The organism is Petrimonas mucosa (genome assembly GCF_900095795.1).
Taxonomy (GTDB): Bacteria; Bacteroidota; Bacteroidia; order Bacteroidales; family Dysgonomonadaceae; genus Petrimonas; species Petrimonas mucosa.
This window is the reverse complement of sequence record NZ_LT608328.1, coordinates 2,519,683-2,577,353: the sequence shown is the minus strand read 5'-3', so window position 1 is coordinate 2,577,353 and position 57,671 is coordinate 2,519,683. Positions and strand designations below refer to the sequence as shown.

At 44.7% G+C, this 57,671-nt stretch carries 48 protein-coding genes and 1 tRNA gene (2 of these 49 only partly in view); 12 read left to right on the top strand and 37 right to left on the bottom strand.

Annotation, left to right across the window (positions count from 1 at the left end; genetic code table 11):
- The 23 genes from istA to ING2E5A_RS10250 form a co-directional block, all read right to left on the bottom strand.
- On the bottom strand, positions 1 to 1,048 hold the 5' portion of the coding sequence (gene istA, locus ING2E5A_RS10365; RefSeq protein ID WP_161941936.1) for an IS21 family transposase. The gene continues 533 nt to the left of window position 1, outside the view; 1,048 of the gene's 1,581 nt are visible here — the first part of the coding sequence; the start codon lies at positions 1,046 to 1,048; its stop codon lies beyond the left edge, outside the window.
- A 79-nt stretch (positions 1,049 to 1,127) separates the two neighbouring features.
- Positions 1,128 to 2,519 (bottom strand): ISL3 family transposase, encoded by a 1,392-nt coding sequence (locus ING2E5A_RS10360; RefSeq protein WP_083373298.1) that lies wholly within the window; start codon positions 2,517 to 2,519, stop codon positions 1,128 to 1,130.
- 122 nt (positions 2,520 to 2,641) lie between these two features.
- Positions 2,642 to 2,950 (bottom strand): hypothetical protein, encoded by a 309-nt coding sequence (locus ING2E5A_RS10355; RefSeq protein ID WP_071137342.1) that lies wholly within the window; start codon positions 2,948 to 2,950, stop codon positions 2,642 to 2,644.
- Positions 2,951 to 3,493: 543 nt separating this feature from the next.
- On the bottom strand, positions 3,494 to 4,579 hold the full coding sequence (locus ING2E5A_RS10350; RefSeq protein WP_071137244.1) for an IS110 family RNA-guided transposase: 1,086 nt from the start codon (positions 4,577 to 4,579) through the stop codon (positions 3,494 to 3,496).
- Positions 4,580 to 4,746: 167 nt separating this feature from the next.
- Positions 4,747 to 5,295, bottom strand: coding sequence for a hypothetical protein (locus tag ING2E5A_RS10345; protein WP_154670078.1), 549 nt, complete (start codon positions 5,293 to 5,295; stop codon positions 4,747 to 4,749).
- 13 nt (positions 5,296 to 5,308) lie between these two features.
- Positions 5,309 to 5,881 (bottom strand): hypothetical protein, encoded by a 573-nt coding sequence (locus tag ING2E5A_RS10340; protein WP_071137340.1) that lies wholly within the window; start codon positions 5,879 to 5,881, stop codon positions 5,309 to 5,311.
- A gap of 11 nt (positions 5,882 to 5,892) precedes the next feature.
- A complete protein-coding gene (locus ING2E5A_RS10335) occupies positions 5,893 to 8,394 on the bottom strand; it encodes a DUF3883 domain-containing protein (protein WP_071137339.1) in 2,502 nt (833 codons plus the stop codon).
- A gap of 361 nt (positions 8,395 to 8,755) precedes the next feature.
- On the bottom strand, positions 8,756 to 9,598 hold the full coding sequence (locus tag ING2E5A_RS10330) for a hypothetical protein (protein WP_154670077.1): 843 nt from the start codon (positions 9,596 to 9,598) through the stop codon (positions 8,756 to 8,758).
- Between the two features lie 240 nt (positions 9,599 to 9,838).
- The gene (locus ING2E5A_RS15370) at positions 9,839 to 10,123 is read right to left on the bottom strand and encodes a PGN_0703 family putative restriction endonuclease (RefSeq protein ID WP_071137337.1); all 285 of its coding nucleotides are present in this window, start codon (positions 10,121 to 10,123) and stop codon (positions 9,839 to 9,841) included.
- Positions 10,120 to 10,728 carry a PGN_0703 family putative restriction endonuclease gene (locus ING2E5A_RS15365; protein WP_071137336.1) on the bottom strand — a complete coding sequence of 203 codons (609 nt, stop codon included), beginning with the start codon at positions 10,726 to 10,728 and terminating at the stop codon, positions 10,120 to 10,122. Before ING2E5A_RS15365 ends, ING2E5A_RS15370 begins: the two co-directional genes overlap by 4 nt.
- 23 nt (positions 10,729 to 10,751) lie before the next feature.
- Positions 10,752 to 12,101 (bottom strand): restriction endonuclease FokI C-terminal domain-containing protein, encoded by a 1,350-nt coding sequence (locus ING2E5A_RS15360; RefSeq protein WP_071137335.1) that lies wholly within the window; start codon positions 12,099 to 12,101, stop codon positions 10,752 to 10,754.
- 202 nt (positions 12,102 to 12,303) lie between these two features.
- The gene (locus ING2E5A_RS10310) at positions 12,304 to 12,651 is read right to left on the bottom strand and encodes a hypothetical protein (protein WP_071137334.1); all 348 of its coding nucleotides are present in this window, start codon (positions 12,649 to 12,651) and stop codon (positions 12,304 to 12,306) included.
- A gap of 203 nt (positions 12,652 to 12,854) precedes the next feature.
- Positions 12,855 to 13,112 (bottom strand): hypothetical protein, encoded by a 258-nt coding sequence (locus ING2E5A_RS10305; RefSeq protein ID WP_071137333.1) that lies wholly within the window; start codon positions 13,110 to 13,112, stop codon positions 12,855 to 12,857.
- 32 nt (positions 13,113 to 13,144) lie between these two features.
- Positions 13,145 to 14,515: a replicative DNA helicase gene (locus ING2E5A_RS10300; RefSeq protein WP_161941999.1), complete on the bottom strand. Its 1,371-nt coding sequence runs from the start codon at positions 14,513 to 14,515 to the stop codon at positions 13,145 to 13,147.
- Positions 14,516 to 14,519: 4 nt separating this feature from the next.
- On the bottom strand, positions 14,520 to 15,161 hold the full coding sequence (locus tag ING2E5A_RS10295) for a DUF6291 domain-containing protein (RefSeq protein WP_071137331.1): 642 nt from the start codon (positions 15,159 to 15,161) through the stop codon (positions 14,520 to 14,522).
- A 194-nt stretch (positions 15,162 to 15,355) separates the two neighbouring features.
- A complete protein-coding gene (locus tag ING2E5A_RS10290; RefSeq protein ID WP_071137330.1) occupies positions 15,356 to 15,586 on the bottom strand; it encodes a hypothetical protein in 231 nt (76 codons plus the stop codon).
- Complete coding sequence (locus tag ING2E5A_RS10285) at positions 15,583 to 15,876, bottom strand: DUF3853 family protein (protein ID WP_083373297.1); 294 nt, start codon at positions 15,874 to 15,876, stop codon at positions 15,583 to 15,585. The genes ING2E5A_RS10290 and ING2E5A_RS10285 overlap by 4 nt, the downstream gene beginning before the upstream one ends.
- Positions 15,877 to 16,030: 154 nt before the next feature.
- Positions 16,031 to 16,834, bottom strand: coding sequence for a hypothetical protein (locus tag ING2E5A_RS10280; protein ID WP_154670076.1), 804 nt, complete (start codon positions 16,832 to 16,834; stop codon positions 16,031 to 16,033).
- 38 nt (positions 16,835 to 16,872) lie between these two features.
- Positions 16,873 to 18,153 (bottom strand): site-specific integrase, encoded by a 1,281-nt coding sequence (locus tag ING2E5A_RS10275; protein WP_071137328.1) that lies wholly within the window; start codon positions 18,151 to 18,153, stop codon positions 16,873 to 16,875.
- 272 nt (positions 18,154 to 18,425) lie between these two features.
- The gene (locus tag ING2E5A_RS10270) at positions 18,426 to 19,700 is read right to left on the bottom strand and encodes a TolC family protein (protein ID WP_161941997.1); all 1,275 of its coding nucleotides are present in this window, start codon (positions 19,698 to 19,700) and stop codon (positions 18,426 to 18,428) included.
- Between the two features lie 11 nt (positions 19,701 to 19,711).
- Positions 19,712 to 22,792, bottom strand: a complete 3,081-nt coding sequence (locus ING2E5A_RS10265; RefSeq protein WP_071137326.1) for an efflux RND transporter permease subunit — start codon at positions 22,790 to 22,792, stop codon at positions 19,712 to 19,714.
- A 4-nt stretch (positions 22,793 to 22,796) separates the two neighbouring features.
- A complete protein-coding gene (locus ING2E5A_RS10260) occupies positions 22,797 to 23,897 on the bottom strand; it encodes an efflux RND transporter periplasmic adaptor subunit (protein ID WP_071137325.1) in 1,101 nt (366 codons plus the stop codon).
- A 963-nt stretch (positions 23,898 to 24,860) separates the two neighbouring features.
- Positions 24,861 to 25,772, bottom strand: a complete 912-nt coding sequence (locus ING2E5A_RS10250; RefSeq protein ID WP_161941993.1) for a helix-turn-helix domain-containing protein — start codon at positions 25,770 to 25,772, stop codon at positions 24,861 to 24,863.
- A gap of 155 nt (positions 25,773 to 25,927) precedes the next feature.
- Here ING2E5A_RS10250 and ING2E5A_RS10245 point away from each other — a divergent pair, with 155 nt between their 5' ends.
- The 3 genes from ING2E5A_RS10245 to ING2E5A_RS10235 are packed head-to-tail and all read left to right on the top strand — an operon-like array spanning position 25,928 to position 31,505.
- Complete coding sequence (locus tag ING2E5A_RS10245; protein ID WP_083373294.1) at positions 25,928 to 26,992, top strand: efflux RND transporter periplasmic adaptor subunit; 1,065 nt, start codon at positions 25,928 to 25,930, stop codon at positions 26,990 to 26,992.
- A complete protein-coding gene (locus tag ING2E5A_RS10240; RefSeq protein WP_071137321.1) occupies positions 26,989 to 30,117 on the top strand; it encodes an efflux RND transporter permease subunit in 3,129 nt (1,042 codons plus the stop codon). Before ING2E5A_RS10245 ends, ING2E5A_RS10240 begins: the two co-directional genes overlap by 4 nt.
- A gap of 20 nt (positions 30,118 to 30,137) precedes the next feature.
- Positions 30,138 to 31,505 (top strand): TolC family protein, encoded by a 1,368-nt coding sequence (locus tag ING2E5A_RS10235; protein WP_161941991.1) that lies wholly within the window; start codon positions 30,138 to 30,140, stop codon positions 31,503 to 31,505.
- A gap of 230 nt (positions 31,506 to 31,735) precedes the next feature.
- Here ING2E5A_RS10235 and ING2E5A_RS10230 read toward each other — a convergent pair.
- The 4 genes from ING2E5A_RS10230 to ING2E5A_RS10215 all read right to left on the bottom strand — a co-directional run bounded on the left by ING2E5A_RS10230 (position 31,736) and on the right by ING2E5A_RS10215 (position 34,588).
- Positions 31,736 to 31,807: transfer RNA gene (locus ING2E5A_RS10230), tRNA-Arg, on the bottom strand.
- 5 nt (positions 31,808 to 31,812) lie between these two features.
- Positions 31,813 to 32,430 (bottom strand): DUF3256 family protein, encoded by a 618-nt coding sequence (locus ING2E5A_RS10225; RefSeq protein ID WP_071137319.1) that lies wholly within the window; start codon positions 32,428 to 32,430, stop codon positions 31,813 to 31,815.
- 6 nt (positions 32,431 to 32,436) lie between these two features.
- Positions 32,437 to 34,236 (bottom strand): alpha-L-fucosidase, encoded by a 1,800-nt coding sequence (locus ING2E5A_RS10220; protein WP_071137318.1) that lies wholly within the window; start codon positions 34,234 to 34,236, stop codon positions 32,437 to 32,439.
- A 118-nt stretch (positions 34,237 to 34,354) separates the two neighbouring features.
- Complete coding sequence (locus ING2E5A_RS10215) at positions 34,355 to 34,588, bottom strand: hypothetical protein (protein ID WP_071137317.1); 234 nt, start codon at positions 34,586 to 34,588, stop codon at positions 34,355 to 34,357.
- A 218-nt stretch (positions 34,589 to 34,806) separates the two neighbouring features.
- On the opposite strand from ING2E5A_RS10215, the gene ING2E5A_RS10210 reads away from it, so the two are divergent.
- Positions 34,807 to 36,021 carry an IS4 family transposase gene (locus ING2E5A_RS10210; protein ID WP_071135810.1) on the top strand — a complete coding sequence of 405 codons (1,215 nt, stop codon included), beginning with the start codon at positions 34,807 to 34,809 and terminating at the stop codon, positions 36,019 to 36,021.
- Positions 36,022 to 36,281: 260 nt separating this feature from the next.
- Here ING2E5A_RS10210 and ING2E5A_RS10205 read toward each other — a convergent pair whose 3' ends face one another.
- Positions 36,282 to 37,928 (bottom strand): AMP-binding protein, encoded by a 1,647-nt coding sequence (locus ING2E5A_RS10205; RefSeq protein ID WP_071137316.1) that lies wholly within the window; start codon positions 37,926 to 37,928, stop codon positions 36,282 to 36,284.
- 189 nt (positions 37,929 to 38,117) lie between these two features.
- On the opposite strand from ING2E5A_RS10205, the gene mtaB reads away from it, so the two are divergent.
- Genes mtaB through ING2E5A_RS10190 form a run of 3 tightly spaced genes read left to right on the top strand, consistent with a single transcriptional unit; the run spans position 38,118 to position 41,374 of the window.
- The gene (gene mtaB, locus ING2E5A_RS10200; protein WP_071137315.1) at positions 38,118 to 39,437 is read left to right on the top strand and encodes a tRNA (N(6)-L-threonylcarbamoyladenosine(37)-C(2))-methylthiotransferase MtaB; all 1,320 of its coding nucleotides are present in this window, start codon (positions 38,118 to 38,120) and stop codon (positions 39,435 to 39,437) included.
- Positions 39,438 to 39,449: 12 nt separating this feature from the next.
- On the top strand, positions 39,450 to 40,352 hold the full coding sequence (locus tag ING2E5A_RS10195; protein WP_071137314.1) for a lysophospholipid acyltransferase family protein: 903 nt from the start codon (positions 39,450 to 39,452) through the stop codon (positions 40,350 to 40,352).
- Complete coding sequence (locus ING2E5A_RS10190) at positions 40,349 to 41,374, top strand: glycosyltransferase family 2 protein (protein WP_071137313.1); 1,026 nt, start codon at positions 40,349 to 40,351, stop codon at positions 41,372 to 41,374. Before ING2E5A_RS10195 ends, ING2E5A_RS10190 begins: the two co-directional genes overlap by 4 nt.
- Before the next feature lie 9 nt (positions 41,375 to 41,383).
- Here ING2E5A_RS10190 and porT read toward each other — a convergent pair whose 3' ends face one another.
- Complete coding sequence (gene porT / locus ING2E5A_RS10185; RefSeq protein WP_071137312.1) at positions 41,384 to 42,064, bottom strand: type IX secretion/gliding motility protein PorT/SprT; 681 nt, start codon at positions 42,062 to 42,064, stop codon at positions 41,384 to 41,386.
- Positions 42,065 to 42,328: 264 nt separating this feature from the next.
- On the opposite strand from porT, the gene ING2E5A_RS15060 reads away from it, so the two are divergent.
- Positions 42,329 to 42,496: a DUF362 domain-containing protein gene (locus ING2E5A_RS15060; protein WP_083373293.1), complete on the top strand. Its 168-nt coding sequence runs from the start codon at positions 42,329 to 42,331 to the stop codon at positions 42,494 to 42,496.
- Between the two features lie 65 nt (positions 42,497 to 42,561).
- On the opposite strand, the gene ING2E5A_RS10180 is transcribed toward ING2E5A_RS15060, so the two are convergent.
- The 7 genes from ING2E5A_RS10180 to tig form a co-directional block, all read right to left on the bottom strand.
- Positions 42,562 to 44,028 (bottom strand): TrkH family potassium uptake protein, encoded by a 1,467-nt coding sequence (locus ING2E5A_RS10180; protein ID WP_071137311.1) that lies wholly within the window; start codon positions 44,026 to 44,028, stop codon positions 42,562 to 42,564.
- 2 nt (positions 44,029 to 44,030) lie between these two features.
- A complete protein-coding gene (gene trkA / locus ING2E5A_RS10175) occupies positions 44,031 to 45,368 on the bottom strand; it encodes a Trk system potassium transporter TrkA (RefSeq protein ID WP_071137310.1) in 1,338 nt (445 codons plus the stop codon).
- Between the two features lie 16 nt (positions 45,369 to 45,384).
- Positions 45,385 to 47,307, bottom strand: coding sequence for a 1-deoxy-D-xylulose-5-phosphate synthase (gene dxs, locus ING2E5A_RS10170; RefSeq protein WP_071137309.1), 1,923 nt, complete (start codon positions 47,305 to 47,307; stop codon positions 45,385 to 45,387).
- Between the two features lie 64 nt (positions 47,308 to 47,371).
- Positions 47,372 to 49,573, bottom strand: a complete 2,202-nt coding sequence (gene recQ / locus ING2E5A_RS10165) for a DNA helicase RecQ (protein ID WP_071137308.1) — start codon at positions 49,571 to 49,573, stop codon at positions 47,372 to 47,374.
- 234 nt (positions 49,574 to 49,807) lie between these two features.
- The gene (clpX, locus tag ING2E5A_RS10160) at positions 49,808 to 51,049 is read right to left on the bottom strand and encodes an ATP-dependent Clp protease ATP-binding subunit ClpX (protein ID WP_071137307.1); all 1,242 of its coding nucleotides are present in this window, start codon (positions 51,047 to 51,049) and stop codon (positions 49,808 to 49,810) included.
- Between the two features lie 68 nt (positions 51,050 to 51,117).
- Positions 51,118 to 51,792 carry an ATP-dependent Clp endopeptidase proteolytic subunit ClpP gene (gene clpP, locus ING2E5A_RS10155; RefSeq protein WP_071137306.1) on the bottom strand — a complete coding sequence of 225 codons (675 nt, stop codon included), beginning with the start codon at positions 51,790 to 51,792 and terminating at the stop codon, positions 51,118 to 51,120.
- 133 nt (positions 51,793 to 51,925) lie between these two features.
- Positions 51,926 to 53,299 carry a trigger factor gene (gene tig, locus ING2E5A_RS10150; RefSeq protein WP_071137305.1) on the bottom strand — a complete coding sequence of 458 codons (1,374 nt, stop codon included), beginning with the start codon at positions 53,297 to 53,299 and terminating at the stop codon, positions 51,926 to 51,928.
- 221 nt (positions 53,300 to 53,520) lie between these two features.
- On the opposite strand from tig, the gene ING2E5A_RS10145 reads away from it, so the two are divergent.
- Positions 53,521 to 54,402 carry a CPBP family intramembrane glutamic endopeptidase gene (locus ING2E5A_RS10145; RefSeq protein WP_161941989.1) on the top strand — a complete coding sequence of 294 codons (882 nt, stop codon included), beginning with the start codon at positions 53,521 to 53,523 and terminating at the stop codon, positions 54,400 to 54,402.
- Positions 54,389 to 54,985, top strand: a complete 597-nt coding sequence (locus ING2E5A_RS10140) for a DUF3109 family protein (RefSeq protein ID WP_071138314.1) — start codon at positions 54,389 to 54,391, stop codon at positions 54,983 to 54,985. The genes ING2E5A_RS10145 and ING2E5A_RS10140 overlap by 14 nt, the downstream gene beginning before the upstream one ends.
- Positions 54,986 to 54,997: 12 nt before the next feature.
- Here ING2E5A_RS10140 and ING2E5A_RS10135 read toward each other — a convergent pair whose 3' ends face one another.
- Positions 54,998 to 55,498 carry a DMP19 family protein gene (locus ING2E5A_RS10135; protein WP_071137303.1) on the bottom strand — a complete coding sequence of 167 codons (501 nt, stop codon included), beginning with the start codon at positions 55,496 to 55,498 and terminating at the stop codon, positions 54,998 to 55,000.
- A gap of 129 nt (positions 55,499 to 55,627) precedes the next feature.
- Here ING2E5A_RS10135 and ING2E5A_RS10130 point away from each other — a divergent pair, with 129 nt between their 5' ends.
- Both ING2E5A_RS10130 and ING2E5A_RS10125 read left to right on the top strand, forming a co-directional pair.
- Positions 55,628 to 56,872, top strand: coding sequence for a DUF1015 domain-containing protein (locus ING2E5A_RS10130; RefSeq protein WP_071137302.1), 1,245 nt, complete (start codon positions 55,628 to 55,630; stop codon positions 56,870 to 56,872).
- A 4-nt stretch (positions 56,873 to 56,876) separates the two neighbouring features.
- Positions 56,877 to 57,671 carry the 5' portion of a M20 metallopeptidase family protein gene (locus ING2E5A_RS10125; RefSeq protein WP_071137301.1) on the top strand. Its footprint extends 396 nt past the window's final position, so the window shows 795 of its 1,191 coding nt (coding positions 1-795); the start codon lies at positions 56,877 to 56,879; its stop codon lies beyond the right edge, outside the window.

The window sequence follows — 57,671 nt, the reverse complement described above, 5'->3', positions numbered from 1 at the left end:
GGTTGGTGCGATAGCTGATGGTGGCATATTTATCCACCCGCAACTGCACCTGTTCACTGCAGACAAGCTCCATGGCCGGATGCTTGCCCAAAAGGTTCTTCTCCTGAGAGAACAGTTCGTCGGCGCTCTTGCCTGTTCCCTGCTGCTTCCCCGCATTGAGCCTTTTAAGCGTTGCATCAAGCCACTGTTGGGCCTCCAGGATGTCCGCAAAGGCATCCTTGGGGGCGAACGCTTTACGGCGGACATACTCCACGCTCCGTTCCACGTGACCTTTTTCGTTTCCACGGCATATGTTGCAAAAGCGATGCCTGAACTGATAGTGCCCCCGAAGCTGGAGCAGTGACCGGGTGGGCTCCTTTTCATGCGGCCCGACAAACCTGGCTACCGCAACACGCATATTATCGTAAACCATCTCACGGTAGACGCCACCAATGGTTTTAAAAAAACGCACGTGAGATTCCATGAAAGCCAGGGTATCCTGCCGCTCGTAAATAAAAGCATAGCGGTAATTGCTGAAGGCGGAGGTAAAAACAGCAAGTTGCAATGACCTGCGTTTCCCTGCAATGCAGAGTTTGATCTCACCCCAGTCAAACTCACAGGTTTCCCCGGCCTGATAAACCTGGCGAATAAATGCTTCTTTGGTTACTACCCGGTTCTCCCTGCGCGCAATATGATTACAAACCGTGGTATAGCCAATGTCAAACCCTCGCCGGTGAAGTTCCTCAAGGATGTCCTTTTTCTTTAGCATCTGCTTGCGCAGGCCTTGCCCACGCTTACGCTCGTTGTCTTCAAGTAATTCATCGATGACAGTTTCCACCTCGCGTGTTAATTTGAGCCTCAGACGAGGTGTAGCCATTTTATAGACCGGTTCACTGGATAGATTACACGATTGCGCTGTTTCTTTACAGACTGCCGATTGCAATGCCTTTTCGTGTTCCTGCAGGTACTTCCTGATTGTTTTGCGACTAATTTGCAAATCACGGGCTATTTGACGCTGACTTTTTCCATCGCGGAAGCTGCTAATTATAATCTCCTGTTTTGTATACATACTTATCATTCTTTATGAACGAAGTTGTTCCGTTCAAGTTTGTAAGTGGTATACTTTTCGATTGAAATGTGGGGTACTTTTACACTAATATATACAACTTGCTACACTCGCCTGTTTCCTTTGAAACACCCCATTCACTATTTGTTAAATGAATGGCAAGTCTGTTGGGTGACATTCCGCTAAATCGAGTTACCTCATAAACTATCGGGGAGGAACTTGGTAATCTTTTCTTACTCTGATATTCCGGGAAGTGCCTGTTGAACCACTGATAAAAGGATGTTTGATTACCCTTGAATCCCCGTTCTTTTATAGAGACAAATATAGTTCTTACATTTAACCCCTGATTACAACACTCCTTAATCAGATCCATAAAATCTCCATAATTATTATAATAGATGGCTGTTCGTGGCAACAACTCTTCCATTTCAATATAATATCTTACAGTATTACGGTTAATGTTTAAAGCCTTGGCAATTGCTCTTTGAGAGTAGTTGTTGTTTTTAAGCTCATGAATCCTGTTAAACAACTCCTGTTTTCTATGGTTAACACTATTGGTGTGTTTGTTATATTGTGAATCGCTGGTATTTTCGTTATCTCCACTACTTAAACAGCTGTTATTTTCTTTGCTTTTATAAAGATTCTTCCTGTGAGCCAACCAACTGCTTTTAATGGTTTTATACTCCATTCGTATTTCATGTGCTATGTGATCTCCCAGATTTTTCACCAAATGAAACCTGTCGGCTATTTGTGACGCCTTGGATGCCCCAGACTTTATAGCATTAGAATAGCTGCTTGATCGATCCCTGGTTACATACAGTATGGAGTTATGTTCTTTAAGCCAATCTGCAACCTCCTCTTTGTCTCTACTCTTTAGTAGTTCCACGGGACGGTGGTTAAGTGCATTTACAATAATAGTACCATATGATTTGCCTTTCCTGTATGCCCAGTCATCTATACCGATGGTAGTCAGCTCCTGATAATCGGGCATTTCTATAGACTTAACGATTCTAAGACAGGTGGAACTGCTCTGCTTTATTGAGAAGAGATCGCTTATATACTCACCTTTACGGGATGAGACCTCAATGAGCAACCTTTGCAAATAATGACTTGTGCGATCTGTTAGTCGTGAGTACTTCTGAGTTAAGGGCAGATGTTGCTCGGAGAAAACTGTTTGAGAACAACGACTGTTACGGCATCTAAACTTTCTGACTTTCAGTATAATTTTCACAGCCCTGCCGGTTACTGAAAGATCGGTTAATTTGCGCGTATAGGATGAGTGAACGCTTTTACTACTTTTACCGCAACAGGTACATTTTGTTGTCTTGCCTTTAAGACGGGCAGATAGAAGAATCAAATTATCACTTACAACGGAATCATAGAATACAACACCCGGGATTCCAAAAATAGCTTGGAGCGAATGTTTGTTTATAGAAAAGTTATTATCTTTGGGTTGGCTAGTGTAGTCAATCATCTTTAAAACCTTTAGTGTCAGAACCTTAAAGATAATAAAAATGATTCGATTATACTAGCTTTTTACTATTTATTTACCTATAAATCAACACAATAAGTTTATTTTTTTAGGCGATTTAGGAACTATTTCTTTGCACCAAATTTGACGAAGAACCCTATCAGACCGAAATACACACCAATTTTCTCCGCGAGTGCCTTTATATACGTGAGTCGTGTACTTGAGTACTTATGAAGATAACAGAAAAAGGTAAACGGATCAATCTCTTCGAGATCAATATCATATTCTTTTCCTTCCTTTGATTTATCATTAAACGGGCCGATCCCGATACTTTTCAACAATTGAATCAGGCCCTTCTGTTTATCTTCTTTTTCGCTCAGGTATTCAGCGATTTTGTAATGTGTATCGATCCAGGTAAAATTTGTTTCAGACATATGGTAATCTTAAAACTTTTGAATTAATAAATTGTATATAACACTCTTGTGCAAATATAATCACACAGCCACTCATCAAACAGATCAGTGTCGAAAGTCAAATCAAAGTGAATCAGTTACTCTTATTACCTTCCACATTATTTTCCATTTAAAATCCCAATAAAATTGGACAATTCATTTTAATTAACTTTTAAATTTTATCTTTGCATCAGGGTGTTAAGAGGAAACAGGCTCTGCCGGGGGGCAACCTGTCAGCAATAAGCACCCTGACGGTATGCAGTAATGCTACTTTAGGAGGTGGATATTCTGCCTCCTTTTTCAGTATTACTGACACTGTCCATATGGCTAAGAAAACCCGATCCTACATCCTACGGTAAACAATCTTTCCACAGCAGACTACCCGGCCTTGCGGCGGGAGCTGCAAATTCCTGTATCAGTTTACGATAGGCGGGGGTCACATACTAATTTAAGCAGACTTCAAAGCTGCAATAATATGACAGTGTTTCCCCCGTGGAAAAATTGCTTACACTGTAGGATTGTATGTTAATTGACAACGCACGGCACATATTCCTGTCCATGTTTGAGCACGAAAAATATCCTGTTCACCAGTTTACGGGCTACCTTGACTATGGCCTTCTGGGCATTCATCCGTTTACGGTATCCCTCATAGGCCAATGTCATTGCCGGATCTTTCCTTATGGCTATCCATGCAGCCTCGATTATGTAACAGCGCAACATCGCGTGCTTGCGAACCGTGATGTTGCCGTCGCCCTGACTTTCCCCGCTGGAGTGGCACATGGGAATCAGTCCGATGTAGGAAGCCAGTGCGTCGGCGCTGGAAAACCGGTGGATATCGTCTATCTCGACCGCCAACGACATGGCGGTGGTTATCCCTATTCCCGGAACCGATGCAAGCAGGCGTATCGGCTCCTTGAGTACTTCACTGCGGGATAATGCGCGCAATATCCGCGTTTGTTCGAGAAGCATGCCGCGCAGGCGTACAAACTGCTCTATGTGTATGTTCAGTGCCTGCCGCCCATATTCGGTGGAAAGCGACACTTCGCGCAGCCATGCCAAAAACCGCTTTGACCAGTTCCCCACCGAATGACGTGTAAATTCTTCCGGGATGTCTATCCCGTGAAATCGCAGGAACGACTTTATCCGGTTCTTTTCCCTCGTGGTGTCTTTTACGATCCTGTTTCTCAACCTTATCAAAGAACGCATTTCCAGGGTGGCGACATCCGGCACGTAAATGCCTTTTAATGTTCCCGACCGTAATTCCCTGGCCAGTTTCCCGCAATCAACCGCGTCGGTCTTGCGTAATTTCTCCTTGCTCATGGTCGGCACATCAGCCGGATTGACAACGATGTTGTTGATCCCTAATCCTGTCAGATTCTCGTGTATCCAGAACCCGCAGAATCCCGCTTCGTAAACCGAATGATAATCCGCTCCCGGATAATGGGTTGTCAAAAACTTGTGCAGCGATTCCGGACTCGGATCCTGCCTGAACTTCTTCAGAACAGAATGTTGGGATAACACTGCCACCGACCAACTTTTCAAATGGGCGTCGATTCCTACGTAAATATTTTGCCCTTTGAAATCTAATTTGTTACTTTGTCCTCTGTTCATAAGCTATATTGTTTAAGTTAAGATTGTTATCTCTCAAAAACAAAGTTAACTAAAATGATATAGCTTTTTTACTGGACTACCTATCCGTCTTTTACAATTTCAAACATAGGAACTAATTTAATACACTTTCAGGAGAAGTATCATTTTCACATCTATAATCACCCCATCTATCCCTCAACCTTAACCTCATGCGGTGAAAAAATTTCATACTTAAATTTACCGTCTTCTCTGTATTTGCACACAAAATAGACTTCATCAGAAAATACTTCAGGTATGGTATCAAAAAACTTCTTGAAGAAATAATAATTTCTTTTATTTCCAGGTTCATCTTCTCTCCAATATTTACGACCTCCAGAATGACCCAAATATGAATACTTTATTAATTCTAATTGAGGGAATAAATCATAAAATCTGTGTTTTTTCAGGTCGACTAGAATCTTTGGAAATATTGTGAAGCTTTGTAATCCATCACTATTTCGTTTTTTAAATCGAATTGTTAATCCATCAACCTCATTTTCATCAAAAATAACATCAGATGATACTTCTCCGATAAACCCATACAACACCATCTCGCAATCCATTAACGGATGTCGTATTTTTTGCATATTTGCGATTAATATCTGATTTGCTTCCAATGCAGTGCCGGCATTAATGACAACGGGCACATTATTATTTTGATCGTGTTGATTGCTCAAATCTAAATTTTCAATTGCCATAATTACTTGTCGTTTATTGTTTATCTAGCATTACTTCGTGTGGTGCAAATAACGCATATTTTGTTTTTCCATCCTTTATGTATTTGCAAACCAATAGAATACCATCTGAGGCGACACTTGGTTCAGGATGGATATTACTCTCAAAAAAATAATAGTTTGCTTTTTCCGGATCATATCTGTCATTACTCAACTGAGAACGTCCGCTACCATCTTTCCAAATAGTTTCTGTTAGACTAATACTATCTATCATAGGAAACAACTCATAGAAAGCACTATTTTTTAAATCAGCCATTACTTTTGGATATACTTTTCCTTTGGTAGATAAATAACTATAATCTCCATCTTCGTTTGCAAAAAGAATAGTCATGCCATTTACTTTAAAAACATCGATATTTATTTTGTCATAATGCCCAATGAATCCATACAGTATCATTGATTCATCAAAAAAAGGACTTCTCACTTTCAACATTCCCGCCATCCAAATTTTAGTGTTTGAGAAACCTCTTTCTATGGGGATCAAGGCAGATGTTTGAGATTTCACTTCGTTTCGATCACCTTCTTTAGGATCTATCGCTTCTATTGCCATAATATTGTTAATTAAATAGTTTCAATTTTATCTACCCTCATAAAGTACACTTCGGGCGAAGAACTCACATTAAATACGCGAGCTAAATAATAGGAATCGCTATCCGATTTTTCGTTTATGAAATTCCATTCACGCACACTTATCGGCATTGCAATATCATCGGCACGCGATATATCTGTAGAGGTCGATTTTACCTGAACAAAAAAGTTATGCCCATTCGGGAACTTTATTTCCAAATCATATTTATTCATCTTGTCGTCGATATAATGTGTTTCTCCTTCAAAATCGATAATCTCGTTGCTTGTAGTAGTATCGGATTTATTTACCCAAGTGACATTGAATTCTTTTTCCAAGAGCTTTTTATAAACAAAGGCTTCTCCTTTCCAACCATTCATAAAATTAATTCTTTTTTGCTCTTCGGTTGGTGTGTATGTTTTATCAATAGAAAAACCTTTGCTCAATTCTTCCAATTCTAGTAGTTCGAGAATTCTTTCGGGCGATAGATTAGCGTCCAAAGCTAAAAGTGAGTCAAAAAAATCCGCTTTTTCAATACTCGAAACAATCTCTTCGTCGTCCAACAACTTATGCTTGTTTTTGTATAAAAAATCGAATATCTCGTCTGCTTGTTTCGCATTTTGATTGAACCAAAGATATAATTTCTTAAATATTAATTTCGTTTCAGGAGTACGTTGAATTTCTGCCAATCTGGGTCGTATCAGTTTTGTTATTTCTCCTGCAACCATCTCCGCATTACAAAAAGCATTTGGAGCTAATTGTACATTTACTTCCAAATCCAGCAGTTTTTCCCTGAAATCAGTACCAAGTTCATTTACAATATCTTTGAGTGTATCAGATATAATCTCTTTTTCAAAAATTAAATCTTCTTTCTTTTTGAACTTCCCATTCTGATTAAGAAAGATTGTCCTTCCTGATATATTTTTTATATATTCTCCCTCTTCATCCAAAAGAGTGTAAAAGTCATTCAACCATTTTTTAGTTTGCGATTCATCTTTTTGAAGAGATTCGGCAAGTTGATCGATATCTCCTTTTTTTTCAATGAGTGTAGTTATGTTTTCCAAACCAACAAAATACCTTTCAGCCCAAATAATTTCAGCCCAATTCAGATAATCTTTTTCAATAGGAAGAATGAAATAAGCATTATTACACAGACTCCAGAGATTCGGTAAAAGCGACTTTTTTGAGAGCTTCGGAAAATCAACTGCTGCTCCTTTGGGCAAATTGTTGTATTCGCCACAATCAATGGGAATACGGTCATATAAAATGGTGTCAACCAATGGTATTTTCAGTGTTTGAGTACGTACTGGATCTAATAGTTGTTGAGAAACCCATTCTTTTGAAACCCACTCTTTGGATTTAGGAAGTTTTGTGTTTGCAAGTACCCATAAATTTTGCCAATTGTGAGTTGCAGAATAAGATAACAAATTCAAATATAGATCCCGCGCTTCAATAAGTAGTTTTTTGTTTTCAACTATTATATTGTCACTTCTATCGGTAATATAAATACCATTTCTCTCCTCTGTAGGGTTAAAAAAAGGACTGTTAATAACAACAGGATAAATGAAATCTTCGGTCCCAATTAATGGAAAATCACAAAATAAACGAGGCAAACTTTCATTCGGCTCAACTACAACAATTTGATTCTTTTCGTATTTTATTTCGACTGCAACTGTAACATTCTCATTTGACACTGTTGCAATATGAATCTCTTCAGAAGGTTTACCAGTGATTTTTTTTAGAATGGTATGTATTTCAACACCATTCCCTTCAATCGCTACTTCTGGTTGTAAAATAAAGGTTGTCTCTGAATTTATGCAAACAGATTCAATATTAGGAACAAAAACCAAGGTATAGGCAACGCACAAGTTCAAATCCTCCAAACCTATTTTTGCAGTTTCAACTCCCTCATCATCTAAAAGATACTTAAAACTTGTATTGAAATCTTTTGGTTTGTAGTGCGTATAGGGCTGCACATCATCCAATTGTCGCAAGATTTTAAGTGATCCATTCACAGATCGGATTACATCATTTATCTCTCTACCGCTTCTATCTAATAAAAGACTAAATTTTTTATATGGTAAATCTTCTTCCTTGACCACACTATCTACTTCAACCGTTTCAGAGAGAAGATGTGTGGTTAAAAATCCCGTACCAAATTTTCCTGTAGGCTTGTTTTTTTCTTTTGACTCTGTATTTCTTTCTTTAGTAGAAACCTGCTCAATCAAAAACGTAATGTTGTCAATTGAAAAAGGTTTTCCGTTATGACGAAATATCACTTCGTTGTCTTCATTCTCAATTAAATCAACACAAATTGAGACTGGATGATTCTCAAAAGCTACATCTTTTGCATTCTGAATCAACTCCCAAATCCACCTCCTTTGGTCGTGTTCATTTGAACTCAATCTTAACTTTTGAACCAAATCCATTATTTTGGTTGCTACAGTTTGGTTATAAACTTTTTGTTTTGATTCTTCAATATATTTAAGGTACCCCATTTTCAATATAACTTAAAGAAATAATAATCCTGCAATACGATTCGAACGTTTAACATGGGTTGCATATAAATTCTTTCATTTTCTAATTTATCATTGTTAAATCATTTATTAAGTATGTAAAAAAAATAACAGGCAGAACCCTTGTCTCAGCCTCAATGGTAAAGAACCAACAACATATTACTATCGGTCTGCCAGGTATCCTTTTCGGCAGTTTTTATTCACTTATATGTTCATTTCAGGCACTCATGGCTGTTTCATCGTAAATATAAGAATTAAAACGGTTAAACGGCGAAAAAAGCTTGTAAAAAACAAGGTAAATTTTTATGCTTGCCAAATCGTCGTCGTTCCAATTCTGAGAACATCAGTGCTTCATTCCATTTTGGCTCTTTAAATACATGATATAAAATCGGTCAGGTGATTTGATCTTGAAGAAGTTGTATTTCTCCTCACTTTTCTCCCCACAGAACTCATCAGACTCATAATCCACGACCTCTTTCTCCGGGTAGTTGGTGATTTCCGAGACGTAAAACTGGTTCTCAAACTGAACCGGTTCTGCCGATTCCCCCACCCGGTAAGTAATCCGGTTACTGAAGACGAAGGGACTCTCCTCTTTCATGAAATGTAAAGTTTTCACCTGTTTTCTTCTTGGGTACTTCAATAGGTCGCAGTCGCGGTACAGACTTTCGCTGATGTTGTATTCCGAGATGAACTTGAGCGTGCCCGGAGGGATGGTGATGATCTTCTTCTCCTTAACCGATATAGATGAGCCAGAAGAAGTTATCAATGATTCACTCACCTCTGCTGCTGCTTGGTTGCTTTGGATCAGTCCCAGGAAATTGAGGCCGGTAAGTGCAACCGATGCTCCTTTCTTACGTGAACTTTTGGAACCCACATTGGATGTTTGGGTGAACTCCCGGTCGAGGTAATAGTCGTTCGCCACATTGTTTCTCACGAAGAAGCACTCGTCAAGATTCAGGTAGATGTTCTCTTTCGACTTGTTGAAGAAAGCAAAACCCATATTGCCTCCATGGCTCCAGAGGTTGTAGGTAACTTCGCAATTTTCATCTTCATAGACCAGTGCTTCTCTATTGGCCATCGACCTGTCTGATGGTACGGCACGGTAAACCTGGTAATAAGTAGTCTTGCAGGAGGAGAGAGTTAATACTGACAAAGCGATGATAATCAGATAATTTAAAGTTTTCATAGATTTTAATTTATAATGAATGGTTCAAAAGTACAAGGTGGGTTTGACAACTTGTGTCACGATTAAAAAATCGATTGAAAGATACTAAACGCAGCCCAATCAAACTTTCTCAAAATTAAGATACCGGTCGTGGAACCAGTCGATCCATTTCAGATATTTGCCTGGACAATGCACCCGAATAGCGGTGGAGAATTCTTCAAGACTCAAAACAAAGACTCTTTTCAAGGCTTCTTCATTGAGTCATGCCTGAAGTGATTTAATCTCTTTTTGGGTGGTGGGATGATCTGCGGGTGCCATCACAACAGAATAGACTCCTTTCAAGTCGTGAACCTTTCCATATTTTTCCGCAAGTATGAAATTGCGGAAGATCTGACTGATTACTATCTCACCTTCATTGATGCTATTAATGAACTCTGGTGTAAATATGTTTAGCTCACGCATTACTTCCAATTGATATTGTTGTACTTTACCTGATGCAGCATTCGTTCCCAGGCTGTCGGTATATTTCGTCTCTATCGCAATCAAATAGTTGTTGCCCCCCTGTCCTGATACCGGATAAATGCATCCATAGCCGATTTGTCATGGGTATAGTTCTCTTTAGGTGTTGGAATAAACTCCAGTCCGATTCCCTGCACCCTGTAAATGGATGGGATTGTTGGAAAAGCACTTCTGATCATCAGATCGACCAGCGCAGGTTTCTCCGCTTTAAGCATCATCAGCGGATGAAACAGGTTAAACGCCATCGGCATGCTCGAAAGGAGGTTGTTAAACAGCCGATAAGCATCAATAGTTTCATCTTTAAGTCTGTTCTGAACCCTCCATTTTGCATATTCAAACGTTTCGGGGAAATAGAAATTCTTGCCACTTATCTCACCGTCGGTAATTATATTTCCGAATTTGGTTGGAATGCCATTATTATTTGATTTCTTATTGGGTCCTACACCAATTTCTAAACCATTTACAACTCTCCACAACGATTGAAGTTTTCGTGCCTTGGCTGTAAATGGGTTGTCGGATTCAGATTGTGGGCCTAAATCAATTTCATCAAATACGTCTTTATTCAAATGTAAACCTGTCCTTTCATTGCCTACCTCAGAATGATAAGGCTTTTCGCTAACTTTATTTTTCATGGATGTGTATTTAGAAAGAATGATCAAACATCATCAAACTTGTCAATGATTTTATTTGCTGTAATTGGATTTCCGAAACTGATGAGGCTTTCTATTACTGTTCCCAGGCTCAACCGGTTTTTTGTTTTAAATGCGAGCAAGTACAACAATGCCTCTGAAGTTAACAAAATGAATCGTTTGATGTCGGTATCCCAGGTAATGCTATTTACGAAATCATCAAAGTTGTCCCTGAAATCATTGCTTACTATTATAAATCCGATTTTCTTGTATCCATTTCTAAGTAGCTTTGGACAATGGTAATTAATATATTCCCTGATAGCTCTATCACTTGTCCCAAGTGAAAACCCTCCATTGTATGCTTTTGCATCAACGATAAAAGCAGTGTTTTCTTCTCTGAATTTTAGAATGGCGTCAGGATTTCTACCGGTACCCTGACCCAATGACTCCACTTCAAAATCTAATTGCCCAAATACTTCTGCCACTAATTTTTCATATTCATATCCTTTCTGAGTTGAGGATTTATCAGTTGCTTTTCCCAGTTCAACAAGTTTTGATACCCTGGGTATGATGTAGTCTGTGAGATCAAAGCTTGCAGATACTATAACATTATTCACTGCATCAATAGTATCAGGTTTCTCAATAATTTTTTTTGTAACCTTTTCGTCTCCCACTTTTTTGTTCGGATTGCCTCTGAAATGCCAAAAAGCATGCTCAACATCCCAATTCGATATAGTTGATTTCGTTTGTTTACTGAGTAATTCTTTAATCTCTTCGTTCAGTTCATAGAATTGCTTATAATTTTCACGTTGTGATGATTTTTCTTCCCACAATCCAATTTGTTCAAAAGATTGTAGGGTTGCTGTATAATAAATGGGCCATTTTGTATTATCGACAATTTGCCAGAAGTAAGAAAGAAAATAAGCAACCGATTTTGGATTTGCTACCAACCTCTTGTCATTCGCTTTGGAGTAAATATTCAGACAATGCTTTTCTAGCTTATCAATTTTGGTTAAAGCATCTTTTAAAACTTTTGGTTCTGATATCGTATCTTTAAGTAGTAAATCGATTCTCCTTATTCCCTCATCATCCAGATTTTTAGTTAACTGATTGAAGAAAAACTGACCTTTAATTGCTGTGAAACCCCATAAATTATTTTTCTTGTTGTAACTATCAATACTTGTTTTGAATTCTCCGAGAGACAATGTTCGATTTTTGAATTGAGTAATGATCTTGGAAAGGTCCTTTATTGCTTCTTGACGAAGTTCATCGATGTTGGGTAGTTCATTACCTTTGGTATCGAGAACCATTTGGTTTGCACCCTGAAAATTATTCCAGATCTCCTTTATCTTTTCTGATTTATCGTTTGAAATCATGAGTATTATTGTTAATCAAGCATATAAGAAAATGCTAAGAACATTTTCATTACAATTCCGCAAATTAACATAATTTTCCTCAATAATAAAATTTTTTCATTACAAATTTATTCTCCTACTGTTTCATCTTCAGAAGTAAGAATTTACCCACCTTATACTATAAACTATAATAGCAGAAATTATCTATTTATAACCCTGATAATCAAAGTGATGATTTTTCATCCGCATTATTATTAACAGCGTTATGCTCTTTCATCATTTTCGATAATCGGGCTTCAAGAGAGTTCTCAGGACCTGCCTCAGGTTTGAAGTCAACTGATCTCCTTTTGGGAATAACAAATTCCATCAGCTTGATAAAGGTGTTTACCTTTTGGTATGGATCTTCAATTTCTTCCCAGGCCTGTGTTGCAGCAGCAAATTTATGATTAATAAACAAACGGATTGCATTTTCCGCCCCTACATTCTCCAACCTGGTCATCCTGCCTTTTGTAGTAAACCCTTTTGGTCTGCCTGCCTTTTTTTTGATTGTAGCTTTGTTGTTATCTACCATGTCTATAACATTATGTGTGATTGTTGAACCAAAAATAAAGAGTGGATTTTACATTTATATGCTAAATATTAATTTGATAAAAGGTTATAGAAGGAACGGGTGAAAAGCAATGGACAGGATATTTAATCCTGTACTATTGCATCCAAGTGTTATTGGATCCATTTTGGTTAAAAACCCAATACGAATGATCAATACCTATGTTCTTAAAATGGAACCTCATGATTAATGATATCAACCCGAAAACCACTTGCGCTGTAGGTGATCTCATGATCAATAAATTTCATTTTATCTTTACATACATAAATCATTGCTTCAATCCTTTTGAGTTTCTCGTTTTCCTCGCTGATGATCCTCATTGGATCTCCACCTAACTCCATTGTCAGGTAATAATCTTCCGTAAATTCCTGAGCAAGATTCAAATACTTTTCCAGTTGCTCTGCTACAAAATTTAAATTTTTCATAATCTGGTTTTTTAAATTAGTGATTTTTTTATTTAAAACGGTGTCTCTTCTTTGTTGTTATCACTGTATAAAGTCTCTTCAAATTCGGGACTTGCATAATGTGCGTTTGGTACCTCATCTTTGAAATTGGTAATACAGTTATCTACCCAAATGTCAAGTTCTCCAGTTCTACCCTCTCGATTTTTTGCAACTATAACAGTGCATTTATTTTTGTCAAGATCAGGTTTGTAGTATGCTTCCCTATGGATGAATATAACGGCGTCCGCATCCTGTTCTATTGCCCCGGAATCTCTTAGGTCAGATAGCATAGGTCTCTTGTCATTACGCCCCTCTACGCCCCTGTTAAGCTGTGACAGGAGTATTACCGGAACATCCAAGTCCTTTGCCATAATTTTAATTGCACGTGAACATGCCGATACTTCATCATTCGTTGATTTTCCTTTTAGCCTGCTCATATCGATCAGTTGTAAATAGTCAATCATGATAATATCACATTTACCTTTGCGTTTCATCTTTTTAGCTTGTGCTCTTATTTGTTGAACTGAAATAGAAGCAGTATCATTTACCGAAATCGGGAGTAGGGATAATTGCTCCAATGATTCTGCGAGGCTTATGTATTCGTCCTGTGCCAACCTACCTTCTTTGAATAATTCTGAATTAACCCCGGAGTGAGCGACTGCCATACGGTTGATTAAAGCTGCTTTAGGCATCTCTAAAGAGAAAATGAGTACACTGTTGCCTTTGGCGGCTGAAAGTCTTGCAGAGTTGAGCAGAAACGCTGTCTTGCCCATTCCGGGACGCGCTGCTAATACATAAACGCATCCTTTTTGAAAACCATGTAAAATACTATCCAGTCTTTTTAGTCCCGTATGTATTCCTATCGGATTGCCTTCTTTGGCTCTTTTCTCCCTTTCCTGATATGCTTTATAAGCCTCGACTGCTAATTTGTCGATTGAGGTGGTTGCTCCAACATCTGTTATATCCGATAAATTCTCTACTTGAAAGATATGATCACTTATCAGGTCGTCCACATCTAAACTCATATCATTGCTATCATTCAAAGATTTTGCACATTTCAGTACAAAAGTTCTTCGTATATAGTCCTGAAAGACTATCATAGCGTGAATTTTAACGTGAATTGCGGAGGTTACATAATCTGAAAGGTCTGCCAGTAGTGTTATATCAATCTTACTGTTTCGTTTCTTTAAGCCCTCGAAAACTGTTATAAGATCAACACCTGACTGAGACTCAACCTCAAGAATTACTTTGTAGATTTCATTCAGCTGATGATTATAGAACATGTCAGGCTTAAGAAAGTCCATAACTTCGTATATAGCTGTCTTCTCCAATAGTAACGCTCCTATGGTTGCTTTTTCAGCTTCTATGTCATGCGGTAACTGCATATCGTTATAATTTTTGATAGTTAGGTTCTGCACCTGTTCCATTAATTCTTGTGTTAAATGCTTTATCTCTATTTACCCAATTGGCTAGTCTTCTGCTGACATCCCAGGTCTTTTCCATCTCATAACGTAATTTGGTTTTACTCTTATTCGGCTCGGACCAATACAAGTAGAAATTGTTACAAATGTCTTTCCCATATTTCTGAATGAATGGTTTAATCGATTCTTTAAACTCGATTTCTTTTTTGTTTATTTTATCTTTAATATCATTATCAATGTCATTATCAATACCATTATCTGCATCATTCGCATTGCTAATTATACGGTCTTTTGCGGTCGCATACGATTGCATATCTTTACTGTCTTTCTTTCTTGCTTTACCCCAACGGCTTAGAGCATTTTGTCTATTTTTTTCCTTTATTTCTTCATACTTTATCAAATCTCTTTTTAGCTGTAATTTTATAGGTTCGAAAGCCATTTCAATTATGAAATTAGAGGGTTTCGGATCTTCATCATTTACATATTTCAGTATATGATAGAATAGTTCACCTGTATTATTTGTACCATCTTCTCTATCCTTAGTTATCAGTTTTTCAACTACTGACTTTAAATCTGTATAGAGTATGAATGATTTTTTATTGTCTGACATGTCATTTGCTATTTACATTCAATGAAATTCATCGTAAATTTTTCTTAAGCTTCAGCTCTCCGGTTGTCATATTTTGGATTAAAACAACTTCTTCAGTTCCCCAGATAACATTGTTCCTGGTGGTAATAATCTTCTTCATCGCATATTTTTCAATGAGACTGTTTCTTGTGTCGGTAATTATCTTTACGCCATCCTCAATCATAATTAGTCCTCCTTTCAAATAGGTTCTTGAAATCTGATCGTAGAATTTCACCTAAACTCTTAACTCCTGGTACTTTGCAGTGTATTGGTTCAACTTCCAAGTGTTCTTGGCATTCAAACTCCTTTTTTAAGTTAGATAAATTGTCTTTCCCTTTTTCAATACCATCCCAATTAGAGTCTTTACTAGGTCCTATATGTTCAGAATATTCTCTTTTATTACTCATATAGTACCTCCTTTCTTACTCTGCTTCTGAAACAGTTCCATTGCTTTATCAACATCCACTACTATTTTTCTTCCCTGCTGAAAACAAGCATCGGCAATGATCGTGTCTTTATACCTTTGGGCAGTTACATGAGACACATTGAATAATTTTCTAATACCTTGGAGCCCATATGCGTATTTTTTGGGTTCGATCACTTCTTTAGTCGGTACTATATTTTCACCTTGTAAAAATTCTTTCAACTGTCCGACTGTCAGCATTGCGATAGGCGTGTCTTTGTTTACTTGCATCATATTAATTTATATTGTTTATTATTTCTTCTGATGCAAATATAAATCGGTGAAGTGTGGTAAACAATTGAAAATCAAAAAGAAAAGCGACCTTTTAACAGGTCGCTTAATGGTCGCATGGGGTCGGATATGGTCGCTCTATCAGAAAACAAGGAGGTTATAAAGTCGCTAAAAATTCGCTTAATTTGTCACTATCATTACTTGCAATTCGTTTATTTTTTGCCAAACGCAAAGGCATATTATCTTTATCTACAAAAATATTTATGGCTTGCTTTTCTACCGTTGATGTTTTCAATGTGCCTTTTATTTTTTCATGGGTTAAAAGTTCACGGGCAAGCTGTTTGTTTTGTAGCCACTTTAATGGATAAGGCTTTACTTTATCAATAAATGTTTGACCATTTTCGCATTTAGTTTCTGCTAAAAAAGTCAATACTTTATCAGGAAGATTTATTAATGGTTGTTGTAACGAAGAGTCTGTTGGAGTTGGTAATATTTCTTGCTTAGCTTTTAGTAGCTCTTGTTCAATCTGCTCTACTTCATACCATCGTAAAGTGACTTTTGTATCAAAAATGCTTTGCGAGATATTGCCATCTTTATCAAGTTCACAACCAAAGTCGGTATTTGTTTTGTAACCTCGATTCTTTACAAATAGCTTGTCTCTTTCTATATAGTCTATGTGGTTTTGAATTGTCTCACCTTTTTCGTCTGTAGTAAGTCCTTGTTCTTTTGCTTTCTTGTAATATTTTAGTGTAAGATCATTTTCAGTGTATCTTTTCTCATAAGCACTTATTATTTTTTCTTTGTATAGTCTTATCACATTGACACATCCATCAAAGAAGTCTGTCGGTTTATACATTTCTTGCTCTGCTATCTTAGCTTGTCTCTCAAAATATGAAACGTAAGAGGTATTATTCTCTCGGTTTTCAACAATTGCTTTCATAACAATTTGTTTGTAATTCATATGGTTTGTATTTAAATTGTATTTATATTGATCTTAGATCATTTTTTATTAAACATTTTCATTGATTCTGCTTTAGCTCTGTCTGCTATATCTATATAAGGCTTCATAGCTTTATAATCACTATGTCCGGTCCATTTCATTACCGTCTGTGGAGGAATTCCCAACATAAGCGCGTTGCTTATAAAAGTTCTACGTGCTGTATGAGTACCTATTAGTGCATACTTAGGGTAAACTTCGTCATAACGTTGGTTGCCCTTGTAGTAGGTGATCGTTACGGGTTCATCTAATCCGCACAGCTCACCCAACTCTTTTAGATACTCATTCATTCGCTGGTTACTGATAACGGGTAACGCACTGTTATTTGGAAATACATCTTTCTCATACTTCTTTAGTATTGCTTTGGAGTAGTCGTTTAATTCAATTGTAAGGCTGTCTGCTGTCTTAATAGTTGTTATACTTATATAGCTGGCAAAAACATCACTGCGCTTTAAATTGGCTACATCTGAATATCTTAATGAAGTAAAGGAACAGAAACAAAATACATCACGTACTCGCTCTAAATACTTTTTACTTTCTGGTATATTAAAGTTATATACTGCCATCAATTCATCCCAGTCAAGGAATACCACTTTCTTATCGGGTGTTGTTAGCTTGGGTTTAAATGTCTGGTAAGTAGTTTCTTTGTTATATCCTTTCGCCGTAGCCCATCTCAGAAACCATTTTAAGAATCCTAACTGCTTTTTTATAGTTGTGTTCTTCATACCAAAGACTCTGGTGTCTCTCTCTTTGGTCTTTTTCCCTGCCACGACAACTGTGTGTAAATAGTCCACGAAGTTGTTAAGTCCTTTTTCGTTTAAATCACTAAACTTTATGTTGGATTTGAATGCGATTAAATGATTTTTAAGGGCATTAAATTTTTCATATACTGCCTTGGTCCAATTATTCTTTTTCCCCATCTCAGCAGTAAACTCATCGAAGTACCCAAAGAACGAGATTTCTATCTTCTCCTTTTTCTTTTTGGCGAAGTTCTCTGCGAATAATGTCTTTATATCGATTTCCTGAACATCTCCTAATTTAAGTAGTGTTTCTTCTCTGGAGAAAAAGCTGTCAATCTCTTTTAGTCGAGCGTTTATTGTCTTGGAAGTTTCTCCTTTGGCATTGGTGGTTCCATTCTTTACTTTGCCATTATGCCATTTCTCCGCATTTACACTAAAACCTGTTGAAGTAACATAACGATTACCGTTAATTGATATGCTAACACGAATCGGGTGATCACCGTTTTTGTTTGGTCTTTTGTCAAGATAGAAATTTACTGCCATGAATGTGCGTATTAAAATTTACGCACGAATTTACGCACACTTTTTTGTTTATCCTAATATATCCAAAAATATTTCATTAACTTTATGTGCATGAAATATAGATAGATATATTGGATTGATTAATCGCAGCAAACTTAATTAAACCTATTGGTTAGAGCCTCCAGGTCCACAAATTTACAGACACTCTTGCGTACACTTTCCGCTAAGAGTGTCTGTTTTTTTACTCTCACTTATCATCTCCCCGATTTTGTGTCGGGAACCATTGCTTCATCTCATTGTTTTACATCCATGTTCCAAATCCCGCAGGCGCGTTCCAGTTCTACCAACGCAGCGACACAATCATACAACGTTTCAATGTAGTTTACCTGTACATCGTTGTAGGTGCGTTGCGCATTAAGAAGGTCCAGGATAGTTGTTTCTCCCTGATCGTAGCTGTACACCTTCTTTTTGTAGATGGTTTCAGCCTCATTCAACAATGCGGTATCGAACTGCTCCACCCGACGGCTGGCGACGTTATATCTATTGTAGGCTTGCGTCACTTCCGCAGCAATTTGAAGTTCAATAGCCTGATATTGCATCTCGCTTTGTGTAGCCGCAAGCTGGGCTGCCCGCAGTTCTGCTTTATTGGTGTTGGAAAATTTCAAAGGGATGCTGATTCCTGCCGTTACCCCTTTGAATGCGGGTGCAGGAGCTATCTCGTTGCGCACTACCGACGAATAGCCTCCGCCGATACTAAGGCCAAGATCTATTGACCGGTTGGCTTTTGCCAGTCGCACATTATTTTGCGACACCTCCTTCGATATCAACGCCGCCTGTAGGTCGGCACGGTTGTTTTGCGCCGTGGTTATCAGCTCGTGTAAATTGTATTCACGTTTTACGAAGAACAAATCTCCTGCAATTGAATCCGGCAATTCCATCGTTTTGTTTCCCTGCAACAATTGCAATTGTACCAGCATATCCTTTAACTCCCCTTCACTTGCATAAAGATCGTTCAGCATGGTAGCGGCCTCCAATTTCGATTGCCGTGCATCCACCTCCATAATGGAACCCGCACGGAGACGTAAACTGTCGGCATGTGCCAGGCCAAGCATCTGTTTATAGGATGATTTTTGCAGTTCGTACACTCTCTTTTGCTTCAATGCTGCCAAATATGCAAGGGTAGCATCGGCACGCAGATTACGAAAATAGTCTTCCAGCAATGCCCCAGTCAGTTCCTTTTCGCTTTGTGCCAGTCGCACCCGGGCTTTACGTTTTCCGCCCAGTTCGAGTCTCCAGCTCAACTCGGCATCCACACCGTAACCCATTTGCAGGTCCCAGTTCTGATTGTTTGCATAACCCACCGACAATTCGGGATCGGGAAAGATCTTGGCAGCTTTAATATTGGCATCGGCAATATCCACGTTGTACTTTTCTGCCAGATAACTGATGTTGGAGTTTTTGACGTTGTTCAAATATTCATGGAACGTCAATAGCTGTTTCTCTTGTGCATGACCATGATAGGCCACGCACAAGGAAAAGAGGAATATCATCGATTTTATATTTTTCATCGGAATCATCATTAATTGGTTGTCTTGTTTGAGAATTTTTTTTCGAGCATATAGTAGAATGTTGGCAAAACATAGAGAATCAGAACTGTTCCGCACAACAATCCGTACACAATTACCGTTGCCAGCGGACGCTGAACATCGGAACCAATACCTGTGGAGAGTGATGCTGGAAGCAATCCCAATACCGCAACAGTAGCTGTCATCAATACGGGACGTAACCGGTGCGATGCCCCGGAGATAACCGCCTCCTTCAGCTCCGTACCACGTTTTCGCAGCACGTTGATATGTGAAATCATGATCACACCGTTTTGGATGAAGACCCCGAAAAGCGCGATGAAACCCACTGCCGACGACACATTGAAGGTCATTCCACGCAGTACCAATGCCAGCATGCCACCGAAAACTGCCAATGGCAACATTCCGATAAGCAGTCCCGCTTGACGGAATTTACCGAATGTAAAGAACAGAAGCAGAAACATAACCGCCAGCGTTATGGGTACAACTACGGCAAGGCGGCTGAAGGCACGGTGCTGATTTTCCAACTGTCCCGCCCAGTGAAATTTGAACTGGGTGTGGTCGTATTTTACCTGCTCTTCAATCTTCGATTCAGCTTCTTTGACAAACGAACTCAAATCTCTTCCCCTCAGGTTCATCCGTACGGTCACAAAACGCTGGTTGGTTTCGCGAGAGATCATACTGGGACCGGTGGTCGTTTTTATCTGTGCCACTGCCGAAAGGGGTATCATCGCCCCCGAACCCGAAGTGAGCATCAACGCCCCGATCTTCTCGGGAGTGTCGCGCGAAATGTCATTGAAACGGCAAATCACATCATACACCTTGCTGCCGATATATACCTGCGAAATAGCTTTACCACCGATGGCAACCTCTATCAATTCGGCAACATCGGCAACGTTCAACCCGTATTGGGCTATCTTTTCGCGGTCCGCCACTATTTGGAGTTGCGGCAGGAAAGGCTCTTCCATTATACCGACATCACCCGCTCCAGGTATGTTTGACAACACCCTGACAACATCTTCTGCTATACGGCGACTTTCAACCAGGTCTTCACCAAATATTTTGATGGCCAAATCGCTATGAGCCCCAGCAATCTGGTCTTGAACCATATCGATAATGGGTTGCGAAAAGCCGGCTTCGTATCCTGGCATCGTGTCGATCAAGGCTGCCATATCGGCAATCAGGTCTGACTTCTTGCGCCCATCTTTCCAGGTGTTGTACGGCTTCGATCCAATCATCACTTCGATATGCGAGAAGGAGAACGGGCATACGCCCTCGTCGTCCCGTCCCGTCTGGGTCATCACGTAGGTTACCTCGTCAAAAGTTTTAAGTTTGCTCCTGAGGGTGGTCGCCATTTCAGATGACTTTTCGAGCGACATGCCGGGAGGAAGCTGCACCTGAATCCAGATACTTCCTTCATCCAGAGCCGGGAGGAAGTCCTTCCCCACATATGATGAAAGTCCCACAACCGCCAGTAGAATCAAAGCCATGAACCCCATTACCTTTTTCGGTGCGTCGATAACTTTTACCGTCTGCCGTTTGTATATTCCCGTCAGCCGTTCGAGCCATCGGTTATGATACACCTTTTGCGGCTTCTTGTATACCGCATACGCCAGTCCAGGAATCAGAATCAATGCAGCTGCCAGCGCTCCTAACAGCGCAAAGCTCAGTGTAAAGGCCATCGGTGTGAAGAGCTTCTGTTCAACACGGTCAAATGCAAACAGCGGCAGGTAGGCGATGATGATAATCAGCGTAGCGAAGAAAATGGGCTTCGCCACTTCGGAAACACGCTTTGCAATGCTCGCCCTATCCAGAGGCTCGTTGGGATCATCCTCTCGCTTCTTGAGAATTGTCTCCATCATCACGATTGTACCATCCACGATAATGCCAAAATCAATTGCCCCCAACGAGAGCAGGTTGGCTGGAATATCGGTCAGCCACATCAAAATAAAGGCTATCAGCAGCGAAACAGGAATGGTAATGGTGGCGAGCAGCGCCCCTTTCGGGCTTCCGAGGAATATTATCAGGATGCCGATAACCAACAGGATACCGAATAGAAGCGTATGTGAGATGGTGTTCAACGTCGCATCAACCAGTTCGGTACGGTCATAAAATGTGTGAATCTTCACCCCTTTGGGGAGGATGTTCTCATTCAAATCATCGACTGCCGCATTGATCTCTTTCAGTACGCGCGACGGATTTTCATACCGCAGCAACTGCACCATTCCCTGAACACCGTCTTCATAGTTAATCTCATCGTCCAGATAACCCATAATCCCCTTGCGTTCCAGGTTGCCATATTTCAGCTCTCCCAAATCTTTTAAAAAAATGGGTGTTCCGCCAACGGTTTTCACCACGACATTACCCAAGTCCTGCAAATCGCGCACAAGTCCTACACCTCGGACCACATAGCTCAAATCTCCCCGGATAATCGTACTGCCACCTGCATTGGAGTTGTTGCGTTCGATCGATTCCGTAATTTCCCTAAGCGATAGATTATATTCGGCTAATTTGTTGGGATTTATCTCTATTTGAAACTGTGTGGTGATGCCACCGAAATTAGATACGTCGGCAATGCCGTGAATCTGCCGCAGACGGGGAATGATAAGCCAATGATTGAGTTCGGTAAGCTCCCGAAGCGACTTGTCACCAGTAACCAGATAGCGGTATATCTCACCCGTGGGCGAAGTAAGTGGATCGAGACCGGGTTTGGCGTCGAAAGGCAAATCGACATCATTAATACGCTCCTGCACCCGTTGTCGTGCCCAATAGTCGTCTACCCCTCCTTCAAAGACAAGTGTAATCTTGGATATGCCGAAAAAGTTTTTACTGCGCATTACCTTCAAACCGGGTATGCCGTTCAGTTCACGTTCGAGGGGGATGGTTATCTGCTGCTCTATTTCCGTTACGGCAAGTCCCGGTACCTGTGTGGCCACGCCGACCGATACATCGGCAATATCGGGATAGGCATCAATGGCAAGTTGCTTCCACGCGTAAATGCCGATGCCCGACAACAGTACGAATATCGTCAGCATCAACCAGCGACGTTCAATCAAGGTATTCATCAATTTTTCCATAGACTTACCGGTTTAAATAGATGCCGCCCTTGACAACCACATTCTCTCCCACGCTGATACCGCTGACAACACTCACACTATCCAAGTTGACCGATTCGGTTTCCACCTTACGACGGATATAGTGCCCTTTTGACAACTCAATCAAAACATAATCATTCTCCTGATCCTGCATAATGGCAGTTGAAGGCAGAATGATCGCTTTTGTCGGGGAGCTCAAAAAGTGAACTTCGCAAAACATGCCCAGCTTCAGATACCTGTCAGCATTATCGCATGCAACAATCACTTCGAGCGAGCGTGTCTCTTCATCCAATATTTCACCGATATGGTAAATTGTACCCCAGATGACTTTGTTGGGATGGGCATTGGTGAATATCTCTACGTGGTCGCCTGGTTTGATGGCTCCAAAATAGCTCTCCTTGACCAGTGCGGCAACCCAGACTTGCGACAGGTCGGCAACAACCACCAACGGATCGGTATCCTCCTTAATATAATTTCCGATAGTTATATCGCTTTTCACCACTTCACCAGAAATAGGAGATAAAACTTTCAAGGGATGTCCCATTTGCAGCGAAGAGGCATCTATATTGAATAGTTGAAGTGTCGCCTTTGCCTGTTCAAACTCTTGATTGGCGATATGCGCTTCGCTTTTCGCCTGTTCCAGATCCTTTTGAGCGGCAACGCCGTTCGCCGCCAATTCCTTTTGACGGTTATAATTCAGTTGCGCAAGTTCGTATGCCGATTGCGCAGCAAAGTATACCTTGGTTGCTTCGTAAAATTCCGAAGAACCCAATTCAAAAACAGGCGAACCGGCATTCACTTTTTGTCCCAACTGAACAAACGATTTTACAATCCGCCCTGCAAACGGAGGTGCAATTCCCGCCAATTTGCCCGTAACGGGACGAACGGTTCCAACCGTTCTGAACTCCGATGTAAAATCCTGTAGCTGAGCGGTTACGGAGACCAGATCCTTCAAAACTGGAGAATTGTCGGATACCGCAATAGTGTCTCCTATGTATCGAATGGCTGCATTTTCGTTAGCAGGTATATTTTTGTTGCACGAAGCCAGCAACGTACAGACCAGTGCCAATATGAATAACTTTTTCATTGAAAAAAGAGTTTAAATTTTTGAACGCCTTAAGGACAATATCCCGTTAGATTAATCGCTTGAATAGACCCAATACAACGCTTAGCAATAAACAAATAGATCTGCTTATCGATGTGTGGGTGTTTCGTAAATATCTGTATGGTATGTGACTTTACAATAAAGTGGGTGGCGCTCGTAAAGTAATACAGGCAACTGATTTAGGGATTATTCTATCCGTGAATAGAGGTGGGATGATTGCCTGTAGCAGGAAAAAAACCTCCAGGGCAACAAAGCATACATTTGCCTGTAGTGAATGGAAAAAGGACAAAACCGACATCAATGTCAGTTCGCTTTCACTATGCGTACCCGTTTGTTTATGGGTTTTGCCATGGAAATGCGAATGGACAATGGTTACACCATTGATGACATGGCTGTTGTAAAAGAAGGAGATATTTGCATAGTATAATGCAAATATCACAACCAGCACGCAACTGATCACCTGTCTCCTTCTCTTCGACATTAACAATCAATTTTTTCAGGATATAAAAATAGAGTAAAATTATTTTACACACAAGCGATGAGGCGGTTCACTATCAATTATTACAGCGTTTATATCAATAATGTTGCATTAATAAGAATTTTCTATTTAAGGACAATTCCGTAACAAGAGTGCGAATAATGCCATTCTGTTCTGTCCATAGAACAAAATAAAGCGTTTACCGTCTTGTACATAAAACAATGGTACAGGGTAATACCACGCGACTTTGCCTTTGATGAATTTGGAAACTACGTTTTGCGGGTATACGGCGTGCGGGGAGACCCTCACCTGCTTTATCTGCAAATGGAACAACTCCTTGTGCAAGGTGTAGGGTGGGATGAGGTGCCATAAAATCACAAAGTAGAAGTTGATTTTTACAATCCTGATGATTACACTGCTCATACAGCTCGCATCGTTGAGGCCCATCGAGTAGAAACCGGGCTCTTTCAACGTACCGGTGTCAATGGTGGCAGTTCAGAGCGGATGCTCTTTTGCCGGTAGGCGGTAGGGGTCAGTCCCGTGTGCCGCTTGAAGTAACGTGTGAAAAACGACTGGTTGGGAAAGTTCAACCTATTGGATATCTCCTGGATCGACTGGTCGGTATTGGTAAGCAGGAACTTGATCAATGCCACGGTCCTTTCGGTTATCCACTCCATCGGTAGTTTGCCCGACCGCTTCTTGATTACCATGGAGAAATGTTTCGGGGTAAGACAGGCCTCATTGGCGTAAAACTCCACGGTTCGCTGCTCGCTGACATGTTTTGCCAGCGAGATGGTGAAGTTGCGGAAAATCTGCTCCTGTCGCGATATCCTGGGCTTACCTGCCGGCTGGTTCATGGCAAACAGTGTGACGATCTCCAGCGACAGGTAGGTCATCAACGTGTTTCGTATCTCCTGCGACAGGGGGCCGGATGCTTCGCGATACTGTTTCTCCACATGGCGGTAAATCTCTTTTGCACTCTCCAGCTGGGTTTCATTCAGCTGCAGGCAGGGCATCTCCCGGATCTTCTCTACGTAGTTCTCCACGGGGTGCGATATGGCCAGCTTCTCCAGAAAACCCATTCCTGTTGCAATGAGCGTGATTTTCAACTCATCCGACACTTCCACCAGCTGGATCACCGAGTAGGGGAGCAGCAGTACAAAACTTCCCCGGTGAATATGGATGCGTTTCATGTCCACCACAATTACTGCTTCTCCCTCCATGCAGACAAACACCACTACTCCGGCATCCAGGATAAAGGGGGTACGCTTCAAGAGTTGATGGAAATCGGTGGTGGAACTGTCCAGCATCAGATAACCATTGTCGGGCAGCAGCCTGCGTGCTACCCGGTTTTCAAGGGTGTACTGATCTTTCATCATTTTTACCTTATTGGTTGCAAATATAACAAAATTTGACCGGATAAATACCAATAAGAGGCGAAAAAACCGACATATTGGACAATTTGAGGGAGATATTGGCAAATCGAACCGCATAAATAAACCTACCTTTGCATCCCAAACTAATTTGAATAAAGATGCAAATGAGAAGATGTATGATGATGATAGGGTGCCTGCTGCTTTTGGTCAGTTGCAAGAGCACCCCGGAAAAGCACTCCGCAGTGAGAAGTGTGAAGGTCGATACGGTGAAGGTGTTTGGCCAGGCCGGTAGCAACCTCTTTCCTGGCAAGGTGATGCCGGCATCCGACTTGAACTTGGCTTTTCGTGTCAGTGGACCCATTGAGAAGGTGTATGCCAAGGTGGGTGCTTATGTGCGGAAAGGTCAGGTGCTGGCCCAGATTGATCCACGCGACTTTGAACTTCAGTTGGCGGCCACTGAGGCTGAATACAACAGTATCAAGAGTGAAGTCGACCGTATCATGGGACTCCATGAAAAAGGGTCGGTGACGCCGAATGATTACGACAAGGCCCGTTTTGGCTACCAACAGATCAGTGCCAAGTTGAACGCACACCGCAATGCGCTCGCCGATACCAAACTGCTGGCTCCTTGCGACGGTTATATCCAGAAACACCTCTTTGAAGCAGGTGAAACGGTGGGAGCAGGTATACCGGTTATCTCGATGGTGGCTGCCGGTTCGGCCGAAGTGGAGGTGCATATTCCTTCGGGCGACTATATCCGCCGTGACCAGTTTGAAAGTTATTACTGTACAGCCGATATCTATCCAGGTAAGACCTTCCCGCTGGAGTTGATCGGGATAACACCCAAAGCTAACGCCAGCCAGCTCTACACGATGCGTTTCCGCCTTGCCAAGGTTGATGGCGAACAGCCGGGACCGGGCATGTCGGTGATGGTGACCATCCGCTATCGCAATGATCAGGCAGAAACTCTCTCGATTCCACTTTCTGCACTTGTTCAGAATGATAACCAGACCTCCGTATGGGTGTATGATCCTGAAAACAGTACGGTTAATGCCAGAGAGGTTACTCTCTCAGAGATACTAACCGACGGAAGGGCTGTGGTAAGCTCGGGACTGAAGGCAGGGGAACTGGTGCTGAGCGCTGGTGTGCATTCGGTTAAAGAGGGTCAGAAGGTATCCTTGTTGGCGGTAAAAAGTGAAACAAACGTGGGAGGAATGCTATGATCGATTTTGGAAAATGGGGACTTGATAACCGCAAGCTGGTAAGCTTCCTTGTGCTCTGTCTTCTTGTTGGAGGTTTCCTTGCCATCCGCAGCATGGGAAAGCTCGAAGACCCTGAGCTTGTAGTAAAGCAGGCATTGATTGTCACCACCTATCCGGGTGCATCTGCTCACCAAGTTGAATTGGAGGTGACCGATCTCTTGGAGAAATCAATCCGAACAATCAAGGATGTGGATTTTATTGAGAGCCGTTCGATGAACGATCTCTCCATGATTACCGTGGGGTTATCCACACTTGTGTCCAATGATGAGGTGGATCAGGTTTGGACACAACTGCGCCGCAAGGTAAGCGACGTTCAGTCGAAATTGCCTGACGGAGCCTCAGCGCCGATCGTGAAGGATGATTTCGGCGATGTGATGGGAATGTTCTATGCAATGACCTCCGATGGTTACAGCGATCGTGAGCTGGGCGACTATGCCGAGCTGTTACAGCGTGAACTGCTTGCTGTTGATGGTGTCTCCAGGGTAGATATCTATGGACAGGGCAAGGAGTGCATATATATAGAGATGTATGAGGACAAGCTGGCCAATCTGGGTATCTCGCCAACAGAGGTTCTTTCAACATTGAACGGTCAGAACAAGACAGTCTACTCCGGTAATTACGATGCCGGTGACATGTCGCTGAGAGTAACCGTGAACGACCGCTACCGCAGTGCCGAGGATATAGGCGCCCTGCTGCTCAAAGGGCATCAGGGCGACCAGTTCAGGTTGAAGGATGTGGCACGGGTATGGACCGGTTATGAGGAGCCGGTGCGCAACGAGCTGATGTATGATAATCGGAAGGCATTGGGTATAGCCATTGCGGCGCATGGCGATGCCGATATCACCCAAGTAGGCAAGAGGGTTGAGAAACGTGTTGCCGAGCTTACTGAAAGCCGTCTGCCTGTTGGTATGGAACTCCATAAGGTATTTTTTCAGTCCGACCGGGTGAGTGACGCCCTCAATACCTTTATGGTCAATCTGGTGGAGTCGGTAATTATCGTAGTTTTGCTGCTTATCTTCTTTATGGGTTTCAGAAGCGGCGTAATTATCGGTACGAACCTGGTCGTGATAGTGTTGGGTTCGCTACTGATCCTGAATATGGCAGGCGGAACCTTGCAGCGTGTTTCACTTGGCTCATTTATTCTTGCCATGGGGATGCTGGTGGATAATGCCATCGTGATTCTCGATGGTATTTTGATCGATCTGCAGCGTGGTGAGTCGAAGAAGAAAGCGCTTACCAACATTGGCAAGAAGACTGCCATGCCACTGCTGGGAGCTACACTGATTGCCATACTGGCCTTCTTCCCCATCTTTCTCTCACCCGACACGGCAGGATATTACGTGCGCGACCTCTTTATCGTACTGGCAGTATCGTTATTACTGAGCTGGATGCTGGCACTGGTTTATGTTCCGATACAGGCCGACCGGATGGTCAAGATCAAAGAGGACAAGGTAGGCAAGGATCCCTTCGATAACGGTTTTTACCATGCATTGCGGAAGGTGCTCACATGGACGCTCCACCACCGGAGCCTTACTATTGGAGCCATCTCTCTACTGATGCTTGCAGCTATTGGCTGTTACAGATTCCTGCCACAGGGCTTCTTTCCCGATATGGATTACAATCAACTTTACATCGAGTATAAGCTGCCCGAGGGTTATACCAGTGAAAGGGTAAAGAGCGACCTGCAGTCGATTACCGACTATCTTCTTTCGAGGGAGGAAATTACACATGTCACCGCTTCAATCGGAGGGACACCTGCACGCTACAACCTGGTGCGCAGCATGGCCGACCCGTCGCTCTCCTATGGGGAGCTGATCGTAGACTACACCACATCAAAAAAATTGGTGGCCACAATGGATGAGATACAGCAATACCTCACCGACCACTATCCTGATGCCTATGTGCGTCTGAAACGGTACAACCTGATGTATAAGAAGCATCCGATCGAGGTACAGTTCAACGGTCCCGATCCGGCCGTATTGCGCGATTTGACATCGCAGGCACTTGCCATTATGGAGGCAAGCCCCGCCATCACCCTTACCTGCTCCAACTGGGAGGCAAAGACCCCGGTGCTGACGGTCGATTACGACCAGCCAATAGCCCGTAACGTGGGAATCAGCAGGCAAGATGTAGGTCTATCGCTCTTGAGTGCTACCGGAGGTATTCCAGCCAGCAATTTCTACGATGGGAATCAGCGGCAGACCATCTACCTGAAGTGTGTAGATAAAGATGGCAATCCAATTGAGTCGTTGGATAATGCGCAGGTATTCAGCATGATGCCTTCGTTATCCTTTGTTAACAGGGATATGATTCAAGGCTTGCTCACAGGTGTGTATAGTGAGGATGATGTGATTCGTGAGGCACTTCGCACAATACCCTTGAGCCAGGTAACCAATGGAATTCACCTTACCTGGGAAGACCCCCTGGTAATCCGTTACAACGGACAACGTGCCATGCGGGCACAGGGAAGTCCGGTAAGAGGAATTGGAACGGAAGATGCCCGGCAGACCATAGTAAAAGAGATCGAGTCGATTGAACTGCCTGAGGGATACACAATGCAATGGGAGGGAGAACGGAAGGCCAGCATCCAGTCCAGCTCCTACCTTTTCAAATATTTCCCGCTGGCCATCATTCTTATGATTGCGATCCTGATCATGCTTTTCCGGGACTACCGCAAACCGATTATCATCGTTTGCTGCATCCCGTTGCTGCTGATTGGTGTTATTTTTGGCATGCTTGTATCAGGCAAGACCTTCGGTTTTGTCGCCATCGTAGGAGTGTTGGGATTGGTTGGAATGATCATCAAGAACGGCATCGTGCTGATGGATGAGATCGAACTGCAACTGAAGAAAGAGGGTGTCGATCCTGTGGAGGCACTTCTGATCAGCTCTTCTGGCCGTTTCCGGCCGGTGATGATGGCATCGGGAACTACCATTCTGGGTATGATTCCACTGTTAGGTGACGACCTGTTTGGCCCGTTGGCAGTCACCATCATGGGCGGGCTGCTGGTAGGCACACTTATCACACTGGTGGTCATTCCGTTGTTGTACTCCGTTTTCTTCAAAATCAAGATTCATAAAATATGAGACGCTACAATACTTTGTTTATGATAATGGCATGCCTGGTGGCTGCTCCCAACGTGGCTGCACAACAGCCGCTCACCCTCGAGGAGTGCCGCTCCATGGCCCTCCAAAACAACAAGCAGATAGCAGTGGCTGCCCAACAACAGGAGAAGGCTGCCTACGGGGTCAAGGCCTACCGGGCCAATTTTCTGCCGAAACTGTCGGCTACCGGTAACTACCTGCTTACTACAGCTTCACTGGAGAGAGAGATACCCTCGTTCTATCTGCCTACCTATGTGCCTGATGGTTCCGGTCAGCTGGTACCCAATATCCTGACCAGCGTAGACGGGGTCCCCATATTCAAGGAGTATGCCTTTTTCCCGGGCATGGAACTGAACCTGAGACTCAACGGAACCTACCTGACGGGGTTGCGTCTGGAACAGCCCATCTATATGGGGGGAAAGATCACCTCTGCCTATCGCATGGCTCAACTGGGTGAGGAGATGGCGCGGCTGAACAGACAGAAGAGCGAGGCGGAGGTAATCTTGCAGGCGGATGAGGCTTACTGGAGTTATGTCAGGGTATTGGAACTGAAAAAGGTGGCTGAGTCGTACAAGGAGATGCTTGCACGACTGGCGACAGAGGTGGAGAATGCCTATAAGGAGGGAATGGTTCCACGCAACGATCTGCTGAGGGTGGAGGTGAAGCAGAACGAGGTTGAACTTCAGCTGCTGAAGGCCGACAATGGAGTGAGGCTGGCAAGGATGAATCTTTGCCATGTGGTTGGTCTGCCGCTCAACAGCGAGGTGACTGCTGTTGAACGGCCGGGAGTGTTCCAGGATGAAGCATTGCCGTTGCCTGACCTCTCTTCACGTCCCGAAGTGAAGCTGCTGATGCGCCAGGTAGATCTGAAGGATCAACAGGTGAAACTTGTCCGCAGCGAATTTCTCCCGCAAGTTGGTATTGGAGGCAATTTTGCCTATGCCAACGGATTGAAGCTGAACGACAGTAAACTGCTCGACCATGCAGCCTTCTCGGCAGTGGTTTCGGTTCAGGTACCGATCTTTCACTGGGGTGAAGGAAAAAACAGGGTACGCAGTGCGATGGCGGAGAAAAGGGTGGCCCAGTTGCAGCAGGAAGAGTTGACCGGAAAAATGGAACTGGAAGTGCAACAGGCACTGCAGGCATACCAAGAGTCGGTGGCAGCTGTTGAACTTACGAACCGTTCCTTGAGCCAGGCGGAAGAGAATTTGCGCGAAAGTCGTGACCGCTATGATGCAGGAATGGAGACCTTGTCGAACCTGCTGGAAGCACAAGCCATGTGGCAGAAGGCAAAAGCTGAACTGGTTGAGGCCGGATGTAACGCACAGCTTGCGACAACCCGCTACCTCAAGGCGGCTGGAAAATTGTAACAGGCTGTTCTTTAATGTACTCTCCTGTCCCGGGTAACAGCTACAGAAATCATACTTCAATGAGGGTGGATCACAATGTGATTTCACCCTCATTTATTTGCATACCTATCGGTGAAGATCTTCCAAAATTCATTTCTCAGAAGGTGAAATTTTATTTTGAGACAGCCTCGATAGATTCTTGTAAATAAAAAACTCATCTGGCTATTTACAGTCAAATGAGTTTTCTGAAGTACACCCGGCGGGAATCGAACCCACATCGTCGGAACCGGAATCCGATATTCTATCCATTGAACTACGGGTGCAAGAATTACCTGAACGATGTTTTGTTCCAGATCAACCTGATTGTATCACTTTCAATTATTGGCCTGATTGCACTTCTCTGTTCATCGGAAAGATATCCTTCCAGATTGAGTTTCAGTGTCAATGTGTCAGAGCCGTTTTCAAAGTTGGCCGATACCGGACAAACGTTGTGCAAAGATAGTGCAAATTTATAATTTTCGGTATCTTTTTTCGATGAAAAAAAGAAAGATTCTGCAGAAATATCGGGCAACAGTTTGTCTGCATCCAGTTCTACCCATTCGGTAGAGTAAAACCGGATGGAGCTGTCGCATACCTTGCGGCTGCATACGGTTTTGATGATGCAAACGATATGGGTGCCGTTGATAAGTGGCAACAGCTTCAATTGTGTCGTGCCGATTTCGGAAGTCTGTATCTTCAGAAAATCGGGCAAATGGAGCAACTTCTCGATCTCACCGAGCGAATAGGGGATAACGGTTCTTCCCGTATCTACCAGCAGCATGGTTCTGTTGCCTTCAGACAACCCCGGCAGAAGAGAGTTGGGCATTGTTTTGAAGATATCGTCAATTTTTTGTGGAAACGCGGCAATGGCGATAAAGATGAAAATGATGGTAACTGATCTCTTCATATGCTGTTATGGAATAAGAATACCTACCTGATCGATGGATGTATTTGGCTTGCCTCCTTCGGTACCGATGATGGCTTCGAACCGGAAGAGCCTGGCGCTGACGTTCTTGTCGAACCTTACAAATTGAGGAACGGGATTGTTCTTGATGTTGCCGAATTCCCCCCTTTTCAACTCCGTCCAGCTCTTTCCGTCACCACTAACGCTGAAAATGTAGTTGAAAACCGCCTCTTCCTCTTCATAAGGATTGTAGGTGAATCCGTTGATGGAGTGGTTATCGCCCATATCAACCACCAAAGGATGCTGCTCCTTGATGCTCCACTTCTCCTTCGACAGATCGCTTAGCTTCAAATCGTCGGATTGCTCCCTGATTTGGGGTGCCAGATATGCACCGACGGCAAGAATATGGGCTTTGTCTCTCGTATCGGCAATGGTAATACGAAGCCTGGAGGGGGCGCAATCATCAAACTTTACCAATCGTTTATATCCAATTGTTGTTCCTTCAGCCAGTGTTCTCCATTCATTGCCGATCAATCCTTCCACTTTGAACCGTTCTACCCGCTGACCTTTCCGAATCTCCTCCTGCAACATCACCGTGTTAATGGTGTCGCCTGTTGAGGCAAACTCCCTCTGCTCTCCATTTTTGGCTGTCCAGACGAGATCTCCTTTCTTAATCCTATTCTTTTCGAATGTATTCCTTATATATTTGCCAAACTCTTTCAGTCTGGCTACATCCGCCTCATGCAGCAAACCACGTTTGTCGGGCGGAACATTCAGCAGGAGTACCGAGTTCATGCCAACCGACTGGTAATAGATGTCGACCAGCTGCTGCAGCGTCTTCACCTGATGATCCTGTTCCTGGTGATAAAACCATCCCGGCCTTATGGAGACATCAACTTCCGACGGGTACCAATAAAGTTTTCTGGCTTTGGCGATAAGGTCGCGACTGCCCAGGTCACTGGACATGGGGTTGATCTCCAGTCGTTTGTTCTCTTCGGTGATTGCCTCGTTGATGTCAGGGTTGAGAGGAGTTACACTCCATTCCGTTTCACGGCCCAGGCCCGACTCATTCCCGACCCAACGGATATCGTTGCCCATGATGGCCTTGACCGCTTTTGGCTGTAGGCTATCAATCACATGGTAAAAACGTGCCCAGTCGTATATCTGACGTTTCCCATTCGGTCCCTCGCCATTGGCTCCGTCGAACCATACCTCGTGAATCTCACCATAGTTTGTGAGCAACTCTTTCAATTGCTCTACAAAAAATGCATTGTAACGGGGTGAATCGCCATAACTTTCGGCATTCCTGTCCCACGGAGAGAGGTAAACCCCAAATTTCATTCCATGTTTGTCGCAGGCATCCTTTACCTCACCTACAATATCGCCGTTCCCGCCCTTCCAGCCGGAGGAGCGTATGGAGTGCGTGGTGGTAGAGGTAGGCCAGAGGCAGAACCCGTCGTGATGTTTTGCCGTCAGGATGATCATCTTGAATCCAGCCTCCTGAAGTGAAACAACCCACTGTTCAGCATCGAACTCTGTTGGATTGAAGAGAGCAGGATCCTCCTGCCCGTCACCCCATTCCCGGTCGGTAAAAGTGTTCATGCCAAAGTGGATAAATGCAGTCAGCTCCAGCTGCTGCCAAGCATATTGCTGGTCGGTAGGAACAAGGCGGGCTGCCAGTTTCAACCTCTCTTCGACTGTTATATCATCCTGAAAGGCAACTTCCTTTACAAAATAGTTTTTATGTTGGGAGAGACACGAGCAGAACAAGATGGCAACAAGCGAAGCGGCAAAGACTCTTTTTTTCATACCTTTGATACTGGGTTATTTCTTGAAGTCCCCGCAAAGGTAAGCTCTTTTGAGAAAACTACAAATAAAAAAAGCCATCCTGTAGGGGATGGCATCACAAGATTTAGCGAACCCTCGCTTAGTTGTTTTCAGCAACAGCTTGTTCGGTAGCTTCGACCAATGTGTCAACAGCAGCAGCGGTGGCAGCAGCAAGGCTGTCAGCGATAGCCTGTTCAGCGGCAGCGATACTGTCAAGTCTAGCTACTTCAGCAAGGCTGTCAGCAGTAGCTTTTTCAGCGGCAGCTTGTTTGTTGGTGCAAGAAGCAAATCCAAGGGTAGCAACTAAAGCTACAAATAATAAAACTTTTTTCATTTTTTCAATAATTTAAACGATCAATAATCTTATGTTTTTTAAAAACTGCGCAAAGTTATATCGTTTTTATGTTATATAACATGTTTTTGAGAAAAAAGTGTGATTAAATAACACTGTTGTCCGATAAAAACTTTTTAGAAAAAGTACGCGGGCAAATTTGAGTTTTGCCCGTCGTACTAATAATTGTAGCTTTGTATTCATCACAAAACAAGTCTACAATGAACAAAAGTACTTATTTTTTTGGACAATCGGTATTCGGACAGCTCATATCTATGGTAGATACAAGGATTATCGCCCGAAACAGCAAACGGTACAAGGCCGATCATTACGTGAAACGTTTCACGGCTAAGGATCACCTTATAAGCATGTTGTTTTGCGTCTTCGCCAAATGCTCCTCCCTGCGCGAGGTGGCGGGTGCAATGCTCGGTCTTTCAGGCAAGACCAGGCATTTCCAGCTCGGCCACATACCCTACCGGAGCACCTTGTCGGACGCCAACAAGCGCAGGAGCGTTGATTTCTTCTCGGGCGTGTACCACGACCTGCTTCGCGAGTACCAACACGTGATCTCGGACACCCGCTTTAAAGATGTGTTGAACAAGCAGGTCGAGATCTTCGACAGCACGGTTATCAGTTTGTTCCAGGACATCTTGAAGTGCGTCGGCAGAACACCCTCGAACGGTAAACGCAAAGGGGGGATCAAGGTGCACACCGTTATCAATGTCGACGAGCCCGTTCCCAAGATGATATGGTTCTCATCCGCTGCCACGAACGATCACCTGCTGTTGAGGAAACTGGAACCGGATGACAACACTATTTACGTCTTCGACAAGGGATACAACGATTATAAAGCCTTCAAGCTGTTTTGTGAAAAGGGAGCCGGATTCGTTACCCGCATCAAGGAGAACGCCGTTTACAAGGTGGAGCAAGAACTTTACATCGATGAATGCATCCACAGCGGCGTGCTGGAAGACACTATCATCGAGGTGACCGTGAAGGAAGATGATGGCGGGAGCAAGCTGAAGTTGCGCAAGGTGGTGTTCTACGACAGGGTGTTGAAAAGGAAGTTCGAGTTCCTCACCAACCTGTTCGAGATGCGGCCCGACATGATAGCGGCCTTGTATAAAATAAGATGGCAAATAGAGCTGTTATTCAAGCAGTTAAAATCAAACTTCCCCCTGAAGTACTTCCTCGGGGATAACGAGAACGCGATAAAAATACAGGTATATTGCGCTTTGATCGTGAACCTCTTGCTCACGGTTATACAGAAGCGGTTGAAACGGCCTTGGGCATTCTCCAACCTGGTGTCATTTTGCAGGATACACCTGTTTAATTACCTGCACTTGATAAAATTTTTAGAAAACCCGGAACGAGATTGGCAACGAGATGACCAGGATTTAGAGATGCTTACCCTTTTCAGGGGGGCTTACTTTTGAAAATAGAAAAATTATAAAAAGAAACGACTGATAATAAGCCGGTTAAAAGTAACGAAGAATCAAAATCGGTTTTTATCGGACGGCAATGATTAAATAATGTTAATAAGCCAATCACCCCTCAATAAAGAGGGATGACTGGTGTGATTGGTCAAGCAGATTGTCCTGAATTGCTCTTACTGGGATGAAAAGAATGCAGTGTTGCGTTCTTTGCCTCCAAATCGCAAAGCGGAGTATAGCGTCGGTGTCAGAGCGAAACAGGCTTAACTATACAGGAAACGTTTTATGCTTTTCTTCGGTGTTTTCTCAAACTCCTTGTCGACAACTACAATGGAGCCGATCCGTTCGTAGTTGGCCACCTGATTGTTCAATAGTTTTTTGTTATCCTCCATGATCTGAGGCAGCTGATCGGCGGTTAAACCATCGGCTCCCATTGCTTCATAGTCGGGATAAACCAATGCCACAAGTTTTCTTTCCCTTTCAATGACGAGACTTTCCGCAACATAGGGGAGATTGTTTAATTTCGACTCGATCTCTTCCGGATAGATGTTTTGCCCGCTCGGACCGAGGATCATGGTTTTGATGCGCCCTTTTATGAAGAGCCGTCTCCCTCTCATAACTCCGGAGTCACCCGTTTTCAGCCAGCCATCTTCGGTAAATGCGGCGGCTGTCGCTTCAGGATTCTTGTAATAACCCTTCATTACGTTCTCTCCCCGAACCTGGATCTCTCCGGGAATTTTTTCCGGATCGGGCGAGTCGATCCTCGCCTCCATAATTCCAGCCAATACAGAACCGCAGGAAGTTGGAACAAAATCGTAGTGGTGATCGTAGGAGATCAACGGGCCACACTCTGTCATGCCGTAGCCGACAGTAAAGGGGAACTTAATCTTGTAAAAGAAGGCTTCCACATCCTTTCCCAAGGCTGCTCCGCCAATAATCACTTCCCTGAAGTTGCCACCCAGTGACTTGATAAGGGATTTCCGTATTTTTCTGTATACCAGCCTATTCAGTCCCGGGGTGCGGGACAGCATTTTTACGGCGGGCTTGTTGATCTCCGGCAAAATTTTCTTTTTGTAGATCTTTTCGAAAATCAACGGTACGGTAATAATGATGTTTGGCTTGATTTCCTGAAACGCATTGATCAGGTTCTGCGGCGATGGGGCCACATCGAGGAGCGTGACATGCACTCCCGTAGAGAGGGCATAAAGAAAGTCGAAAGCACACCCGTAGGCATGCGCCATGGGGAGGAAGGCCAAATCCCTCTCTCCTCGGAAAAGCAGTTTGAGGGTATGGGCATAGGTGATATTGCCGGCAAAGTTGTTTGCAGTGAGCATGACACCCTTGCTGAATCCGGTGGTACCCGACGTGTAGTTCAGACAGATCACCTCTTCATTGTCTACATCCGCATAGACAATATTCTCCTTATGGAATCCGTCTGGATATTTTTTGGCAAAAAGGGCGTCAAGCTTTATGGGAAGCTCTTTTGTCGTTTCATCGTGAGACTGGAGCAGATCGAACGATGGCAGCGAGAAGACAGGAACAGTAACCTTGTTCTTGTCGAGATTCTCCCAGATTTGCTTATTGATAAAGACACATCTCGATTCGCTGTGCGAGATGATATGTTCGATGCTTTCAGGATTGAATTCGTGCAAGATGGGAACAATTACGGCACCGTAGGTAATGGTGGCAAGAAAGACCAAGGACCAGCCGGTATGGTTTTTTCCGATCAATGCAACCTTGTCCCCTTTTCTGATGCCCAACTCCTCGTACATGATGTGTATCCGCGCAATCTTTTCGGCCAGTTGACTGTATGATAATGTTTTTCGGTCTTTGTAATTGGATAGTGCAGGTAATTCCCAGTTTGACTTGAAACTCTCTTCGTATATCTTAATGAAGTTCTGTTGTATCATTTTTATCTTTGCACAATTTTTTTAATTGTGTGCAAAAATAATACGAATTTATAGATTGTCAAAGAAATGGTGCCGGCAAATTGATCTAAATGTTGTATTTTTGCACTCCGGTATTCACAGTTTATCTACTTCGACACTTGATTTTGTTTTTTTGACTTCCGGAATTCATAATTGTAACAATAATTCAGCATGATTGATCAAACTGTTTTTGAAAATAAAACGGCCGCATATTATACCTTGGGATGTAAGCTAAATTTCGCGGAAACATCGGCTATAGGCAAGCAATTGCTGCAGGCCGGAGTATTGCGTGCCAGAAAGGGGCAGAAAGCTGACATCTGTGTTATCAATACCTGCTCCGTGACAGAGCTGGCCGACAAGAAAGGACGGCAGGCCATTCGAAAAATGATCCAGAACCACCCCGATGCCTTTGTGGTGGTTACCGGCTGCTATGCCCAGCTTAAGCCCGATGAGGTGGCCTCCATCGAGGGGGTCGACCTGGTATTGGGTTCGGAACAGAAGCTGGATGTAATCCGTTATATGGACGACCTGAAAAAGAGGGAGAAAGGTGAGGTGATTACATCGAAAACGCATCGTATACGTACTTTCGTCCCCTCCTGTTCGGCCGATGACCGTACCCGCTATTTCCTGAAGGTTCAGGACGGGTGCGACTATTTCTGTTCGTTTTGTACCATCCCGTATGCCAGGGGCAGGAGCCGCAACGGTTCAATTGCCGATCTGGTAAGACAGGCAGAGGATGTCGTGCTTCAAGGAGGCAAGGAGATTGTTCTTACGGGGGTCAATATCGGCGATTTCGGGCATAGTACCGGCGAAACTTTTTTCGATCTGATCAAGGCCCTGGACGAGGTAGAGGGGATCGAGCGATTTCGCATCTCCTCCATCGAACCTAACCTGCTGACGGATGAGATTATCGATTTTGTTGCAGGATCAAAGCGGTTTGCACCCCATTTCCATACTCCGTTGCAAGCGGGGAGTGATGCAGTGTTGAAGCTGATGAAGAGAAAATACGACACAGCCCTATTCCGGCACAAGATTGAAAAAATCAAGTCAGTCATGCCGCACGCATTTATTGGCGTGGATGTGATTGTCGGGCTCCGAGGCGAGACGGACGACTATTTTGATGAAGGGCGGGAGTTTATCGAATCGCTCAACTTCTCACAATTGCATGTCTTCACCTATTCTGAACGGTCGGGAACACAGGCCCTGGCAATAGAACATGTAGTGGATCCGAAGGTAAAACATCAACGGAGCAAGTTGCTGCATGACATATCCGATATGAAGTTGCGTGGTTTTTACGAGTCGCAACGGGGCACCATCAGAAAGGTACTTTTTGAACATACGCGGCATGGAGACAAGATGTACGGCTTTACCGAGAACTACGTGAAATTGTGTGCCGATTATGATCCGGTGCTCGTGAACAGGATAACCGAAGTGAAGATAGGGGAGTATAATGAAGAGGAGATGGCCATGAATGCTGTCTTTGTCGAGTAACGGGCTTGTGGAATGATTGGAAATAACAGAAATGGAATAGGGTTTTATCTGCTCTACGGTGCAGCCAATCTCATGGCGTTACTCCCTTTCCCCATATTGTATCTCTTTTCAGATATCCTCTATATAATTGTCTATTGTCTGGTAGGTTATCGCCGGAAGATTGTCAGGAAGAACCTCACCCGCTCCTTTCCCCACAAGAGGAAAAAAGAGATTAGACAGATCGAGAGGCAATTTTACCGCCACCTTTGCGATTATTTTGTGGAGACTGTAAAGACCTTGCGGATCTCGGAGAAAGAGATCCGCAAACGGATGGTTTTTACCAATCCCGAGATAATTAACCGGCTTATCCAAAATGGGAAAAGTTGTATATTGAGCCTGGGTCATTATGGAAATTGGGAGTGGGTTCCCTCCATTTCGCTCTATCTCTCGCCGGGAGTAGAACCTGGTCAGATCTATAAGGAGTTGAAATCGAAGGCATTTGATGAGCTCTTTTTGAGGATTAGGGCGCGTTTCAAACCCCTCTCCATCGAGATGAAGAGCGCTTACCGTACAATCGTTCGCAAGCGGAACGAGGGGATCTCGATGGTCATCGGATTTCTTACGGACCAACGGCCGCGGAAACATGGCAACGAGCATTGGACAACATTTCTGAATCAGGACACCTTGTTGCAGACCGGAATGGAACGGATAGCCCGTCAACTAGGCTTTTCGGTGGTGTACCTCGATATCCGGAAAGTGAAGAGGGGACACTATGTGGGAAACTTTTCGGTAATCACACCCGATGCGAGTGCCGAAGAGGAGTTGACGGTTACGGAGAAGTATACCCGAAAACTGGAGGAGACGATATTGAACGACCCGGCCTACTATTTATGGTCGCACAACAAGTGGTCCCGGTCTAGAAACCAGGAAGGATGAAGACATCGGTAGTAATATTAAACTGGAACGGGCGCCAGTTGCTGGAGAGATTCCTGCCGCTGGTATTGCAGCATACGGAGAATCAGCAGACCGAAGTGGTTGTTGCCGACAATGGATCGACGGACGATTCGGTTGATTTCCTAAGTACCTGTTTCCCTCAGGTACGGCTGATCCTTCTCGACAAGAACTACGGTTTTGCAGATGGTTACAATAAGGCACTTCAACAGGTTGATGCTGAATATGTAGTATTACTGAATTCCGATATCGAGACGACCGAAAATTGGCTTTCTCCACTGATTGCCTACCTGGATGAACACCCCGGTGTGGCTGCCGTTCAGCCCAAAATTCTGGCACAAAGGGAGAGGGATCGTTTTGAGTATGCCGGTGCCTGTGGAGGCTTCCTCGACATGTTTGGTTATCCCTTTTGCAGGGGACGGATATTGGATAATGTGGAGCGCGACTTGGGCCAATACGACACGGTGATTCCGATATTCTGGGCCACCGGCGCAGCCCTATGTATCCGGAGGAGGGATTACTTCGATGCGGGTGGTCTCGATGGCCGTTTTTTTGCCCACATGGAGGAGATCGATCTTTGTTGGAGGTTGAATGCCCGGGGAAAAGAGATCGCCTGCCTGCCGCAGTCGGTGGTCTATCATGTCGGTGCAGCCTCACTGGCCAAGGAGAATCCCTGGAAAACCTATCTAAATTTTCGAAACAACCTGCTGATGTTATATAAGAACAGCCGGATAAGAAGCCTTATACCGGTCTTTGCCGTCAGGTCACTGCTCGACCTGCTGGCTTTTCTTCACCTGTTGCTTGAGGGAAAGCTGGGTAATGCACTTTCGGTTATCAAGGCACATCGTGATTTCTACAGGATGGTGCCAAACTTCAGGCATGATCGTCGCGAAAATATAGGGTCAAGAAGTGTTGCGCAGATCCCGACAAAGTTTAAGGGCAGTATATTGTGGAATTTCTACCTGAAAGGCAAGCGGACATTCAGCAAGTTGCCACACTTTCCTTGAAAGATCAGGTCACTCGAAATTGAAGCTCAGTATGATCATGCGGTGAGTGGCACCAGCGAGTGATTGAGAATATTTGGACTGGTTAGCTTTTACCATTTGGTTCAGCCCGAAACAAAATTTGAGTTCAGGAGAAAGGGTGAAATAGGGTAAATAGAGATCACACCCAACGCCAATCTCGACCCCGTAGTCGTAGGGGGTAAGCATGACCGGCTGATTTTTTCTTGGAGCCAGCTCGATACTGCCATAGGGTCCGGTCAGCAGGTAGGGTCGGTAATTGTTGATACGGACAGCCCTCAGTTTCAGTTGCAGGGGCAGGGTGATGTAATTGTTTCTCACGGCGGTCTCGAAAGTTTCACCAGAGGCTTGCTCCTTAAAAACCGGCTCCTTGCTTCCCAGATGCAGCGTGGGGATAATGCGGAGGTTCATGAAACTGTTCAGGTAGAGATCGGCGATGATTCCTGCACTGAATCCCGGTGTATAGCCCGGAATCTCGGAAAACCACACTTCACCGTTTTCGTTCACATATCCCGATTGTCGCAGTATCAGGTCTTGCATGTTGATCCCGACCGTAAATCCGAGATGAAACAGCTTCTGGTCGGCATAAGGGCGTTTCTGCAGTTTCTGTTGTTGTCCGCTTGCCGTGACCGGCAGGAGTGACAACAGCATGGCAAGAAATATCATCTTTCTCATAATATCCTAAACGGTTTAGAGGCAGAATTAGTATCTGGTGCTCTTATTTAGAAATTGTAAAAATAATAGACTTCCAAGTAGTATTAAAATGTTTGTATACAGAAATATATGCTTGTTTTGTCTCCAGGTTGCGGGGGAAAAAGGTTGTTCTCCGGAAACTAACTCCACAACAACCTTTCTTCTTTTTAAAAAACTGTGTATCTTTGCCGGTAGTTTAGTGAAAATACTAATAATCACGCAACATTAACTCATAAATTATTTATTATGGCTTACGTAATCAGTGAAGATTGTATTGCTTGTGGAACCTGTATAGATGAGTGCCCTGTTCAGGCAATCTCTGAAGGTGATATCTACTCGATTGATCCCGATGTTTGTACCGACTGCGGTACCTGTGCAGAAGTTTGCCCGACCGAAGCAATTCATCCGGCTTAACATATTCCGGAAATGAGGTATAAGAGGCTGTCTCGTGAACAACATGAGATAGCCTTTTTCCTTTATCACCTTTTCCATAGACTTTTCGTGAAGAGCGACAGCACGGTGAACACCTCAAGACGGCCTACAATCATCAGAAAGCAGAGTACATACTTGGCAAAAACGGTGGCGGATGAGAAGTTGCCCGATGGACCGAACCTGCCCAACCCAAAACCGTAACTGCTCATGCTCGAGACAGCCGTGCCGATTGATTCGTTGAACGACATGCCGGTAAAGCTCAATACAATGGCGCCAATGCCGACAATGGTGAGGTAAAGAAAGACAAATGCAAGCACTTTCTCTACGACAGCATTGGCATACACCTGTCCGTTGATCTTGACCATATAGAGTGCCTGGGGGTGGACCTGCCGGCGGAATACCACCCTCGTATTCTTTACCAGAATGACCAGCCGGGAGATCTTCATGCCACCCGATGTAGATCCCTCACTTCCGCAAAAGAGTACCATGGCGAGGAAAAGAAACCAGTAGAACTGACCCCAGCGCAGGAAGTCGGTTGTAGCATACCCGGTGGTGGTGATGGCAGCAACTACCTGAAAAAGGACTGTCCGGAACGTCTTTTCGATAGAACTGAAAACATTTCCATCCAGGTAGAGGGAGAGGGTGATGACACAGGTAAAACCGAGAATCATAAAAGCATACCAGCGGAACTCCTCATCCTTGAAGATTTTTCCCGAAAGATGGCGGAAGAGGTTGAACAATAACAAGAACCTTGTACCTCCACAAAACATGAGGGAAATAGCAACGTACTCAGTATAGGCAGAGTTAAAATGGGCAATACTGGCCTGCTTGGTGGAGAATCCACCGGTTGAGATGCTGGTGAAGGTGTGGCAGGCAGCATCGAAGGCATCCATCGGGCCGGCCCAGAATAACAGAAACCCCACTACTGTCAGTCCAAGATAGGTAATCGACATGTTCCGGGTGATATCGCTGATGCGTGGGCGGAGTTGTTCTTTCGTAATTCCGGTTGCTTCGGCATTGTAAAACTGGGAGGAGCCCCCACCAAAAAGAGGCAGGAAAGACATCACGAAAATGATGATGCCGATTCCGCCGATCCATTGTGTGAAACTTCGCCAGAAGTGGAGCGACTTTGGAAAAGCCTCCAAGTTGATCAGCGTGGAGCTTCCGGTGGTGGTAAATCCGCACACACTCTCAAAAAAGGCGTCAGTAAACGATGGAATGGCTCCACCCAATAAAAAGGGAAGGGCTCCATAGAGTGCCATCAAAACCCAGACCAGGGTGACCGTCAGGTAGACTTCCCGTTGCGAAATCCGCTTCTCCTTGCGTCGCTTTCTTCCGATCAATGAGAGGGTAAGTCCGGATATGAAGGTTGCCAATGCCGAGAGGTAGAGGCTGGTAACGGCACTCTCATTGTAGATTTCACCTACAAACGCAGATATCAGCATGAAAGACGACTCTATCATCAGAATGAGCCCTATGCTGCTGAATACAAACCAGTAATTGAAGTTTCGCATAGTCAATTGAAGTAACTCTCGATGCTTTTTAACGATGTGTTCGTAAAGAACACCACTACCTGATCGTACGGCTCAATAAGCGTATCGCCGTCAATGAGCATGGGCTCCCCGTTCCGTATGAGTGCCCCAAGAGTCATATCCGAGGGCAGGTTGAGGTTCTTGATCAGTTTTTTGGTTACTTTTGAGTTGGGCTTTGCAACTACTTCCCCAACGTTTGCATTGGAAATGGTAAGACATTTTATGTTGGATGCGTCGGCCTTGAGAAGCAGTTCATATATCTTGCTCGCCGCCAACAGCTTTTTGTTGATCACGGTACCGATATCGAAACGCTCTGCCATGGGGATGTAATCGATATTCTCCACTTCGGCAACAGTTTTTTTCACCCCGTACTGTTTGGCCATCATGCAGCCCAGCATGTTGGCTTCGGAGTTTCCGGTGAGGGCGACAAATGCATCCATCTCGGTGATTCCCTCGCTGAGCAATAGTTCCGTGTCGCGGGCATCGCCCAGGAAGATGGTTACATTGGATGGTGCAATCTCCACAAGTTTTTCAGCCCTTTCCCTGTTTTGCTCGATAATCTTGATGTTGATATTGGATGGCAGATACTGTACAGTTCGCATGGTAATGCGGCTTCCTCCCATAAACATCACATTCCTGGTCTCGAATGACGTCTTTCCCATCAGGGCGGGCATTTCGTCAAGGTTTTTTCTTAACGTGGTGAAGTAGATGATATCGTCGGGCAGGATCTGATCGTTTCCTCTCGGGATCAGCGTATGGTTTCTCCGTTTAATCACTACAATGTGAAACATCTTCCCCACACTCGGCAGTTCTCGCAGGTACCGGTTAACAATCGGTGCGTTGGCCCTGACCTTGGCCGCAGTGAGGATGATAGATCCGTTCGACAACTCCCACCAGACCCTTGTCCACGGTGTCTTGAGTGCGGAGACTATCTCACGGGCCGCCATCATTTCGGGGTAGATCATGGAGTGAATGCCCAGTTTTTCGAAAAACTCAACATTCTTCGGCAACAGGTACTCATAATTGTCGATTCTCGCCAACGTCTTCTTTACCCCCAGGTTGGCTGCAAGCATGCAGGCGTTGATATTTCTGGACTCTTCGGGGGTAACACCGATAAAGAGGTCGGAATCTGCCACCCCGGCCTCGGTCAGGTCTTTCAGTGAAGTGCAGTTCCCGATGAATGTCAATAATTCAGCGTTGTCGCGGACAGCCATCAATCTCTCCTTGCTGCTGTCCATCAAGGTAATATCGTGATTTTCCTGCCCAAGCAATTTGGCAAGATGGGTGCCCACTTCTCCTGCTCCGGCTATTAATATTTTCATCAGTTACGGGTAATTACTATTGCATCTGAACTTCCCTTGCTTCAGCTTTTGTCAGTTCGTATACCTCCTTGATCTTCCGAAGAATGCTCTCCGCGTCAATTCCGGTTATCCGCTGCAGTTCTGCAATTGTTCCATGGGTGACAAACTGATCCTCTATGCCGATTCTGAAAACCCGGTTATCGATATAGCCGTTGTCTGCCAGAAACTCAACCACGGCGCTTCCCATACCACCTTTTATGACTCCGTTTTCCAGTGTGATGATATGTTTGAAATTTTTTGCGACCTCGTGCAGCAGCTCCTCATCTATCGGTTTCAGGAAGAGCATGTCGTAGTGCGCCACACTGATGCCCATCTCTTCTGCCCGTGCGATGGCTTTCGCGGCACTGTTGCCGATTGTTCCGATCGAGAGCAGGGCCATGTCGCTCCCGCTTTTAAGCCTTTTCCCTTTCCCGATAGGGATGAGCTGTGGCTGGTTTCTCCAATCTACCTTCTCGCCCTGACCACGAGGGTACCTGATCACAAATGGGCCCTCGTTACCATAAGCTGCAGTATACATCAGGTTGCGCAGATCATGTTCATTGTATGGCGCCGAGATCACCAGGTTGGGAATGGGGCGGAGGTATGCAAGGTCGAATACCCCGTGGTGAGTTGGTCCATCTTCGCCTACCAGACCGGCCCTGTCGAGACACATGATGACTTTCAATTTCTGCAGTGCCACATCGTGTATGACCTGGTCATATGCACGTTGCATGAAAGAGGAGTAGATGTTGCAGAAAGGGATGAACCCCTCTTTGGCCAGTCCTGCCGAGAAGGTAACTGCATGTGCTTCGGCGATACCGACATCAAATGCCCTGTCAGGGAACTTCTGCATCATGTAGGTCATGGAACAGCCGGTGGGCATGGCTGGCGTGATCCCGACTATTTTTCGGTCCTTTTCAGCAAGTTCAACCAACGTGTGTCCGAAAACATCCTGGTAGAGCTGAGGCTGGTCGATCCTTTTTTTTACGATCCGCTCGCCCGTCTCCTTGTCGAACAGGCCTGGAGCGTGCCAGATGGTGGCAGCCTTCTCTGCCGGCTTGAACCCTTTTCCCTTGACGGTCTTGATATGAAGCAACTTGGGCCCCTTCATGTCCATGATATTGCGCAATACACGGATTAGCCCGGGCAGGTCGTGCCCGTCAACGGGACCGAAGTAGCGGATATTAAACCCTTCAAACAGGTTCTGCTGTTGGGTGATAAGCGATTTCACACTGTTGTTGAATCGCAGAACTATATTTTTCTTCTCTTCCGAGATGAGGTTCTTGCTCTTGAAAGACTGGTAAACCTTGCTCCTCATCTTGTTGTACTTGGCCGACGTGGTCATCTTGACCAGATAATCCTGGATTCCTCCCACGTTGCTGTCGATCGACATGTCGTTGTTGTTGAGGATGATCAACAGGTTATTCGGTTGGGAACAAACATTGTTCAGTCCTTCGTATGCCATTCCCCCGGTCATGGCTCCGTCGCCGATGATTGCAACAACACGGCGGTTCTCCTCGCCGTTGAGCGAGGCGGCCACAGCCATTCCCAAAGCTGCCGAGATAGAGGTGGATGCGTGTCCCGCCACAAAGGTGTCGTATTCGCTCTCCTTCGGATTGGTAAATCCTGAGAGACCTCCCAGTTTCCGGTTCGTATGAAAAAGATCCCGACGTCCCGTGAGGATCTTATGACCGTAAGCCTGATGACCGACATCCCATACCAGCTTGTCGTAGGGGGTGTTGTATAGGTAATGGAGAGCGACCGTCAGTTCAACGGTGCCCAGACTCGATGCAAAATGTCCCGGATTGTGCGAAAGTTGCTCAATGATGAACTCCCTTAAGTCTTTACAAACCTGCTTCAGTTGTTCAATGTCGAGCTTCTTCAGATCTGCAGGACTATTTATGTCTTGTAAATATGTCATTCCTGTTTTTTTTTCCTCGTTTTTGATAAACGAAGAATCGAGATTGATAGTTCACCGGTTAGTGTTAATTCGCCATTTCCGAGAAGAACTTGATACGGACCAACCTGATCTCGGTCTCGGAGTAATCGGGAAGCTCGTCCATCGCTTTCTCCAGGTTATCGGTTTCAGCTTCACGGAAATAGTCGTAAATCTCGTTGATTGTGTCGGCGTCCATCACCTCTTCGAGGAAATAGTTGATATTTATTTTTGTACCCGAGTAGACAATTGCTTCCACTTCCGAAAGCATTTCGTTGAAATCGATACCCTTGGATTCGGCCAGATCGTCGAGGGCAACCTTCCTGTCGATCGCCTGTACAATCGATACCTTGAGCTTTGATTTGTTGGCTACAGTCTTTACCCGCAGATCTTCGGGACGGATAATCTCATTCTCCTCCACATGTTTCTTGATGAGTTCGATAAACTCCTGACCGTATCGTTTTGCTTTGCCGGCTCCAACGCCCGGTATATTTTGAAGTTCTTCCAGCGTGATTGGATAGGAGGTTGCCATAGCTTCCAATGAGACTGGCTGGAATATGACATACGGCGGCACGTTGAGTTTTTTTGAAATTTTCTTCCGCAAATCTTTCATCATTGCGTACAGAGCGGGATCTGCGGCGCCGGAGTTTCCTCCACCCGATGAGATTAAGCCCTCTTCTGATTCGAGTTCTTCGATATCGGGTTCATCTTCCTCGTCTTCTTTTGTGATTTTAAATGAAACAGGTTTTTTCAGGAATTCCTTTCCTTTCTTTGTGATTTTCAGAATTCCGTAATTTTCAATGTCTTTCTTTAAGTAATTGTCAAGCAGTGCCTGACGGATAACCGTTTCCCAAGTACTTTCCTCTTCATCCGATCCTGATCCGAACTCCTCAAGCTCGTTGTGTCCGAATGTCTCTATCTCGGACGTCTCCTTACCCAGTAAAAAGTTGATCAGATAATCGGCCTTATGCTTTTCCTTCAGCACAGAAATAGCCTCTAAAACGGTGACAAGTAACTCTTTAGCTTCCACTTTAACTTTTGGATTTAAACAATTATCACAATTTCCACAATTGGCTTCGTTATACTCTTCGCCGAAGTAATGTAGGAGCATTTTCCTGCGACATACCGATGTTTCGGCATAAGCGGCTGTTTCCAGCAGCAACTGCTTTCCGATCTCCTGTTCAGACACCGGTTTACCCTGCATGAACCGCTCAAGCTTCTGCAGATCCTTACTGGAGTAGAAAGCGATGCATTTACCCTCGCCTCCGTCACGTCCCGAACGGCCTGTCTCCTGATAGTAGCCCTCGAGACTTTTAGGTATGTCGTAATGGATTACATATCGCACGTCGGGTTTATCAATACCCATGCCGAATGCAATGGTAGCGACAATTACGTTGGCCTGCTCCATCAGGAAGGCATCCTGGTTGGCGCTCCGGGTAGCTGCATCCATGCCGGCATGATAGGGGAGGGCACGGATGTCGTTGGCTTGCAATATCAGCGTAAAGTCGTCCACTTTTTTACGGCTCAGGCAGTAGACAATGCCCGATTTGTTGCCCTGGGACAGGATATACTTGATGATCTCCTTGTCCACATTGTCGCTCTTCCTTCTTACTTCGTAATATAGGTTGGGGCGGTTGAACGACGACTTGAATACCTCCGCGTCGAGCATCCCCAATGTTTTCTGAATATCGTGTTGCACTTTCGGAGTGGCCGTTGCCGTCAGCGCGATTATCGGCCTGGGGCCGATTTCATTGATGATCGGTCTAATTCTACGGTACTCGGGACGAAAGTCGTGTCCCCATTCCGATATGCAGTGTGCTTCATCCACGGCATAAAACGAGATGGGTACATTTCGGAGAAAATCGATGTTCTCCATCTTGGTAAGTGATTCGGGAGCAACGTAGAGCAGTTTGGTTTTTCCCGAAACAATATCCTGTTTAACCTTCTCAATTTCCTGTTTGTTGAGTGAGGAGTTCAGAAAATGGGCAATGCCATCGTCCTCACTGAAATTACGCATGGCGTCAACCTGATTTTTCATCAGGGCGATAAGTGGCGAAATGATGATCGCAGTGCCCTTGGAAAGCAGTGCCGGTAACTGGTAACAGAGCGATTTTCCCCCACCGGTAGGCATCAGTACAAAAGTATCCTTTTCAGACAAGACACTTTCGATAATGGCTTTTTGATTTCCCTTAAAAGTGTCGAATCCGAAATATCTCTTTAGTTCTTCGTGCAGAGTTTTTTGTTTTTCCATAAGAGCAAATTACGCCACAAACTTAAAACATTCTCGTACTAATCGTACCAATGGAATAATGCAAATGTAAGAAAGTATTTTATATTTAAAAACAAATCCAATTCAAAAATAAGCACTAAATTCAGGAATAATAACCAAACAGACAAATACTGCTGTCAATCTTTACGGGACAAACAGAAACTATAAAACCCCTTCCTGGAACCCGGAAGGAAGATATTAGGAAAGTTGTGAGAATCAGGCTACTCTCAGGTGACGGAAATCCGATTTTTCAAAATGCTTCACTGCATATTCAAGCGTCACGTGCAGTTTTTTCTTCTCCTCGGATGGCAAATTGAACATCGCATCTATCATTATCGCCTCCACAATGGAGCGTAATCCGCGTGCACCGAGTTTGAACTCGATGGCCTTGTCTACAATGTACTCGTAAACCTCCTTCTCAATTGTGAGTGTAACACCATCCATCTGGAAGAGTTTTTCGTACTGCTTGATGATGGAGTTCTTGGGTTCGGTAAGGATTCTTAACAGGGCATCCCTGTCGAGTGGATCCAGGTAGGTCAGTATCGGTAACCGGCCGATGATTTCGGGAATTAGACCGAATGCCTTCAGGTCCATCGGGGTGACATACTTGAGCAGGTTGTTGCGGTCGATGTCGCTATTCCTTCCGCTGGCTGCATAACCCACCACGCGGGTATTCAGCCGGCTGGCAATCTTCTTCTCGATCCCATCGAATGCTCCCCCGCAAATAAAGAGGATATTCTTGGTATTTACCGCAATCATGCGTTGCTCCGGGTGTTTTCTTCCACCCTGCGGGGGTACGTTGACTACCGACCCTTCGAGCAGTTTCAGCAAACCTTGTTGAACACCCTCCCCGCTAACGTCACGGGTAATTGACGGGTTGTCGCCTTTTCTTGCAATCTTGTCGATCTCATCGATAAAGACGATCCCCCGTTCCGCAGCTGCAACGTCATAATCGGCAACCTGCAGCAACCGGGTAAGGATGCTCTCGATATCTTCACCCACATATCCGGCCTCGGTAAGTACGGTAGCGTCCACAATGGTAAAAGGAACACGCAGCAACTTGGCAATCGTTCTTGCCAGCAAAGTCTTTCCCGTGCCGGTGGCACCGACCATGATGATGTTGGATTTTTCGATCTCCACATCATCCTTCATGGTCTTTTGCAGGATTCGCTTGTAATGGTTGTAAACGGAGACAGAGAGAAACCGTTTGGCATTGTCCTGACCGATCACGTACTGGTCGAGAAACTCCTTGATCTGTTTGGGTTTGGGTAATGAGTTGAGTGAAATGTCTAGAGCAGATTTTCCGTTGCTCTTGAACGTCTCGTTCACGATCTCGTGTGCCTGTTCCGAGCACATGTCACAAATATAACCCGATATTCCCGAAATCAGCAAGTTTACATCGTTCTCACTTCTTCCGCAGAAACTGCAATGATTGCTGCTGTTTGCTTTTTTTGCCATTCTTCTTAAGAATATAATTGACTATTAGCTATTCAATGGTTGACGTTTGGCCGTAGTCGGTTTTCCGTTTACTTTTTTATCAAGACCTCGTCGATCATGCCATACTCCTTTGCTTCTGAGGCACTCATCCAGAAATCCCTGTCGGAGTCGCGCGATACCTCTTCGATGGACTTTCCGGTATGTTTTGAAATGATGGTGTTCAACTCCTGTTTTACCTTGGCAATCTCACGCGCGGTAATCTCGATGTCAGATGCCTGTCCCTGTACACCGCCCAACGGTTGGTGGATCATGACGCGTGAATGGGTCAGGGCGAAGCGCTTCTTGGGTGTTCCTGCAACAAGCAGAACTGCTGCCATCGATGCTGCCATCCCGGTACAGATGGTAGTTACATCGCTGGAGATGAACTGCATGGTGTCGTAGATCCCGTACCCGGCGTAGACCGAACCACCGGGAGAGTTGATATAGATGGAGATATCTTTTCCCTGGTCGGCAGAGTCTAGATAGAGTAGTTGTGCCTGGATGACATTGGCCGTATAATCATCGATCTGGGTCCCCAGAAAAATGATCCGGTCCATCATCAGGCGCGAGAATACATCCATCTGTGCGACATTCAGCTGACGTTCCTCGATAATGGTCGGTGAGATATATCCGCCGCTGGCGCTTATAACTTTTGCATAGCCGTCAAGTCGGGCACTGCTCATACCTAAATGTTTGACGGCATATTTTCTGAAATCGTTTTGCATACTCTTCTGGTTTTTATCAACGGTTTACATCCGATGGGAAATGCCGCAGCCGGCTTTACCGTTTGCTGCAGCATTGTTACAGAAACAAAGATATCTATTTTTGGAGATAAACTCCCTGTTTCAACTGAAGAATTTATTTTTCTTCCTTCTCTTCTGAAAAGAGTTTCTCAAAATCTTTAGACAGGATCTCCTTCTCGTTTACCTTTACGGTCTGCTTGAGCCACTCCATTACCTTGTTCTCGATCAGCTGGTCGTACATGTTTCTCACCGTGTTCTGGTCCTCAAGCATCCGCTTTACATAGTTCTCCAGTACATCGGCGGGAACATTGCTCATCCCGTATTGTGCAAATTGTGAACGGGCCACTTCAGCTGCAAAGGCTTCCATCTCCTCCTTCTCGACCTTGATCTGCTGATCTTTTACAATCTTTTCCTTCGACAGGTGGAACTTCAGGTCGTCGCAGATCTTCGGATAATCCTCCTCGATTGTCTCGGGGCTGTTTTTCTCGTTGGCGACCAGCAACCAACGTTTCAAAAAGGCATCGGGAAATTCAACGCCCTTCATCTTTTTCAGGACCAGCTCACGTGCGGCTTTCATAAAGAGGCTATCGGCTGCCGGCTTGAACTGGCTGCTCAACAGTTCGGCGATCTTTGTCCTGAACTCCTCTTCAGTTGAAACCACCCCTTCACCCAACACCTTGTCAAACAGTTCCTGATTCATCGTAGCCTCTTCGTATCGGGTTACTTCACGAATCTCGAAGGAGAAGTCGGAGTTGACGTGGGCCACATCCTCTTCGGATATCTGCAACAGTGAAGCTATCTCAACGGCGTTGTTATCGTAGGCTTTCGCGGGGCTGAAAACGATTGTGTCGCCAACCTTGGCACCTACAAACTGCTTCCTGATCTCTTCGTCCTTAATGTATGAAGGCATGATCATCCCGTTTTCAACCTCGATCAGGTTCTCCTTGGGTTCACCGTTATCGATTTCAGTAATTTTTCCCTTGATCAGGTCGGTGTCGGCCACCTCGCTCTCTACCTGCTTGTATGTGCCGTAGTTTTGCTTGTAGGCATCGATCTGCTTGTCGAGCAGATCATCTTCAACCTTGACGTTGTAGTAGGTCAGCGAGTCCCTTTTGTTGAGCGGGAGTTCAAATTCAGGAGCCAAAGCAATATCGAACTTGAATTCGAAGTTTTCATCCTTGTCGAAATCGATCGTTTTCTGTTCCTCTTCGTTTGGCAGCGGCTCACCCAGAATATTCAGTCCGTTATCTTTGATATAGTTGTATAGTTCGTTGCTTACCAGTTTGTTGATCTCGTCGGCAAGGATCGATTTCCCGTACATCTTTTGAATGATTCCCTTGGGAACTCTCCCTGGACGGAAACCCGGAATGTTGGCTCTTTGACGGAATTGGTTCAGCGACTTGTCAACGTTTTCCTGATAATCGTTTTTTTCCAATTCTATGGCTATGATGCCGTTTACATTGTCTGTTTTGTTGAGTGTTACCTTCATTTGAACTGTTTGTTTTACGCTTAATAAAGTTTGTTGCGATTTGAAAATCAATTGGTTTAAATAGAAAAACCAATTTTAGAAATTGGATGCAAAAATACGTTTTATATTGGTAACTGCAAAAAATATTTGAGGGTTAATTATTTAAACAATGTAAAATAACTCCATCGCATTCACCCAATTTTAACTATCTTTGCAGCCAGAAAACTAGAATGATGTCAAAAATGCTCGAGCATAGTGCGCAGCGGACAAAGGTTGCCTATCTGCTTCTGTTCTCCCTGATGGGTTCGTTTCTGGCGGGAGCGCTCCTCCATATGATCGGTATGTCATACCCTGCATTTACCGGAACCATCTGGTATTACCGGCTAACCATTCTTCTTCAGGATCTCCTTGTGATGTTCCTTCCGGCATATACTCTCTACCGGTGGATTGGAGGCACTCCGATGAAGAGGATGGGGTTGAAGCGGACGGGGAAACTGCCGCTGGCCCTTCTTGTCACATTGTTGGTTTTTGCGGTTTCATATCCCGGCATCGCAGTTGTAGCCCGTTGGAACGAACAGATGGTGCTTCCCGATGCGTTAAGGGGGGTGGAGAACTGGATGCGCCAGATGGAGGATGCCCTCAGGCAGCTTACCGACCTTTTTCTGTCGGGAGAGAGCTGGATCGACCTGCTGATGAACCTGTTTCTCGTCGCCGCCACCGCCGCGTTTGTAGAGGAGATCTTTTTCAGGGGAGCCCTGCAACAACTGCTCGAGAGGTGGTTCAGAAAGGGTCACTTGGCGGTATGGGTTACAGCTTTTATTTTCAGTGCCATTCACCTGCAGTTTTTCGGTTTTTTTCCCCGGTTGCTGATGGGGGCGGTTTTGGGGTACCTCTTCCTCTATTCGGGTAACCTGTGGTTGCCCATGCTCTATCACTTTGTTAACAATGCCTCTGTTGTCGTCATCACCTTTTTCTGTGGAGAGAACAATTTCCTGGAACAACTGGAGAAGAAGCCCCTGACGTGGGGAGCTATTCCGGTGATGATTGCAAGTGGGGTGCTGACATATTTCATTTTTTTACGCTTCAAGAGACTTATAGATGACCAAAAGCATGATTCAGATTAGAGACACTATATTATCGGACGATATTTTCGAAGAGCATTTTATTTGCAACCTAACCAAATGCAAGGGAGCCTGTTGTGTAGAGGGTGATTCCGGTGCGCCGCTCGAACGGAAGGAATTTGAACAGATACAATCGATACTGCCGGAGATCTGGGACGATTTGTCGCCTGCGGCCAAAGCCCTTATCGAGGAGCAGGGAATTGCCTATACCGACTACGACGGTGAGCTGGTGACCTCCATCATTAACGGCAGGGAGTGCGTCTTTACCTATTTCGATGCGGACGGAACATGCAAATGCTCCATCGAGAGAGCTTGGCGGGAAGGGCGCATTCGGGTACAGAAGCCGGTTTCGTGTCACCTATATCCCATCCGCCTGCAGAAGCTCGGTGAATATACCGCCTTGAACTACAACCGCTGGTCGATATGCAAGCCAGCAGTCAAACTGGGCAGAAGTGAAGGGGTGAAAATCTATGAATTCCTTCGTGAACCGCTGATCCGCCGGTTTGGCGAGGAGTGGTACAACGAGGTGTGTGAAGCTGCAAAGTTGCTGGAGGAGGAGAAAAACGCCACGTGTGGAGAGCCTTGAAACAGGGGCCGATTACTTTACAACCTGGGCAAAATCCTCTATATGCTCATCCACATATGAGGCGATGATGGAAGTCTCTTCTTCCTCGATCTCCATATATTTCTCCTCCAGTTCGTCGAACTGTTCAAACTGTTCGTACATCGCCATGAATTCCTCTTCGGTGGTGTCGCGTTCCAGTTCGCTCCGGTGCCCGTCGTAGATCTCCTTGGCCTTGTACAGGATTTTCGACAGCCTTTTGGCCCCCATCAGTTTCAAGGCCTTTGCAGTGGGATTATCAAAAACATACCCCCCGTATCCATTCTGGATCAACTGCACAAACCCACCTTCACGCACTTCATCCGTAAAGAACCGGAAAGCAAGAAGTGTATGCTGATAACCGTTCAGTTTTTCCATGTTTTCAGCAGTGACATTGCCGTCCAGTGCCGCCAGATAGGCATCGGTGAACAGGTTAAGGAAAGCATCCATGCCTTTGCCGGCAGCTTCGATGATAGCTTGTTCTTGAATTTGAATCATGTTGGAAATGTGTTGGATTTGACTGCGCAAATATAGCCACTTTTATTCGAAATTAACCGCGTGTCGGATGGCATTGTAGGTAAAAAAACTTTACTTTTGCACTGTAAACGAAATTTCATTCATTGAATTATGGCAATAATAAAACCGTTCAAGGGGGTTCGCCCACCCAAACAGTTCGTAAAGGAGGTTGCATCTCGTCCGTACGATGTGCTGAACTCCGATGAAGCTCGCCTGGAAGCCGAAGGAAACGAGAAGTCGCTCTACCGCATCATCAAGCCGGAGATTGAGTTTCCTGCCGGAAAAGATGAACACGACGCAGACGTTTATGAGAAAGCAGCCGAAAACTTCAGGCTGTTTCAGGAAAAGGGCTGGTTGGTTCAGGACGATAAGGAGATCTATTACCTCTACGCGCAGACCATGAATGGCAAAACACAATACGGTCTGGTAGTGGGAGCAAGCGTCGAAGACTACATCAACGGCCGGATCAAAAAACATGAACTTACGCGACGAGATAAGGAGGAGGACCGGATGAAGCATGTTCGTGTGACCGATGCCAACATCGAGCCGGTTTTCTTTGCCTATCCCTACAATCCGGAGATTGACGCCATCGTTTCCCGTATCATCCTTCAGGAGCCGGAGTACGATTTTGTTTCGGCGGATGGGGTGGGACACCATTTCTGGCTGATCGGCGGGGATGAGGAGATCAACCGGATTACCGGGATCTTTGCCACGATTCCCTACCTCTATATTGCAGACGGTCACCACCGCTCTGCCGCCGCAGCGCTGGTGGGTGCCGAGAAGGCGCGGAACAACCCCGATCACCGGGGTGATGAGGAGTACAACTACTTCATGGCGGTATGTTTTCCCGACAATCAACTGACCATTATCGACTACAACCGGGTGGTGAAGGATCTAAACGGATTGTCGCCCGACGAGTTTCTCCGTAAGCTGGAGAAGAATTTTGTTGTCGAGCCTGCCGGAACCGAAATACCTAAACCCCGTCATCTGCACAACCTCTCCATCTACCTCGACGGCCGTTCGTTCAGTGTAACAGCAAAACCGGGAACGTACAACGACAACGATCCCATCGGGGCGCTGGATGTGACGGTCACCTCGCAACTGATTCTAGATGATATCTTGGGAATCAAGGATCTACGTTCCGATAAGCGGATCGATTTTGTGGGTGGTATCCGTGGTCTGGGAGAATTGAAAAGGCGGGTCGATAGTGGAGAGATGGCCCTGGCCATTGCACTCTATCCTGTCTCAATGAAACAGTTGATGGATATTGCCGACTCCGGAAACATCATGCCACCCAAAACCACCTGGTTCGAACCGAAATTGAGGTCGGGACTCGTGATCCATAAATTATCGTAGTTTAGTGAATATCCATCAGAACATCCGTCAGCTTGTCGATGGTCTCTTCCCCGAGATCGTCCGTCACTACCGTTATCTGCACCAACACCCCGAGCTCTCGTTCCACGAAGAGAATACGGCAAGATATATAATGGAGTTCCTCGATGCCGAAAAGATTCCCTACCGGAGTCATATCGGCGGGAACGGGATTCTGGCCTGGGTTACCGGTGAAAAATCAGGAGACGGCGGAGGCTGCATCGCCCTGGTTGCCGATATGGACGCACTGCCGGTGCATGAGAGAAACGATGTGCCATACCGGTCGCTTACCGAAGGGGTAATGCATGCCTGCGGTCACGACTCCCACACCGCATCGCTGATGGGAACAGTCAAGATGGTACACCGGCTGCGCGGCGAGTTCTCCGGCACTGCACTCTTTGTGTTTCAACCCGGAGAGGAGCGGTCGCCAGGCGGAGCATCACTGATGCTGGATGATGGCCTGTTTTGTGACTTTAAACCCGACCTCGTGGTGAAGCAACACGCCTATGTGGATCTGCCTGCAGGCATGGTTGCCTTCCAGACCGGAACCGTGATGGCTTCGGCCGATGAGGTTCACATCAGGATAAAAGGGCAGGGAGGGCATGGTGCGTTGCCGCACGAACTGAACGACACCGTGCTGGCGGCGTCGAATGTCATTATTGCCCTGCAGCAGGTGGTGAGCCGGCGCAGGGATCCTTTCCAGCCGATGACACTCTCCTTCGGAAAGTTCATTGCCGACGGCGCAACCAACGTTATCCCCTCGGAGGTCATACTTGCCGGTTCG

What these genes read in the sequence shown, in the direction of transcription:
- ING2E5A_RS10360 (WP_083373298.1), bottom strand. Translation starts at nt 2,519, where the DNA reads ATGATTGACTACACTAGCCAACCCAAAGATAATAACTTTTCTATAAAC.
- ING2E5A_RS10355 (WP_071137342.1), bottom strand. Translation starts at nt 2,950, where the DNA reads ATGTCTGAAACAAATTTTACCTGGATCGATACACATTACAAAATCGCT.
- ING2E5A_RS10350 (WP_071137244.1), bottom strand. Translation starts at nt 4,579, where the DNA reads ATGAACAGAGGACAAAGTAACAAATTAGATTTCAAAGGGCAAAATATT.
- ING2E5A_RS10345 (WP_154670078.1), bottom strand. Translation starts at nt 5,295, where the DNA reads ATGGCAATTGAAAATTTAGATTTGAGCAATCAACACGATCAAAATAAT.
- ING2E5A_RS10340 (WP_071137340.1), bottom strand. Translation starts at nt 5,881, where the DNA reads ATGGCAATAGAAGCGATAGATCCTAAAGAAGGTGATCGAAACGAAGTG.
- ING2E5A_RS10335 (WP_071137339.1), bottom strand. Translation starts at nt 8,394, where the DNA reads ATGGGGTACCTTAAATATATTGAAGAATCAAAACAAAAAGTTTATAAC.
- ING2E5A_RS10330 (WP_154670077.1), bottom strand. Translation starts at nt 9,598, where the DNA reads ATGAAAACTTTAAATTATCTGATTATCATCGCTTTGTCAGTATTAACT.
- ING2E5A_RS15365 (WP_071137336.1), bottom strand. Translation starts at nt 10,728, where the DNA reads ATGAAAAATAAAGTTAGCGAAAAGCCTTATCATTCTGAGGTAGGCAAT.
- ING2E5A_RS15360 (WP_071137335.1), bottom strand. Translation starts at nt 12,101, where the DNA reads ATGATTTCAAACGATAAATCAGAAAAGATAAAGGAGATCTGGAATAAT.
- ING2E5A_RS10310 (WP_071137334.1), bottom strand. Translation starts at nt 12,651, where the DNA reads ATGGTAGATAACAACAAAGCTACAATCAAAAAAAAGGCAGGCAGACCA.
- ING2E5A_RS10305 (WP_071137333.1), bottom strand. Translation starts at nt 13,112, where the DNA reads ATGAAAAATTTAAATTTTGTAGCAGAGCAACTGGAAAAGTATTTGAAT.
- ING2E5A_RS10300 (WP_161941999.1), bottom strand. Translation starts at nt 14,515, where the DNA reads ATGCAGTTACCGCATGACATAGAAGCTGAAAAAGCAACCATAGGAGCG.
- ING2E5A_RS10295 (WP_071137331.1), bottom strand. Translation starts at nt 15,161, where the DNA reads ATGTCAGACAATAAAAAATCATTCATACTCTATACAGATTTAAAGTCA.
- ING2E5A_RS10290 (WP_071137330.1), bottom strand. Translation starts at nt 15,586, where the DNA reads ATGAGTAATAAAAGAGAATATTCTGAACATATAGGACCTAGTAAAGAC.
- ING2E5A_RS10285 (WP_083373297.1), bottom strand. Translation starts at nt 15,876, where the DNA reads ATGATGCAAGTAAACAAAGACACGCCTATCGCAATGCTGACAGTCGGA.
- ING2E5A_RS10280 (WP_154670076.1), bottom strand. Translation starts at nt 16,834, where the DNA reads ATGAATTACAAACAAATTGTTATGAAAGCAATTGTTGAAAACCGAGAG.
- ING2E5A_RS10275 (WP_071137328.1), bottom strand. Translation starts at nt 18,153, where the DNA reads ATGGCAGTAAATTTCTATCTTGACAAAAGACCAAACAAAAACGGTGAT.
- ING2E5A_RS10270 (WP_161941997.1), bottom strand. Translation starts at nt 19,700, where the DNA reads ATGAAAAATATAAAATCGATGATATTCCTCTTTTCCTTGTGCGTGGCC.
- ING2E5A_RS10265 (WP_071137326.1), bottom strand. Translation starts at nt 22,792, where the DNA reads ATGGAAAAATTGATGAATACCTTGATTGAACGTCGCTGGTTGATGCTG.
- ING2E5A_RS10260 (WP_071137325.1), bottom strand. Translation starts at nt 23,897, where the DNA reads ATGAAAAAGTTATTCATATTGGCACTGGTCTGTACGTTGCTGGCTTCG.
- ING2E5A_RS10250 (WP_161941993.1), bottom strand. Translation starts at nt 25,772, where the DNA reads ATGATGAAAGATCAGTACACCCTTGAAAACCGGGTAGCACGCAGGCTG.
- ING2E5A_RS10245 (WP_083373294.1), top strand. Translation starts at nt 25,928, where the DNA reads ATGCAAATGAGAAGATGTATGATGATGATAGGGTGCCTGCTGCTTTTG.
- ING2E5A_RS10240 (WP_071137321.1), top strand. Translation starts at nt 26,989, where the DNA reads ATGATCGATTTTGGAAAATGGGGACTTGATAACCGCAAGCTGGTAAGC.
- ING2E5A_RS10235 (WP_161941991.1), top strand. Translation starts at nt 30,138, where the DNA reads ATGATAATGGCATGCCTGGTGGCTGCTCCCAACGTGGCTGCACAACAG.
- ING2E5A_RS10225 (WP_071137319.1), bottom strand. Translation starts at nt 32,430, where the DNA reads ATGAAGAGATCAGTTACCATCATTTTCATCTTTATCGCCATTGCCGCG.
- ING2E5A_RS10220 (WP_071137318.1), bottom strand. Translation starts at nt 34,236, where the DNA reads ATGAAAAAAAGAGTCTTTGCCGCTTCGCTTGTTGCCATCTTGTTCTGC.
- ING2E5A_RS10215 (WP_071137317.1), bottom strand. Translation starts at nt 34,588, where the DNA reads ATGAAAAAAGTTTTATTATTTGTAGCTTTAGTTGCTACCCTTGGATTT.
- ING2E5A_RS10210 (WP_071135810.1), top strand. Translation starts at nt 34,807, where the DNA reads ATGAACAAAAGTACTTATTTTTTTGGACAATCGGTATTCGGACAGCTC.
- ING2E5A_RS10205 (WP_071137316.1), bottom strand. Translation starts at nt 37,928, where the DNA reads ATGATACAACAGAACTTCATTAAGATATACGAAGAGAGTTTCAAGTCA.
- mtaB (WP_071137315.1), top strand. Translation starts at nt 38,118, where the DNA reads ATGATTGATCAAACTGTTTTTGAAAATAAAACGGCCGCATATTATACC.
- ING2E5A_RS10195 (WP_071137314.1), top strand. Translation starts at nt 39,450, where the DNA reads ATGATTGGAAATAACAGAAATGGAATAGGGTTTTATCTGCTCTACGGT.
- ING2E5A_RS10190 (WP_071137313.1), top strand. Translation starts at nt 40,349, where the DNA reads ATGAAGACATCGGTAGTAATATTAAACTGGAACGGGCGCCAGTTGCTG.
- porT (WP_071137312.1), bottom strand. Translation starts at nt 42,064, where the DNA reads ATGAGAAAGATGATATTTCTTGCCATGCTGTTGTCACTCCTGCCGGTC.
- ING2E5A_RS15060 (WP_083373293.1), top strand. Translation starts at nt 42,329, where the DNA reads ATGGCTTACGTAATCAGTGAAGATTGTATTGCTTGTGGAACCTGTATA.
- ING2E5A_RS10180 (WP_071137311.1), bottom strand. Translation starts at nt 44,028, where the DNA reads ATGCGAAACTTCAATTACTGGTTTGTATTCAGCAGCATAGGGCTCATT.
- trkA (WP_071137310.1), bottom strand. Translation starts at nt 45,368, where the DNA reads ATGAAAATATTAATAGCCGGAGCAGGAGAAGTGGGCACCCATCTTGCC.
- dxs (WP_071137309.1), bottom strand. Translation starts at nt 47,307, where the DNA reads ATGACATATTTACAAGACATAAATAGTCCTGCAGATCTGAAGAAGCTC.
- recQ (WP_071137308.1), bottom strand. Translation starts at nt 49,573, where the DNA reads ATGGAAAAACAAAAAACTCTGCACGAAGAACTAAAGAGATATTTCGGA.
- clpX (WP_071137307.1), bottom strand. Translation starts at nt 51,049, where the DNA reads ATGGCAAAAAAAGCAAACAGCAGCAATCATTGCAGTTTCTGCGGAAGA.
- clpP (WP_071137306.1), bottom strand. Translation starts at nt 51,792, where the DNA reads ATGCAAAACGATTTCAGAAAATATGCCGTCAAACATTTAGGTATGAGC.
- tig (WP_071137305.1), bottom strand. Translation starts at nt 53,299, where the DNA reads ATGAAGGTAACACTCAACAAAACAGACAATGTAAACGGCATCATAGCC.
- ING2E5A_RS10145 (WP_161941989.1), top strand. Translation starts at nt 53,521, where the DNA reads ATGCTCGAGCATAGTGCGCAGCGGACAAAGGTTGCCTATCTGCTTCTG.
- ING2E5A_RS10140 (WP_071138314.1), top strand. Translation starts at nt 54,389, where the DNA reads ATGATTCAGATTAGAGACACTATATTATCGGACGATATTTTCGAAGAG.
- ING2E5A_RS10135 (WP_071137303.1), bottom strand. Translation starts at nt 55,498, where the DNA reads ATGATTCAAATTCAAGAACAAGCTATCATCGAAGCTGCCGGCAAAGGC.
- ING2E5A_RS10130 (WP_071137302.1), top strand. Translation starts at nt 55,628, where the DNA reads ATGGCAATAATAAAACCGTTCAAGGGGGTTCGCCCACCCAAACAGTTC.